Here is a 57,671-nt window from a genome sequence, read left to right on the forward strand (position 1 = left end):
CACCCTGATGTCGCTTACGGATAACACCGCCCCTCCTGAGCATGCGTACAGATATGTACTTATGAACGGCTAGTGGCCCGCCGGCGCGCCCTGACCTTCACCAGCGCCGTGGCTCAAACCGTCAGCCGAGTAGTCCGAATCCTTACGCGGCGTAGTCCACAGCACCAGCGCCGTCAGGACCGCGAAACCCAGAATGGAGAAGCCCATCGGCAGGTACTCATGCTCACCAGCAAACGACACCAGCGGCGCCGCCAACGCACCCAGCAGAGCCTGAATCGTACCCATCACCGCCGACGCACTACCTGCCATGTGGCGCGCCTCGTTCAACGCCAACGCCGAAGCATTACCAAAAATCAGGCCGCACGAACTGGTCAGCAGGAACAGCAGAACCAGCGTCGGCACCAGCGAGATACCGATAAGGAAGCTAACCACCAGCAGCGAAGACACCACCAGCAGACTCACCACGCCAACATTCACAATGCGGCGCTGCGCCACACGGCCCACCAGCTTCGTCGCAATCGCACTGAACAGCACAATGCCAATCGAGTTCACACCGAACACGATAGTGAACTCAGTCTCGGACAAGCCCAGAATCTTCTGCAACACAAACGTCGAACCGGAAATATACGAGAACAGCGCACCAAACGCGAAGCACATCGTCAGCATGAAACCCAGGTAGCGGCGAATCTTGAAGACCTTCGGCAGCTCCGAGTACACGCTCAGGGCGGTGCCCTGGTAGCGTTCCTCCACCGGCAGGGTCTCCTTAATCACGAAGATCACGCCGAGCATCATAATCGCGGTAATCACGCCGAGCACATGGAAAATATCGCGCCAGCTACCCCACGACAGCACCCAGCCACCAAACAGCGGCGCAAGCACCGGCGCGAAGCCGTTAATCATCATCATGACGCCCATGAGCTTAGCGGTCGCCAGACCCTCAGTCGTATCAGCCACGATAGAACGCGCCAGCACGGCACCAATCGAACCGGTGAAGCCCATCATGAAACGCGCAAAAATCAGCAGCTCAATATTCGGCGCGAAACCACACGCCACCGTCGCAATAAAACAAACCACCGCACCAATCAGCAGCGGCTTGCGGCGGCCCGTCTTATCCGACAGCGGACCCACGACCAGCTGGCCCAGCGCCATACCCACCATGAACGCACTCAGAGTCAACGAGGCGTTCGTGCTGGTGGTGTTCAGGTTCTCAGCGACTGCGGGCAACGCCGCCAGGTACATGTCCGTGGCGAGCGGCGCGATAGCGGTCAGCAGCGCCAAAACAACAATGAAAAGGGGCGATAGCCCGAAGGAGGTCTTAGTCGACTTCGAAGACATTAGTCTTAGTTTTTCTTTCTGCGTGATGCGCGTGCAACGGCGCCTGCGGCTCTACAAGACATGGATGCGGTAGTACCGCCCCTGGGGATGAGCTTGCGCAGGCTGGAAGCACAACTTTTTCACGGTAGCAGAATCGGGGGTGGCTTCGTAAGTTAAACGTTTGACATTTTTTAATTTGGGAGCGGGACGGGTATGCAGAGGGTATGCAGAAGGGACGGTGTTATCCTCGCTCCTACAGGGGCACCCGTCCTCGCTTCGCTTCGGACACCCTGATGTCGCTTACGGATAACACCGCCCCTTGAGCGGCTTGGCTTAGCCTGCCGCTCAACCCCCAGCGCTGAAGAAATATTTGAGAAATATTCTTGAGAAGCATTGCTCGGGGCGACCGCATAACTTACGTTGGTCATACCACGCGATACGACCGGAGGGACAACCTCAGATGCGCAACCACTATTACAAATATTTGCTATGCATCCTGCTGCTCATAGCTTGCGTCTTGCTCGTAATCCTCGCTGTGCTTTCTAGCAACAACTCGGGTAACGAAAAAGACGGTACCGCCTCCACGCACGCGCCGAGCAATACCTCAACCTACTGGGATAAAGACCGCATGGAATCCGCTAGCCCGGCTTCCATGCCCGAATAAAACAGCGCCTGAATAAAACTGCCTCTGAATAGCCGTAGGGCCCAATGCTTCGAGATACACAAAGCATTGGGCACTACTGTCTTGTAGGCGGCTGCTACTGCGCCGCGCCGTCGTAGATGAAGTCCACGGTCGCGTAGTCCTCCGGGATTTCGGCGAACAGCGCCTCCTCCTGAGCCGCCCAGCGCTCCCAGTGCGGGCGGAACATGTCACCGTCACGAGCCATGGCGCGTTCGTAACGCACCTCGTCCGGGGCGGTGGCGAGAATACGCACCTCGCAGGCGCCAGCAATCGCGCCGACACCCTCACAAATAATGACCTGCGTAGCCGCCGGGTCAACGGTGCGCACCTCACCGGGGGCGCCCGCCTCCCAATCCCACGGGGTGTAGGTCCCGGCAATACCCTCGGTCAGCTGCACGGAGAGCGCGTCCCACGCCTCCACGCCGTCGAAGAGGCCGTCCCAGCCGGGGTAGAAGTCGTCCAGGTGCAGCACGTGCACGCTGTGGCCGGCGGCGGTGAGCTCCTGCTCAAGCTGCGCGGCGAGGCTGGTCTTGCCGGTGCCGCTACGGCCGTCAATGCCGATGATCAGCGGGATCTGCGCGAAGTCGGCGAGGAACTGCGCACGGAATTCGGTGAATTCGGCGGTGTCCATGTCGAAGTCGTTGCCGATGCCGTGCTCCAGGCGCAGCATGTCTTTGCAGAGCTCCAGGATTTCGGTGGTGCCGGTGACGCGGCGGTTCTGGTTCAGGGGGATACGCTGACTCACTACGCGTCACCTTCCTGCTTGAGGTGGTTGATGAGGCCGCGTGCGGCGGCGTCAATGAGGCCGGTGGTGTACACGAAGTCGCGTTCGCTACCGTACCAGGGGTCGTAGATGCCGAGCTGGTCCAGGTGGGTGGTGGTGACCTTCGGGTCGAAGCTGCGCATCATGCGGATCTTGGCCTTGTCGGCCTCGTTGCGGGCGAGGGCTTTGAGGCGCAGGTAGTGGGGTGCGTCCATGGCGAGGATGAGGTCGTTGCGGTCGAAGTCCTCGACAGTGAAGACGCTGGCGCGGTGCGCGGACGGGTCGATACCGCGGGTGGTGAGCTGCGCGGCGGCGCGCGGGTCGATGCGGTTGCCTTCTTCTTCGTTGCTGATGCCGCTGGAGGTGACGGTGACGGGCACGCCGGCTTCTTGGGCGTGCTGGCGGATGAGGTATTCGCCGACGGGGGAGCGGCAGATGTTGCCGGTGCAGACAGTCATGATTCGGTACATGGTTCTAGTGTATCGGTGGGGTAGTGGGTGGTTGAGCGCGGTGGGCGCTCGGGGTGGCTTTGTAGGCGGCGCTGTGACGGGTGGATGCGCTCGTGGAGGGACACTTTACCGTGGACGCGCAAAGGCCCCGCCGACGAGGGGCTGGCGGGGTCTTTGCGCGTTTAGGGAAATAACATATTTATCTTCTAAATGGTTCCCGTTTCCTGTTCGGGAACAGAAATTACTGGTTTTAAGAAATTAGAAATTACTGATTCGGAAGGATTATCTGGATTAAAAATATCACAACCTTTAGGGATATTAAACTTCCTACCGTCTGGCGCAGTGATTTCCTCGGTGTTAATTGGCATGCTTTCTTTGTGAAGGTTGAAATTAATTTTAGAAGGATCTGGTTTATAGGAGAATTTTGTGATTTTCCCCGGTGCGCCTGTAAAATTTATGACTCCCTCAGATTTTGCTCCTTGAATCATAAATCCATTATTAAATGTCGCGCCAGCAAATGAAGCCATGTTGCGGTCTTCATCTTGAGGTATGCGGCGGCTTTCAACGGAAAGTTCCATATACCCTGTCCCTGCTAGATCTTCCAGTACGGGCTCAGAGTGGTAATGAATATTTTCTGAGTATAATGTAGTTTTAATAAAGTGGCTTTTGTTAATTCGAAATTCATCGTTGAATACTGCGTTTTCACAGTTTAGGGGAATTGTGAAAAGGGATGATGAAAAATTTGCGATTCCAGACACTTCAGCTTTCTCGAAGGAAACATCGTCGTTTGCATGTTTTGATATGAATTTTGCAGAATTAAAGATTGCAGATTCTTTGAATCTTGCATTTTTAAAATTTACACTTTTTGTAAATATAGATTCTGTGAAATTTATCTCTTTTTCGAAGAATCCATTGGAAAAATCAACTGGATAGAAGAATTCCGAATTTGAGAAATCGAATGAAAATTTTGACCACGGACCAGGTTTGTATTCCTCTGGTGTGGAAGAAGAATTTTTACTACTCAGACGGACATGCATCTCATATAATATTGCTTGACGAATTCTCCGTTCTTCCTGGCCGGTTACATGGCTTGTAGTAGTTTTGGTTTCAGATTCAAGCGGAGATTTTATGTAAGCACAGAGATTATTGACAATAATTTGCCCCTCTTTCTTTGGTTTATCGGAACTCTCATCGTTGTCTGCGATAGACTTGTTATCATCTAGCCATTCATCAACAAGGCCCACAAGCGTATAGATACCACCGAGGCGAACAGCCGCATTCTCGTTAGCTAGTTGCTCTACAGCCTTGGTGTAGCGGTTACGGCGTTCAGCGTGTACCTGGCGAATATGGTCACGTTCACTCTTGACGGCATCTTGTTCACGTTTTGCAGCCTCGTTCTTTGCATCCTGTTCGTTCTTCTGAATATCAGCCTCGACCTTGCGCCGGTCAATCCGGTTCTTCCAATCGGTCTGCAGAAGAGTCAGCATCGCGATGATACCGCCAGTTATATAGAGAATGTGTAGACGAAGATCCGCAATTGCTTTGCCTTCAGGGTACTTATCAGGGTCATTGGCTGGGATGGGCAGATTTAATAAACCCAGAAGGGGCGATCTCCATAGAGGAACTGAGAGCGCAAGAAGACCTCCCAGTAGCCCAAGTAGGACAAGTATTAGGGAAAAGTACTGAATGTAAATAGGTTGCTTCTGCAACGAGGTCTTATTATCTGACAAGATAATCTCCTATTTTCTCTGAGAGGAATGGTCCCTCTCAGCATAGTGCATAGGCTCCTGCCTCAGTGCTGTTGGTGGCCAAAACGAAGACCCCGCCGACGTGAGTCTAGCGGGGTCTTCTAGAGGAAAATTCTATGTAGATTTATCTTCTTTGCTGTCACTGGATTTATCTAGTAGTCTCGCTGATTCACTCACACAAGTATATTTTTCTTCCCTGGAGCTCCAAGATTTCGGGTCAAAAAGTCGCGACCCAACCGGTATTTCTTGAGCGTAGCTATTACCCGATTTATCGGTCAACTCTACTACCTTAAGTTGGATATTATTTGAGTGCGCTGAAAAATTAGATTCCTCTTTGCATGTAAGATAAGATGATTCGAAATTTGGTTCATGGGAAAAATTAGACGATTCGAATGTTGCTTTTATATAGAAATATGCTTCATTAAAATTTACTGTTTGCGTAAAAGTTGCCTCTGAGAAATCTGTGCAGTAATTTGTAGACATAATATTTTGGGGGATAGAGGCGTATTTTATAGTTTCTTTAAACTGATTCTTCATGTTTTTCCAATTTGCGTTAATGGTAAGGGGCATGCCTAGCCTGGTAGAGGAAAAATCTGCGGTTCCATAAAATTCAGATTTATCGAACTTTGAACGAATATAGAAATTTGAACCAGTAAATTTTGTTTCTCCGTAAAACTTGCTACGGGAGAAAGAAGCGAGTTTGTAGAAATTTGACTTTTGAAAATCCGCATTCATAAACACTTTATCGTCTAATGGGTAAAAAATAGGGGAATCTGAAAAGTCAAATTTTAAATCCGTCCATATGAGATTCTTTCTATTTTCAGGGTTTGTTCTATTGCTTATTTCACTGAAAATTGTTTGGCGTATCTTTGCTTCGTCTGAAGGAGTAACTCCAGATTCAAGGTCTGTACTGGTTAGTCCATTTGGTATTGAACGAATATATGCACAAAGGTTATTGATAATAACCTGTCCCTCTTTTTGCCGTTTCTGGGGTTGGAGATTTTTATCTGCAAGCCACTCATCCGTTAACCCAACGAGCGTATAGACTCCACCGAGACGAATAGCTGCATTCTCGTTGGCCAACTGCTCAACGCCTTTGGCATAGCGACCACGGCGTTCTGCGTGTACTTGGCGGATATGGTCGCGTTCATTCTTGTTCTTCTCCTGAGTATTTTTACGATGGTTTTCCCATAGCGTGAGCATTGTGAGTACGCCCGCGAATACTGCGAGGATAGCCTGACGCACAGAAGCAACAGAGTTACCTTGATGCTCGATCCCGGGGATATTCTGCGGGACGTAGAAAGCACAGATAATCCCGGCAAAGGCCAGAAGGATAAGGGTTATATAAAGCCAATTCCTTGAGTACCAACTTACAAATCTTTTCCACAATTGAGGGCGAATTTGTAAAGAGTCTTCGGTGCTATCCACTATTTTTGTCATAGTCGCTAATTCTCCTGTCTTCTCTGAGAGGAACGGTCACCTTTCAGCATAGTGCAAAACTGTCTGACTTGGATTGCTATCAGATATAAACGAAGCCCCCGCTCGGGCCAGTGCTGTGATAGGTGGATGTGCTCACTGACGGGTACTTTACCGCGGGCATGCAAAGACCCCGCCGATGTGAGATCGGCGGGGCTTTTTAACGGTGAGGTCTAATTGGTTTTGTTTTCTTCTACCTCGTCTGAGTTATCTAGTGGCTTTGCAGGCTCACTAGTAATGTAGTCCTGTGTGTCATCATCCAATGAAGTCGGGTCGAAGAGTATCGTGCCTACAGGAATGTAGTATTTCATATTGTTAAGCTCGACTTCTCCTAGAAGAACGGGCTGGCTATGTTCGCTGACCATAAAGTTATGTGCTTCCCGGCCTTCAGGCAAAGCAGCGAATCGTGCTCTGAACGTCATCCCGGAGGTTTCAAAAGTTTCCACAAACTTTGGTGAACTTGTGCTAAACGTCGCTTCATTGAAGTCCGCGTGTTGGATGAAGACCGCCCAGCTGAAATCCGCGTCTTGGGTGAAGACCGCGCTCAAGAAGTACGCGGCGTGGGTGAAGGTCGCTGAGCCAAAGTCTGCAGTTTGGATGAAAGTTGTTTCGCTGAAGCACGCATCTTGGGCGAAGACCGCCTGCCTGAAGTCCGCGTCCTGGGTGAAGGTTACTTCGTTGAAGTCCGCGTCTTGGACGAAGGTTGTTTCGCTGAAGTTCGCGTTATGGGTGAAGATTACCCATCTGAAGATCGCGTAACGGGTGAATGTCGCCCACCTGAAATCTGCGTTATGGGCGAAGGCTGCCCACCTGAAATCCGCGTTATGGGTGAAGGCTGCCCAGCTGAAGTTCGCGTTATGGGCGAATGTTGCCCACCTGAAATCTGCGTTATGGGCGAATATTGCCCAGCTGAATTTTACGGTCTGGCCGAATGCTACTGCTCTGAAATCCGCGGTTCGGGTGAAGGTCACTTCACTGAAGTCCGCGCTACTGTAGAACTGGGCATAAGAGAAATTACCTTTCTCAATTGTGATGGCATTGAGGGGATAGAAAATGGGTGCTCGGCTGAAATCGAAATCAAAGTCACTCCAGGGTCCTGGAACGGTTTCGATTACCTCGCCTTCCTCTTCGATAGTGTCGCTACTGCGTTTGCTCATCTCAACGAAGATAGTGCGGCGTACATCCTGTTCTTCGCGAAATGCCGCCTGATCTTTGGAGAAATCTCCTTCATAGTTATCAGGCTCTGAATCGCCCTCAAACATCTCTGCCTTTAACGCCAAAGTGAAGGGTGAACGAATGTAGGAGCAAAGGTTATTGATAATAACCTGGCCCTCTTTCTGCCGTTCTTCAGGATTGAAAGTGTCATCAGCGAGCCACTCATCTACGAGACCCACAAGAGTGTAGATACCGCCCAGACGGACAGTCGCTTTCTCGTCAGCTAGCTGCTCGACAGCCTTGGTATAGCGGCTGCGACGCTCTGCATAAACCTGGCGGATATGGTCGCGTTCGTTCTTCTCTGCGTCCTGCTCATTCTTCTTGATATCAGCGTCAATTTTGAGGCGGTCACCCTGATTCTTCCAGTTAGTCTGCAGAAGAGTTAGAACCGCAATAATGCCGCCAGTAAGATACAGAAGATGCAAGCGTAGCTGATCTGAGCTACCTGAGCTCATGCCGCAGAGCAACCACAGCATCCAAGGCAGAAGAATCGCAACCGCGCCGCCGCCCAGACCGAAGCCAATGAGGAGCTTAGTAAAGCGCTGGATATACCAAGGTCTCTCCTGAGCTTTCGGGATTACAGGGCTCTCTGGAACGGATGATGCGTTATTGCTGGGCACTAGGTTCTCCTGTCCTCTCTGATAGGAACGTTCACCTTCCAGCATAGGGTAAAGCTACTTGCCATGAGTGGCGCCCGGTCATCAACGGGGGCGCCTGCGCGAGATGCGCAGGCGATGCTTCTGTTATCCGCGGCAGACGAGGTGGGTATGAGAATCCTCAAAATAGGCGATATTGTTCTTTGTGGTGGATGCAATAGCGGCGTAATTAGTATTGTCGTGTTGTTATGTCTTAAGAAATGCGCTACATTATTAGGTATGCGGTCATGCATATAGGGAATGTCCTTATGTATAATGACAGTAAAATAAAAGTGGAGCTACCAGCGATGGGGCAAACATCGCCAGTAGCCCCACGAAAGAATGGTCTAGAAGAGGTGAGCGCTTGCAAACTCACACATCTCTACGAGACCGACGAACAGAGTGGCTACATAGCTACCCCGTTCGATAACCAGCCAAAATTTCTTGGCCATAGGAGTTCCCCTCCTCTCTATTTAATTTATTAATGAGAGACAACGCGGAATTGCGTTGTCACTGCTGATTTTAGCAGATGACACACATTCCGCGGATTTTTGCTACCCAATTTATGTTTGTTTATCGCAGATATGGCGTAATGCCACTGAAAAGCGATAAATGAATTCGGGTAGATAAGATTCGAAAAACCCCGCTAGAGCCTACAAGCTCAGCGGGGTTTTTCGCACCATTTTATTTTTCGATGCAACTACTCGGCGGTGTCCACTACGTGCGCGAAGACCCCACCACACATTCACGTGGCGGGGCCTCTGGATATTACTGCGCGGGTTCACTCAGGCGCGTGTATTCCTTCCGCCGTTTACCCCAAGAAGTCGGATCGAAGAGCACCGCCCCGACTGGGATGCGGTAGCCCACGCCGTTCAACCCGGCTGTACCCAGCGGAATAGGGCAGCTGCCCTCGCACACCGTGAAGTTATGCGCCTCCTGACCGGTGGGCCCAGAACCGGCAGACAGCGCAGCGAATCGAGCCCGGTATACCTCACCCGACTCAACATTTTTAGCCGTGAAGAGCGGCGGGCTCTTCGTGAAAGACACCTCGCAGAAATCTGCAATGCCTATAAAGGACGCCCCTGCAAAATCCGCGCCTGCCTCAAAGGTCACATCATGGAACCCAGCGAGCCCCTCAAACGTAGCCCGGCTAAAGTGTGCATCCCCGTAGAAGGTTGCTGCGTTAAACCCTGCATGCCTCTCAAAGACCGCCTCACGGAACTCCGTAACTCCCGCAAAATCCGTCCTGAAGAAGCTCGCATTACCGCCAAAAGACGACCTAAAGAACTCAGCGTTCCCCTCAAAGGAAGCACCGCTAAAGCCCGCATCCGCCGCAAACGCAGTGTCGCGGAAGTCAGCGTGCCCTCCAAAAGAAGCCTCGCGGAAGTCCGCATTAGCGTTGAAAGCTACCCAGCGGAAGACCGCATCACCAGCAAAGCGCGCGTTACTAAAGTCAGCCGTACCCATGAAAGTTACGTCGCTAAAACGCGCATCCTGGTCAAAGACCGCCCGGGTAAAGTTCGCATCGCCAGTAAAGGTCGCGTCACCGAACCCCGCAATCTCTCCGAAGGTTGCGCGGCTGAAATCCACGGTTCCCACAAAAGTAGCCCCGCTGAAATCTGAACCGTTGCAGAACTTCGCCGCAGAGAAATCGGCGTTCTCAATAGTCAGACCGTCGAGAGGGTAGAAGACGACAGCTCGGCTGAAATCGAACTCAAAGCCGCTCCACGCGCCGGGGACAACAGTCACCTCGCCCTTCTCATTTTCAGCAAGGGTGCCGCTGCGCTTGCTCATCTCAACGAAGATGCTGCGGCGAACATCCTGCTCACCACGGAAAGCCGCCAGATCCGTAGCGAAATCACCCGCATAGTTAGCGGGCGGCGTATCGGATTCAAAAGCTTCTGCCTTGAATGCCCGCGCGAACGGCGAACGCACATAAGCGCAGAGGGCATTGACGATGACCTGCCCCTCCTTCTGCCGCGCCTCAACGCTGAGTTGCTCGTCAGCGAGCCACTCATCCACCAGACCCGCAAGCGTGCTGATGGCACTCGCACGAACTGCCGGATTCGGATACGCCAGATGCTCAACTGCCTTGCTGTAACGGGTACGGCGCTCAGCGTGCACCCGCTGGGGGTGTTTCAGCTTTTTCTGGGCGTTCATGCGGTGGAACTCCCCAAGAAAGAGAACACTCAGCAGGGTGCCGGTGATGAAGAAAATGAACGGCTGAACCTCAAAATTGGGGATGCCAGGGTCAAAGGCGAAAGGCATAAAACCCGCCGTGACAATGCCCAAGAGAGCGATAGCCCAAACCCAGGCGCGGAAGCTAGACAGCTTCCCCTTGAGATTGCCGAACTGCGCGGCGAGCGGGAAAAACAGAATGACGACTGCGCAAGCTATCAGCCAAGCCCACGCGGTGCTGGGTGCCAGATGCATGTGGTTCTCCTGTCATCGTTGAAAGGGGCGGGTCATACTCAGCATAAGGTAAAGCTGCCGGGCTTGGGCGGTTGCTGGTCAAAGCAAGAACCCCGCCAGCGCTGGATGCACGGGCGGGGTCTTCGGGCGCTTCCCCGGCGGCGGGGGAGAGTCAGGTTTTACTGCGCAGGCTCACTGACGCCGGTGTACCCCTGCTCCTCTTCGTCCCAGGAATCCGGGTCATACAGCACAGCACCGAGAGGGAGAATGAACGTTCTATTAAGAAGCTCTGCCTCGCCGCAGCTGAAGCCGTGCCTGCTCTCCAGGCGCGCCTCAAACAGGTAATCCTGCGGATCCGCCTGCGCCGAGAACCGCGCCCTCTGCAGCCGCCTATCCAAAGCCTCAAAGGACGGCTTAACATACATGAAGCTAGTCTGCCTGAAATCCACCTTCTGACTGAACGTCGCATCCGCGAAGTAGGCGCCCTCAAAGCTCGCCCCGTTGAAGCTCACCTCCCGCGCGAACGTCGCCTTGTAGAAGCCGACATGCGCCGTGAACGTCGCCTTACTAAAGTCGGCATCCTGCGCGAAGGTCGCGTTACCGAAGTTCGCTCGCTGCGGGAAGTCCATCTCATAGCGCGTCCTCGGAAGCGCAATAAAAGACGCCCGGCTGAACGTGGCGTCGCCGTCGAACCGCGCCCCACCAAAATCCTCGTACTGCGTGAAAGACGCCCCGCTAAAGTCCGCCGCGCTCGCAAAGCGTACGTTGCTGAACATTGCGGACTGCTTGGTGACTACACCGGCAAAGCGCGCGACCCCGCCGAACAGCGACTTAGAGAACACCGCCGGACGGTTGAAGACCGATGCGGCGAAGTGCGCTTCATCGTGGAACGTGGAGGCGGTGAATACTGCCTTTCCTTCAAAGGTGACCGCCGCGAAGCTGGCTATGCCCGCGGTGTTCAAGCGTGAGAAGTTGGCGTCGGACTCGAAGGAGGCTACCGCGAAGTCAGCCGCAGCCGAGAAGACCGCGTCTGAGAAGTCAACCTCGCCGGTGAAGGTTACGGTTGCGAAGCTTGCCGCGTCCGCAAAGCGTGCCCCGCTGAACTCTGCCGCGCCCGCGAAGTGCGCGGCGCTGAAGCCCACCCAGTCGTTGAAATTCGCGCCGTGGAAGGACGCGTCAGCCGTGAACTGTGCCGCCGAAAAGCTGGTGTCACCGTGGAAGGTTGCGTCAGAGAAATCCGCCGGGCCGTAGAAGGTTGCGGAAGCGAAATCGGCGTTCTGAAAGTGCAGCTGCTGCAGCGGGTAGAAGATGGGTGCGCCACCAAAGTCGAAGCGCAAATCAGCCCATATCAGCGATATTGACGGCACTGTGTGCTGGTTCTTCTTATTGCCTGCCTTGCTGCTTTCGGTGACCGCGGCGAAACGGCGGCTGAACTCCATGAAGACGGTGCGGCGCACCAGCTGCTCTTCGCGGAGCGCCTCCTGATCGCGCGTAAAGTCCCCTTCGTACCCCTCGGGTGCCTCGTCTGATTCTAGGACCTGGCGTTTCTGCGCGAGAGGGTAGGGCATGCGGATGCATTTGGTCAGAGCGTCGATGATGGTCTGGGCTTCTTCGCGGCGTACCTGTTCGGGGAGGGAGGCGTCTGTGAGCCATTCGTCCACGAGGTTCGCGAGCGTGTACGCTCCGCTGAGGCGTGTGGCGGGCTGCCCGTCGAGGAATTGTTCGAGTGCGTGCGTGTAGCGTTCGTGCCGCCCGGCCTGCTGGTTGTGTGCCGGGGTGTTTTTGCGTTGCCGCAGCGCAGTTAAGAGTTTGTTGAGGTTCATAGCGGTGTGCCCTTCCTGCTCCGGTGCTGGCTTATAACCAGCATAGGGGAGAGCCCCACCCTAGCGCGCTCGCGCTGGTTAAAAGAAGATGCCCCGCCTGCACGAGAAGTGCAGGCGGGGTCTACAAGAACGCTACCTTTGAGTGCGGCAGTAATCGTTATTGCGCAGGGGGACTTACGCGAGTATATTCTCCTGTCTTTTTATCCAATGATTTAGGGTCGAAAAGTACCGTTCCAAGGGGAATCTTGAACGTCTTACCGAGAAGAGTCGCGGTTCCAAAGCCCACCTGCATGGTTGAGAAATCGTAGTCCTGCGGGTTTGCGGCTGCAGAGAATTTGGCTTTCAATTCTATCCCTAAATCTGTTCTAAACGTGAAGTACAGTGCCGATGAGTTGAATGTCGCCCCGCTGAAGTCCGTGGTGCTGGTGAAAGTCGTTTCAACGAAGTTAATAATTTCCCCGAAGACCGCTCCGCTGAAATTCACACCTCCGGTAAAAGTTGTTGATAAGAATTGTGCATAGTTGGTAAAAGTTGTCCTGCAGAAAATCGCATTTTCGGTAAATTTTGCACCAAAGAAGATAGCCTCGCTGAAATTTGCATTGGTGAAGGATGATTTCCCAATAAATTTCGCTGTATAGAAGCTAGCGTAGCTGAATTCCGCCCAGCTAAAATCAACACCTTTAGCAAAAGTCACGTCGGTAAAATCTGCCCTGTCGATAAAAGTTGCCCCGAAGAAATCCGCTTTTTCGATGAAAGTCGTACCATTGAAGGTTGAACCAGCATAGAAATAGAACTTAGCAGTCGAGAAATTCCCTTTTTCAATTTTGAGGTTATTGAGGGGGTAGAAAATTGGTGCTCGACTGAAATCGAAATCAAACTTACTCCATGTCTCGGACTCAAAGGATTTTTTACCTTCTTCATCCTTCTTTTGATTGCTACTGCTACGCTTACTCATTTCAATAAAAATGGTTCGGCGTACGTCCTGTTCTTCGCTAAACATTGCATAGTCTTTGGTGATATTCTTAGGCTTTTTATAGTTCTGAAGACTTGGGAAACGATCATTTAGAACAATCCAATCAGGGAAATCTAATTCCTCGAGAAGTCTCTTAGAATCTTTTTGCATGACCTCTTCAAATCTTTTGTAGGCTTTGTATTCGTCAATTTTTTCTGCAAGTGGGAAGGGTGAACGAATATAGGAGCAGAGGTTATTGATAATAACCTGCCCTTCTTTGAATCTGGTTTCCCTGTCAATATTATCGTCGTCCAACCACTCATCAACAAGGCCAACGAGAGCGTACACTCCGCCAAGACGCACAGACGCATTTTTGCTAGATAGTTTATCGACCGCTTCAATGTATCGGTCACGGCGAGCTGCATGCACCTGACGAATATGGTCCTGACTATTCTTGCGATTTGTTTCAATTAGGCCAAGGATGGCAATAATACCACCTGTGATATACAGAAGGTGAAGTCTTAAATCGGAAGTCGATTTTTGCTCTACCTCTGCAGCCTTATTACCGGTAGGTGAGGCTGTAGGAATGGGAGTATTCTGCGCCTTTTCTGGGTTTTCTTTGGCGCTATCTTGCTGTGTGATGGTATATCCGGGCTCTCTAAACCAACTTGTATAGCTTGGTATTAATAAAGCTGATAATGCACCAATAATTGCAAGGCTCGCCAATGTGAATATGAAATATTTACTTGTTAAACCGGAAATAAATTTCTGGAAAATTGTAATAATTTTTTTGTAAAATATTATTATAGCAAATATGAATGTTATCAATATTGAAATTCCGAGTGACTTGTTGTTAATTATGAAAAATTCAAGTACTGCGGTTATTTTGTCTGTTATCTCTTTCCAATGTTCTGTAAGTTTTAAGGCGACAGGGAAGGACAGGGCTATTGCAACTGTCTTTATAAGCCATTTATGTCGAAATGTTGAGCCCATAACTCGCGAGACTGCAACCCTGCACTGCTGTGTATAATGAACCACTTTTTTTACTACGATAGACAGGGAGTTCTTGTTAGTTTTTTTATTTTTGTTCTTGATTAGGTATGTCGTAAGGCGAAAGAATATTATGATATCTATTATTATGATATCTGCGATTATCGCAATGAAAGAGAGTATATTTTGTGGATTTGGGGATAATATTCCTGGCATTATCATTGCACCTGTGAGGAGTATGAAAAGAATGAAATCTCCTGCTGGGGAGGGTGGTATTTCATTATCCTGATGTTGATTGCTGTCTGTTTTGGACACTGGTGTCTCCTGTCTACTTTGAGAGGATATGGTCGTAACCAGGATACGGCAGGCGGGTAGCCTCAATCCATAGGTGAGGGTTAGGGGATTACGAGTTGGACAAGCAGAGATACCTCTATAGAGCGAGCGATGGAGCTTGCAGATCGGTTCTCCATATATAAGAGGAGTGAACCTCTGACGTCTCACTCCCTCTCTAGCAACGCTGCTAGAGGTCTAGTCTCCAGACCCAAAAATCGCCCCGCACACCCTATATAAGGTGCCCCTGCGCCACCTTCAAACCCCTCTCGCACCCCAATTTTTCGGTTTTTCGCTCCTTTTTTAAAAATTTTTTCGCCCAGTTAGCCCGCCCATGTCCGCCGTGCGCTGAATCGCCTCGCCGCGCCATCACCCAGCCCAAAAACCCCGGAATTCCGGGGTAAAACCGCCCATGCGCGCCTCGCCACCGCCCCAAAATCCCCCGCAAAATACCCCTCCGGGACTCCAAAAGACCCACCCCTCACGCCACTCCACATAAAAAAGTTGAGTAAAGTTCGCTCAACCCTATTGACACGCCCTCCGAGAGAGTGCATACTTGAGTACATGAGGCTCAAGGAGCCGCGCAGGCCACCCCACACGGGGCGGCACGCGCAGCACCCTCGCCTCCAGAACTTTCAAACTAACCCGCCTCGCATTAGAAGAAGCGGGGCACTAACACCTAAGGAGTGAATAAACATATGGCACGTGCAGTAGGTATTGACCTCGGTACCACCAACTCGGTCGTAGCAGCACTGGAAGGTGGCGACCCGGTCGTCATCGCTAACGCAGAGGGTACCCGCACCACCCCCTCTGTCGTCGCATTCTCCAAGGACGGCGAGGTTCTGGTCGGTAGCGTTGCAAAGCGTCAGGCAGTGACCAACGTCGACCGCACCATCTCCTCCGTCAAGCGCCACATGGGCACCGACTGGACCACCGAGATTGACGGCAAGAAGTACACCCCGCAGGAAATCTCCGCTCGTATCCTCATGAAGCTGAAGGGCGACGCAGAGGCATTCCTGAACGACACCGTCACCGATGCTGTCATCACCGTCCCGGCATACTTCAACGACGCTGAGCGTCAGGCAACCAAGGAAGCCGGCGAGATTGCAGGCCTGAACGTCCTGCGTATCGTCAACGAGCCCACCGCCGCAGCACTCGCATACGGCCTGGACAAGGGTAAGGAAGACGAGCTCATCCTGGTCTTCGACCTCGGTGGCGGTACCTTCGACGTCTCCCTGCTGGAAGTTGGCAAGGACGACGACGGCTTCTCCACCATTCAGGTTCGCGCAACCAGCGGTGACAACCGCCTCGGTGGTGACGACTGGGACCACCGCGTCGTCGAGTGGCTGCTCGCACAGGTGAAGGCAAACACCGGCGCTGACCTGTCCAAGGACAAGATTGCTCTGCAGCGTCTGCAGGAGGCAGCTGAGCAGGCTAAGAAGGAGCTGTCCAGCGCTTCTAGCACCAACATCTCCCTGCAGTACCTGTCCGTGACCCCCGAGGGTCCCATCCACCTGGATGAGAAGCTGACCCGCGCAAAGTTCGAGGAACTGACCCGCGACCTGCTCGAGCGCACCAAGAAGCCCGTGCTCGACGTAATCAAGGAAGCTGGCGTGTCCATCTCCGAGATTTCTGAGGTCATCCTGGTTGGTGGCTCCACCCGTATGCCCGCCGTTGCTGAGCTCGTCAAGGAGCTCACCGGCCGCGAGCCCAACAAGGGCGTGAACCCCGACGAGGTTGTGGCAATGGGTGCAGCACTGCAGGCAGGCGTGCTGAAGGGCGACCGTAAGGACGTTCTGCTGATCGACGTCACCCCCCTCTCCCTCGGTATCGAGACCAAGGGCGGCGTGATGACCAAGCTGATCGAGCGCAACACCGCAATCCCGACCAAGCGTTCCGAGACCTTCACCACCGCAGAGGACAACCAGCCCTCCGTGACCATTCAGGTCTTCCAGGGTGAGCGTGAGTTCACTCGCGACAACAAGAACCTGGGTACCTTCGAGCTGACCGGCATCGCCCCCGCACCCCGTGGCGTGCCCCAGATTGAGGTCACCTTCGACATCGACGCAAACGGCATCGTCCACGTCTCCGCAAAGGACAAGGGCACCGGCGTTGAGCAGTCCATGACCATCACCGGCGGTACCTCCCTCTCCAAGGACGACATCGACCGCATGGTCAAGGACGCAGAGGCACACGCAGAGCAGGACAAGGCACGCCGCGAGGCTGCTGACACCCGCAACGCAGCTGAGTCCGTCGCATACTCCGTCGAGAAGCTCCTGAAGGAGAACGGCGACAAGCTGCCCGAGGACGTCAAGACCGAGGTTCAGGGCGATGTCGACGAGCTGAAGAAGGCACTCGAGGGCGACGACGACGCAGCAGTGAAGTCCGCATTCGAGAAGCTGCAGGCATCCCAGTCCAAGCTGGGCGAGGCACTCTACGCAGCAGCACAGGCTGAGGCATCCGAGTCCAAGCCCGCCGCTGATGAGGACGTTGTCGACGCCGAGGTTATCGACGAAGACGAGAAGAAGTAATCATGGCTGAGCAGGAAAACATCACCCCCGACCCGCTGGAGGAGGCATTCAACGCCCCCGCAGCGGAAGGCCACCCCGAAGCTGAATCGGTCGAAAGCCCCGAGGAAGCTGCGGAAGCCGTCGAGGCTGAGCTCCAGGACGCCGTAGAAGCAGAATCTGCGGATGCGGCACTCGCCGCGGAGCGCCTGGACTCCCTGCTTCGCCTGCAGGCAGAGTTCACCAACTACAAGAACCGCACCGCCCGCGAAAAGGAGCAGCTGCGACTCTTCGTCATCAGTGACCTGGTCGGTTCCCTGCTGCCGGTGTTCGACGACATCGACGCCGCACGCAAGCACGGCGACCTGCAGGACGGCCCCTTTGCCTCCATCGCTACCAAGCTCGAAGAGCTGCTCGGCAAGCAGGGCCTGGAGCGCTTCGGTGAAGTAGGCGACGCCTTCGACCCGAACATCCACGAAGCTGTACTGCAGCAGCCCACCGACGAGGTGGCTGAGGATCATGTCTCCATGGTTCTGCGTTACGGCTACCGCGTGAACGACCGTGTGGTTCGTACCGCGCAGGTGGCTGTGGCTGTCGCACCGTAAGGTGGTCGGCTCAGCATTGGCTGAATAACTAACGACGGGCGGGTGCTCTCCCTGGTGGGGGAGTGCCCGCCCTGTTGTTTGCCTAAGCTGTTCTGCCGGAGCTATTTGCCCGGGCTGTTCTGCCCGGTGTTGGCGCGGGTTCCGGCGAGCTGTGGCGGCGGATAAAAGGCTTGTAGGGGTGCTATTTTTTTTGGCCCAGCCCTTTCAAAATTGAGTCAAGTAGACTAAACTTTTATATAGAGTATTAAGACAAGTACGCGGTGCCCCTGCAAGCCGTCCCGTAACCGAGGAGGGCGGCGCATCACCGCAGAAGGAGAAACACAACATGGCAAGTGAAAACTGGCTAACCGACGACTTTTATAAGGCACTGGGTGTCAGCGAAGACGCAAGCGAAAGCGACATCAAGAAGGCGTACCGCAAGCTCTCCCGCAAGTACCACCCGGACCTGAACCCCGGTGACGCCGCAGCAGAGAAGAAGTTCAAGGAAATCTCGGAAGCATACGACGTGCTCTCCGACAAGAAGCAGCGCGAAGAGTACGACCAGATTCGCCGCTACGGCGCATCTGGCATGGGCGGCTTCGGCGGTGGCGGTTTCGGCGGTGGTAGCTACACCGGCTACCCCGGCGCGGACGCATTCGGCGGCTTCAGCAGCGGCGGCGCAGGCATCAACATTGACGACCTGCTCGGCGGCCTCTTCGGTGGTAGCGCTGGCGGTTCCCGACGCTCCGCAGGTTTCACCAGCGCCGACTTCGGCGGCATGGGTGGCGGCGGCTTCGGCGGTGCACAGCACGCAGCCCCCGAAGAGAGCAGCACCAGCACCCGCATCAGCCTCGCTCAGGCATACACCGGTGCGACCGTGACCGTGTTCCTGCCGGACGGCTCCCACACCGAGGCACGCATCCCCGCAGGCATTAAGGACGGCCAGAAGGTCCGCCTGCGCGGCAAGGGCCTGCACGGCGGCGACCTGAAGGTCACCGTGCGCGTTTCCGATGACTCCGTGTACTCGCGCGAGGGCAACAACCTGATTATGCGTGCGCCCGTCACCCTCGCCGAGGCCGTCGACGGCGCAGTGATTGAGGTGCCCCTGCCCGACGCATCCACCGTGAAGCTGCGCCTGGCACCCGGCCAGGTCGGCCGCCGACTGCGCGCTAAGGGCCGCGGCTTCAAGGCTAAGGGCGGCGACGGCGACCTGCTGGTCATCCCCGAAATTGTTCTGCCCACCGAGCTGAGCGCAGAGGCGCAGGAAGCATTCGATAAGTTCGTAAAACTGGCACCGCAGGAGAACCCGCGTAAGGATCTGTTGAAGAAGGCGAAGTAAACCATGGCATCTCGAGAATCATCATCTAAGTCCCGTAGCGGCAAGCCGTTGCACAGCGTGGACCTGCCGGTTTTCGTGATTTCTGTGGCAGCTGAGCTGGCGGGCATGCACCCGCAGACCCTGCGCCAGTACGACCGCATCGGCCTGGTCCAGCCTTCGCGTGCGCCCGGTAAGGCGCGCCGCTATTCGCAGCGTGACGTGAACCGTCTGCAGCAGATTCAGCAGCTCTCGCAGGAGGGCGTCTCCCTGGAGGGTATTCGCCGCATTATTGAGCTGGAGTCCCTCGTGGAGGAGCAGCAGGAGCAGATTGCGGCGCTGCAGCGTCAGGTCGAGGATGCGAAGGTGAAGCTGGGCTTGGCGGAGCGCGTGTTCGCTGCCGGTACCAGCGGCGACGTGGTGCATATTGCCCGCGGTACCCGCCCGGCGCCTCGTCAGCGTTCTTCGGCTGTGGTGTTGTACCGTCAGCGTCACCAGTCGGCTACGGCGGATGATACGAAGCCGCAGCGCTAAACCGGCTAAACCCGCTACACTGGGATAAATGGTTCGGCTGTTCTAGCTCGCTTCTAGTTCATTTGAGCTGGTCAGCCGCCCATATAGACTTGTGCGTCTTAGCGCCGCGCGAGCGAGGTAGGGTAGACCCCCGCCCGCATGCACTCAGACCCACACACAAGGAGGTGAGGCTCCCCGAATGATCGGGGAGCCTCACCTGCTTTAACGTATGCACTTTGCGCGGTGGCGGGAAATCACCTGGCGGTAACTCTCGCTAACGCTGACCCGCTTACTTGCGGCGGTAGGTCAGATCATGCGCGCGGCGGCCCGCCTCCTGAGCCTTACGCTCAAAGCTGGTGAGAGTACGGCCCTCCCAACGCGGAGCCCAACCACCCAGCGGATCCTCCTCGGTCGCACCGGCGCCCGGGTTCACGTTCTCAAAGTCGGGGTGCGCCTCCAGAACCTCACGCATGACCAGGGCGTACTCCTCCCAGTCAGTCGCCAGACGCCAAATGCCGCCGGGCTTAAGCACGCGCGCAACCTTATCAGCGAACGCCGGGGACACCAGGCGGCGCTTGTGGTGGCGGGACTTGTGCCAGGGGTCCGGGAAGAACACCCACAGCTCATCCACGGAGTTCTCCTCAAGCATGTTGTCGAGCAGTTCGGGTGCGTTCGCCTGAGCCACACGCACGTTCTCCACGCCGGCGTTGCCCATCTTCAGCAGCAGGTCCGCGATGCCGGGGGTGTACACCTCAACGGCGAGGAAGTTCGCCTCGGGCACCTCAGCTGCGCGGTGCACGATCGCCTCGCCCAGACCGGAACCGATCTCGACGACCTGGTACGCCTCGCGGCCGTAAATCTTGACCGGGTCGAAGGTCGCCTCGGGGGATACGGAGGTGTCGGTGCGCAGGCGCGGAATGTCCAGCACGTGGGTGGGGGAGTAGGTGTCCCACGCCTTCTGGCGGCGCGCGGTGAGGCGGTCGCCGCGGCGGACGAAGGAGTAGGGCTGGCGGAAGAATTCCTCAGGAACCGGCTTCTTGGCCTTTTCTTCGGTGGATTCGGGTGCCTGGCTAGGCTGCGTGTTCTCAGTAGACATACCTAAAAGAATAGCGTAGCGCCGCTACACCGTGCGGTTTCGCGGCGTGCGGGGCTGGCGTGACGCTGAGCTAATCGGGCGCGGGGTAGGGAGCGTGCGCGGTCTGCGAGGCATAGAAAATCGGCGCGCATAGAAATTCGGTGCGCATAGAACTTCAGCAGGCACACAAAAGTGCGGCGGGAACAGTCTTGGTTCCCGCCGCACTTTCGTGAGGTCGTCTGAGTGAGTTAGCGTGTGGGGCTTACTTCTTGGAGCCCAGCAGCGCCAGACCCGCGCCGAGCATCACGATGTTGTTTGCGAGCTGCTGGCCGTCCTGGGTGGGGCGGAAGGTTGCGTCGTGCATGTCCGGGTTGCGGAAGTACATGGTCATCAGGTTTGCCGCGAATGCGGTCAGGCCTGCACCCGCCAGGCGGGAGGGGACGAAGGGGGTCAGCAGGGTTGCGCCGAGTGCGGTCTCTGCGCCGGAGATGAGCTTACCGAAGGTTGCTGCGTCCAGCTTGGAGACTGCGGGAACACCGGTTGCCGCCATCTGCTGCAGGAAGGCGTAGGTGCCTTCGTCTGCCTTGAGCTTCTTGACGCCTGCGTCGAGGATGAGTGCGCCGGCGGTGAGTCGCAGTGCTGCGTTGGAGAACTTGCTCATGATGTTGTCCTTCTGTTCTGTAGTTGGTTGGTTAGGTTTTTGTTGAACGGTTTCTACTCTAGACCCGGTTTCTCGCCGTGTAAAGTTTTACACGTAAAGTTTCTAAATATTTTTTGAAAACCCGGCAGAAGCCTGCAGAGAAGGGGTGTGATCTAAGGGTGATACGGGGCGTGTTTCGGGTGAAGGCTGAGGGATGCCACAGGCTCGTCCCGTCTCAATCGCCCCGTCTCAAAAATCTGGTGATGTTGTATTCCTTGTACTTGTGTGGGTATGAGGGGGTAAAATTTGAAATTATGCATTCTCTGCATAACCTTTTATCGGCGATGCAAGAAATCGGAAGCCCCGCGAAATCGGAGCCCACAAGCCCAAGCGCACCGCGCCGGCTCGGGAAGCGCGGGAACCGCCTCCTGGCGCGCCGTTCAGGATTATGTATGAATACCAGCCACCCGGACTCGCCCCCGAGTGAATTTTAGGGCGAATCGACGCAGGAAAGAGGAATACGTGACACAGCAGCCAACGCCGCATAACTCCGTCACCGGCCTAGACTCCGAAGCAGAGCACTCCAAGCTCCAGCGTGGACTTAGTTACCGGCACATCCAACTGATTGCAATTGGCGGCGCCATCGGTACCGGCCTCTTCCTCGGCTCGGCAAAGACCATCGCCCTGACCGGCCCCTCCATCGTCTTTGTTTACGCCATTATCGGTAGCGTCATCTACTTTGTTCTGCGCGCCATGGGCGAGATTCTGCTCTCCAACCCCAAGTACAAGTCCTTCACCGACTTCATTACCGACATCCTCGGCCTGCGCGCCGGCTTCTTCGTCGGCTGGTCGTACTGGTTCTTCTGGGTCGTCACAGGTATCGCGGATGTCATCGCTATTACCGGCTACATCAAATACTGGTGGCCGGAAATCCCAGCCTTCATCCCGGCGCTGACCGTTATCGTGGCTCTGCTGCTGCTGAACCTGCCCTCGGTGAAGAACTTCGGTGAAATCGAATTCTGGTTCGCAGTCATTAAAATCGTCGCGATTGTCGCCCTCATTATTGTTGGTGCGCTCATGGTTGCCTTTAGCTTCACCGCGCCCGACGGTACCGTCGCCTCCGTGGCAAATCTCTGGGATCGCCCCGGCCCCTCCGGTAGCGGTATCTTTACCCAGGGCCTGACGGGCTTCCTGGGTGCCTTCCAGATTGCGCTCTTCGCCTTCGTGGGCGCTGAGCTGGTCGGTACCGCCGTGGCGGAAACCGAACACCCCGAACGCACTCTGCCCAAGGCAATTAATGCGGTACCCTTCCGCATTGGCCTCTTCTACGCCCTGCCGCTGCTGACCATCCTCGCTGTCACCCCCTGGGACAAGTTGGATAAGTCCATGAGCCCCTTCGTGGGTATGTTCTCCCTGGCGGGCATTGCTGTTGCCGCCTCGCTGGTGAACTTTGTGGTGCTGACCTCCGCGGCGTCCTCGGCGAACTCCGGTATTTTCTCGACCTCCCGCATGGTCTACGGTCTGGCACACGACGGTGCCGCACCCTCCGCACTGGGTAAGCTCACCAAGAATGGTGTGCCCGCCAACGCCCTGTACCTGACCACCGTGATGCTGCTGTTCAGCCTGGTCATGCTGTACGCCGGTAGCGGCATCATGGAGGCGTTCACCGTGGTGACCTCCGTGGCGTCGATGATGGGTATCTTCACCTGGAGCATGATCCTGATTGCGTACCTGGTATACCGCAAGAAGTTCCCCGAACGCCACGAGGCATCCGCATACAAGATGCCCTGGGGTATTGGCATGAGCTGGTTTGGCCTGGTCTTCTTCGCCGTCATGGTCTACGCCCTGAGCCTGTACCCGGACACCGCAATCGGCCTGGCGCTGACCCCCATCTGGTTTATCGCTCTGGCTATTGGCTACGAGATTCTGACCCGCCGCCACGCGGCGAAGCGTGCTCGTGCGCTGGCTGTTGAAAACGCTGCTGACAAGGCTGGTCAGAAGTAGTTTCTGTTCTTTCTGTGGCGCTCCGGTAGTGCTGTGTGTAAGCCCCGTTTCTGCATTCTTTTAGGATGCGGAGGCGGGGCTTTCGCGTGCCCTCGTGCTTGCCTGTTTACGTTCGAGGCGGCATTTTTTACACCGCTTGATATGACGTGAATAATAGAAACAGGTCACATTTTTGCCGTAAATCCTGTTTTCTTGCACTTAACACCTGTAGAATAACTATCCAAGTAGCTGTGAGAGCTCTCAGAAAAACTCCGCGTTAGTCGATAGCGTGACACTTCCGAATGCCGCGCGGTATTTGATAGAGACCCAGCCTCGCCCCGAAATCCGGGGACGCCCCGCAAGCAAATGGCCGCATATTCATACAGTGACCGTGACCGCTGCGATCTAACGATTCTTATTCCAGTAACGGCACATGCGGTACGGGGTACAACCGCTGAAAAGAGGACGTCGTGACTGAACAGAACAACGTCAGCCTGAATCCTAAAGCTCCCGAGCAGGGAGAGCGACTACACCGCGGTCTAAGCAACCGCCACATCCAGCTCATCGCCATCGGCGGTGCCATCGGCACCGGCCTGTTCATGGGCTCCGGTCGCGCCATCTCCCTGGCGGGCCCCTCCGTGATTTTCGTGTATATGCTCATCGGCGCCGTCATCTTCCTGGTGCTGCGAGCTATGGGCGAGATTCTGCTCTCCAACCTGAGGTACAAGTCCTTCTCCGACTTCACCACCGACCTCGTCGGCCCCATGGCCGGGTTCTTCCTCGGCTGGTCCTACTGGTTCATGTGGGTGGTCACCGCCGTCGCGGACATCATCGCAATTGTTGGCTACCTGCGTCTGTGGTGGCCCGACCTGCAAGCCTGGATCCCGGCGCTCGTCGTCATCGGCGTTCTGCTGACCCTGAACCTGGTGTCCGTGAAGAACTTCGGCGAAATCGAATTCTGGTTCTCCATGATTAAGATCGTCGCCATCGTCGCCCTAATCATCGTTGGCGGCGGCATGATCGCCGTCGGCTTCACCTCGCCCAGTGGTGCGCAGGCATCCGTCGCAAACCTCTGGAACGACGGCGGAATGTTCCCCAACCACCTGATTGGCTTCCTCGGCGCATTCCAGATTGCAGTCTTCGCGTTCATGGGCTCCGAGCTCGTCGGTACCACCGCCGCAGAAACCCAGGACCCCGAAAAGACCCTGCCCAAGGCAATTAACGCCGTGCCGGTACGTATTATGGTCTTCTACGTGGGCGCGCTCGCCGTCATCCTGATGGTCACCCCCTGGCGCCTGGTCAGCCCCGATAAGAGTCCCTTCGTCGCCATGTTCACTCTGGCGGGCCTGGGCATCGCCGCGCACATCATCAACTTCGTGGTGATTACCAGCGCAACCTCCTCGGCGAACTCCGGTATCTTCTCCACCTCGCGTATGGCATTCGGCCTGGCACGCGAGCGCAGCGCACCGCAGTTCCTGGGCAAGATCTCTAAGAACGGCGTGCCTCGTAACGCGCTGTTCCTTTCCGCCGTGATGCTGCTGTCCTCGATTGTGCTGCTCTACGCGGGTGACTCGATCTCTCGCGCGTTCAACCTGGTCACCACCGTGGCTGCGGTACTCGTGATTTTTGCGTGGGCGATGATTATGGTCAGCTACCTGATGTACCGCAAGAAGTTCCCGTCACGTCACGAGAAGTCGAAGTTCCGTCTGCCCGGCGGCCGTTTCTCCGCGTGGCTGTCGCTGGTGTTCTTCGCCTTCACCATCGGTGTGCTGGCCATGGATGAAGAAACCCTCAGGGGTCTGCTCGCGATGCCCGTCTGGTTCGCGATTCTGGGTATTGGTTGGTTCTTCAAGCGCCGTGCGGATGCACGCCGCCACGAAGCAATCTCTACCCGCACCGCGCAGATTGCGATTGTGGAGGCATCCGAGATTTTCTCGGCACGCTAAACACCCACGCTAAGCCACATCGGCTATCGGTACCGGCTACTAGTACACCGGCTACCGGTGCATGCGTAAAGCCCGCGTCACCTGCTCCTCTCAGGGAGCGGGGACGCGGGCTTTCGCTGTCTCCAGGGATGAACCCGAGAGGCTCTAGAGATGAACTCGAGAGGCTCGCGGGAGTGCGCTTAGAGAGGCGCCACCTCAGCCTCTTCGGCAAGCGGGTCGTTGTCGTCATCGGTGCGGTAGAAATCCCAGCGTTCACAACCGCAACCGGAACGCATCGCCTCGATGACGGCGGCAGCAGCCTCTAACGGGTCGAGCGCGTGCAGGTTCCACAGAGCATGCACCGGCACCGGGCGCCTCCAACCGTGCTCCTGCAGAAACTCGGGGTCGAAGGCGGGTAGCGCCTCGGCGGTGGGTTCGAGCTCGCAGAGGAAACCGGTGGGGGAACGGAAGACCGTCACCACGGGGGTCGGGTCGGCGTCTTCCAGGCAGGCGCCGTCGAAGAAGTAGTAGGTGCTCAGGCGGCGGTTCCAGGCAAGCTGCGCGAGGCGTTCGCCGAAGGATTCCACCGTCTGCTCCCACTGGGTGCGGTGGTACGCCGCCAGGTCGGTGTGGGCGGTCTGCACCACGCCAATGCCCTGCTCGGTGAGTTCGCGGGCGCTCAGACGCGCGGGCTCTGCCTGCTCTGCCGGCTCTGCCGATTCTGCCGGTTCCGCGGGAGCGTCCACAGGGAAGCCGTCCGGGGTATCCAGCTCTGCTAGTTCTGCTTCGGTGAGCTCAGCGTTAGCCAACTCAGCGTTAGTCAGCTCAGCATCGAGGAGCTCAAGCTCCTCAGCCGCGCTCGCCTCGGTCTCGTTCGACTCAGTGGCAGCTGCGTTTGCTTCGTTCTTCGTCCACAGGCGCAGCTCGCGGGCAATCTGCGTGCGTCCGCGATGCAGAGTCGTCTGCCAGGAGCCGAACTTGGCGCGTACCGCACCCAGCGGCGGCACCTGCTCAATGAGCGTGGGAATGGTAGACCAGTAGCCGTAGTTCAGCGCCGTCGGCTCGCGGTCGTAGCGGGCGCAATAGCTCAAAAAGAGGCTCAGAGTCTTCGGCGCAAAATCCTCGGGTACCGCCGCGGCGTCGATATACCACTCGTTCTCGAGCGCCTCCGCCGGGTAGATGCCGGTGCGGAGCATGCCCAGGGACCAGTCGCCGTCGCCGAGGTAATCGTTGACCGTCTGTGCGGGGGCAGGCCACGCCGATTCGCCCTCCATGCTGGCGGCAAGCAGGGTGTACAGGCTACCGCCCTCGGTGCCGATTTCTTCCAAACCGCGCAGTCGGATGTCCTCGAGGGTCTGCGCGTACGCCTCTTCCTCCAGCTGGGAGTAGGGGTGCGCGGCAAGGTACTTGAGCGTTGCGCCAATCTTCGCCAGAACGTGCGCAATGTCTTCATTGCTGAAGTGGCGTGCCTCCAGCGCGGACGGCAGGTCGTGAATAATATCGCAATCAAGAATCAGTGCCGCGTACTCGGGCTCCGGAGGCAAATCGTAGGCTTCCGCGAAAACGTACCAGAGGCCGCATGCGAGTATCGTGTAGCTCGGAGCGTCTGCCGTGACCGGGCCAAACTGCCAGATGCCGGAGCTCAGCGCATAGTTCAGGTACTTCTTGTTGATGTGCGGGTACAGAAAGTTGAGGCGGCGGAGAACCTGGGTAGGGGTGAACCCCAGCGCGGCGAGTTCGGCGATGAGTTCCGCGTACTCGTCGTGAAAATCTAAGTAGCCCTCCGGCGCGTTTGATAGCGCGGCTTGTTCGCGCATGGGTCCCTCTTTCATCTGCGGGATGTGGCGGCACCTTGTCGTACCGTGCCGCCGAAACCCTGAACGTGTGCACGCAGATAAGGGTGTTTGCGTGGCGTGAGTCCAGCTCTTATCTGCACGAATAAGAGATATTTTTTCAAAAAAATATGCTCTTTTATCTAAATTTATCGCTGAAACTAAGCACTATTCAAATACGTGAACCCCTAACACGGTTTCTTACGGAAAGATGACAATATTTAGCGCACCCACAGGGCAAAATGTGCGTAAAGACTCGTAATCTGCACTAGAAGATGCGATAGAAAAATACGCTTACCCGCACCCGCACAGGCGAGCAAAATACGCCCCGCGCTGACTCTTTTCTCAGCATTACCGGCCAACCCATGAGCCGCGGCGAAATATGCGAAACTGGAAGGATGAGCGAACACCCCCTCCCGAGCAGCATCCGCCCGCGCGCGGATCGAGCTGCAGACCCCGCGCCCAGCAGCGCCGCCGGCAACGAACCCAGCAGTGCCGCACACCGCGAAAAACACGAAACCGGCGGCAAGACTGAGCAGCCCGCCGAGCACCTCATCAACGCGCTCGCCATAGAAACCGGCATTGCGCCGCACCGCATCCGCGCAGCCGTGGCGCTGCTTGACGCCGACAACTCCGTACCCTTCATCGCCCGCTACCGCAAAGAAGCGACGGGCGCGCTCACCGACACCCAGCTGCGCACCATCCAGTCGCGCCTGGGTCAGCTCCGCGCCCTCGAAGAGCGCCGCAACCGCGTGCTCGAAGCGCTCACTGAACGCGCCGACGAAGGCCTCATCGACCCGCTCACCCTGCTGCAGCTGCGTTCCTCGCTCATGAACGCCGCCACCATCGCAGACGTGAACGCCATCTACGCCCCGTACCGCAGCGAGCGCGTGACCCGCGCCCAGATGGCGCGTGCCGCCGGGCTTGATTCCCTCGTCGAAGACCTGCTGGAGGTGCCCCTCGCCGAGGCGCACGCCATCGCCGCCGCATACATTACCGACGGCACCGAGGACGAGGACGAGGACGAGAGCATTGAGGTTGCAGAGGCGGACGAAGCCCTGCAGATTCACAGCGCCGAAGAGGCCCTCGACGGTGCCCGCGCAATCCTGGTTGACCGCGCCCTCACCGACCCGGTGCTGAGCGAAAAGCTCCTCAAGCGCCTGCGTGAAGGTGGCGTAATCGAGTCCCGCGTGATTGCCGGTCAGGAAAGCATCGGTGCGAAGTTCTCCGACTATTTCGCCTTCTCGGACCGTATTCGTTCCATTCCGCCGCACCGCGTGCTGGCGCTGCACCGCGCCAAGGACGCCGGCGTGGTGCGCCTCAAGGTGGATGTGGCACCCGCCCCCGTGGCGCTCAGCCGCCTGCGTGGTGCTGCCCGCGCCGAAGCTGAGGCCGCCGCAGAAAATTACGAGAACGTCCGTTCTGCATACGAGCGTGAAGTCGCCGCCGCGCTACGCATCCCCGTGCAGGTGCTCAACACCGTCGACGACGAAGACCGCGTGCTCGGCTGGCTTGCCGCCACCGTGCGCACCGCATGGCGCAGCCACCTGCGCCCGCGCCTTGCCGAACGCATCCGCCACCAGCTACTCGATGCCGCCGCACAGCACGCGACCGAGGTGTTTGCTTCCAACCTGCGCGATATTCTGCTTGCCGCACCCGCCGGACACAAGACCACCCTCGGCCTGGACCCGGGCCTGCGCCACGGCGTGAAATACGCCGTGGTTGACGGCACCGGTGAGCCGCTGCGCGTGGGCACTGTCTACCCGCACGCCCCGCGCTACCAGTGGGCAGAAGCACTGCGCGAGCTTGCCGGCGCTTGCCGCGAGCACGGCGTGGAACTCATCGCCATTGGCAACGGCACCGCAAGCCGCGAAACCGACAAGCTCGCCAGCGAACTGATTCGCACCCTGCGTGAGGAAGACGCAGAAGCACCCCAGAAGGTGACCGTCTCCGAGGCGGGCGCCTCCGTCTACTCCGCCTCCGCCCTCGCAGCCGCCGAGCTGCCCGACTACGACGTGACCGTACGCGGCGCCGTCTCCATTGCCCGCCGCCTGCAGGATCCGCTCGCCGAGCTCGTCAAAATCGACCCGCAGTCCATCGGCGTGGGTCAGTACCAGCACGACGTGCCGCCCGCCGCCCTGCGCCGCGCCCTCAACGACACCGTCGAAGACTGCGTGAACGCCGTGGGCGTGAACCTCAACAGCGCCTCCGTGCAGCTGCTCGCGCATGTGGCGGGAGTGGGCACCGCGACCGCCGAACGCATTGTCGCCTACCGCACCGAACACGGTCCCTTCGCGAACCGTCAGCAGCTGCTGAACGTGCCGCGACTGGGCGCGAAAACCTTCCGCCAGGCGGCAGGATTTATTCGCATCCGCGGCGGTGAGGAGCCGCTGGACGCCTCCGCCGTGCATCCGGAAGCCTACCCGCTCGCGCGCCGCATTATTGCCGACGCGCAGGCACGCAACGGCGCCCACTGGGTTGCCGGCGCCCTGGGTACCTCGGACGGAACCGACCCGCTCGCCGGGCTGAACCCCGCCGACTACGTGCAGGACAGCAATACTCAGGCGAGCGCGGACGAAGCCACCGCCGGCGTGTATACGGTCGAGGACATCTTCGCTGAGTTGCGCCGCCCCGGCCTGGACCCGCGCGGTAGCTTCCGCACCGCCCGCTTCTCCGAGTCCGTCTCGCACTTCGAGGACGTGCGCCCCGGCATGGTGCTCGAGGGTACCGTCTCGAACGTGGCGGCATTCGGCGCGTTCGTGGATATTGGCGTGCACCAGGACGGCCTCGTGCACATCTCGCAGATGAGCCGCGGCTACGTGGCGAACCCCCACGATATTGTGCGCAGCGGCGACATCGTGCAGGTGCGCGTGGTGGAGGTCGACCCGGCGCGCCGACGCATCTCCCTCTCCCTGCTGGTCGAGGACGAGAACTAGCGGCGAAGGATAAGCTGCGGAGCGCTCGCTAGGATAGCTACGAAAAAGCTAACCAAGCCGAGAACTCCAATCCAAGAACGAGCGTTCGCTAAAAACTTGCCCCGGAGAACGTCAGCCCTGAGAACGCAATAAAGCCCCGACAAGCACTATCTGTGCCTGTCGGGGCTTTACTCTGCCTAGCTTCAAGCCCCTAGACGCGGGACTCTACGCTCCAGCTTAGAAATCAATGTTCGCCGGGTCAGCGCCAATACGACCCTCGGGGCTGGAAAGCGCATCCACAGCCGCGATGTCCTCGGCGGTCAGCTTCACGTTCACCGACGCCAGGTTCTCCTCAATACGAGAGGGGGTCGCGGACTTCGGGATAGCCACGGTGCCCTTAGCCAGGTGCCATGCCAGCACGACCTGCGCGGGGGTTGCGCCGTGGCGCTCCGCAATCTCAGCCAGCACGGGGTTCTGCAGCAGATCGCTACCGTTGCCCAGCGGGCTCCATGCCTGAGTCGCGATGCCGTACTCGGCGTGAACGGCGCGCAGCGCCTCCTGCGAGAAGTAGGGGTGTAGCTCAACCTGGTGGATGACCGGAACCACGCCGGTCTCCTCGATAATCTCGCGCAGCTGCTCCTCGGGGAAGTTCGAAACACCAATCGAACGGACCTTACCCTGCTTCTGCAGCTCAATCAGCGCACGCCAAGAATCCAGGTACAGGCCCTGCTGCGGCTTAGCCCAGTGAATCAGGTACAGGTCAACGTAGTCGGTACCCAGCTTCTCCAGGGAAGCCTCGAACGCCTCGAAAGCGCTCTCGTAACCCTGATCGGAGTTCCACAGCTTGGTGGTGAGGAAGATGTCTTCGCGAGCCACATCGGAGTTAGCGATAGCGCGGCCCACGCCCGCCTCGTTGCCGTAGCTAGCGGCGGTGTCGATGTGGCGGTAGCCGATCTCCAGGGCGGTGCTCACAATCTTCTCGGCGACCTCGTCCTCAATCTGCCATACGCCGTAGCCCAGCTGTGGAATGGTTCGGCCGTCGTTGAACTTTACGTTGGGTACGTTGTAGCTCATGATGCTCCTTTTGAATCTGTGGGGAGGCGGCGCCTCCGTAAGTAGTGGTACCAGGTTACGCCTCAGAGCCCCCGTTGAGAAGGGCCACAGCAGAATCGGGCGTGAATCTAGCCCGAGGCGTAACCAAGTAACGAAAAATGACGGGCGTCAGGCATATCAGCAGACCCGAAGTCTACCGCTCAGTCTGGAAGGTGGCTACCGCTCAGATTGGAGGGCGGCTACCGCTCGACAGCCGGCGCAAACAGCTCACGCACATCCTCAGCCGTCACCGCCGCGGAGGCGAACTCGCCTTCACCGACCACCGCATCGAAGAGCGCGGCCTTCGACTCCTTGAGCTGCATGACCTTCTCTTCAATCGTGCCTTCGGCAACCAGGCGGTAGACGTGCACCTCCTTGTCCTGGCCGATGCGGTGAATACGGTCCACCGCCTGCTGCTCGGCGGCGGGGTTCCACCACGGATCCATGATGAACACGTGGTCCGCCTCGGTCAGGTTCAGGCCGAAACCGCCAGCCTTGAGCGAAATGAGGAATACCGGCTCCTGACCGCTCGTGAACGCATCGATGACCTCGGCGCGGTTGCGGGTCGAACCGTCCAGGTACAGGTGGCCGATACCCTCCTCCGCCAGGCGTGCCGAAATGCTCTTGAGGTAGCCGGTGAACTGGCTGAACACCAGCACGCGGTGGCCCTTCTCGAGCAGGTCGGGTAGCTGCTGAACCAGGTAGTCGCGCTTGACCGACGACACCCCGGCGTAGGCTTCCGGATCAATCAGCGCGGCATCGAGCGCTAGACGGCGTAGCAGGGTCAGCGACTGGAAGATCGTGAACCGGTTCTTGTCCATATCCTCCAGCAGACCCAGCACCTTCTGGCGTTCACGCTGCAGATGCGTGTCATAGATGCGGCGGTGACCGGGAGCCAGCGGCAGATTCACGCGCGTATCGTTCTTCGCCGGAAGCTCCGCCGCCACCAGCTCCTTGGTGCGGCGCAGCATGAGCGGACGGATGCGCCGGCGCAGACGAGCAGCCGTCGCCGCGGCGTGCGCCGGGTCCTCACCGGACTCCGCCGGGCGAGCGTACAGGTCACGGAACGCACGGGCGGAGGGGAACAGACCGTCCGCCACAATCGCCAGCAGCGCCCACAGCTCCATGAGGTTGTTCTCAATGGGCGTGCCGGTCATCGCGATCTTGGTGCGGGCGGGCATCGCGCGGGCGATGGACCAGGCGCGGGTGCCGGTGTTTTTGACGAATTGCGCCTCGTCCAGCAGGAGCGCACCCCAGCCTTCGGGGGCGGACTGCTCGCCCGTGGAATCGTCAACGGTACGGCCTAGCGTGCGGGCGTAGCCGGTGTAGGCGTCCTCGTCCATACGCAGCAGCGTGTAGCTGGTCAGTACCAGGTGCGCCCCGGCGATGCGCTCAGCCAGCGGGGTCTTACCTGCGGTGGTTTCGGTGATGGTCACGACCTTCGCTTCGGGCAGGAAGCGTGTCGCCTCCGCCGCCCAGTTGGTAATCACGGAGGTCGGCGCAACCACGAGGAAGGGCGCGAACGGCTCGACGCTCTCACCGCGCTCGGCAGCACGTTCGGAGGCGGTGCGGTGCTCCTCGATGGCGTGGGCGAGGAGGGCGAGAGCCTGCACGGTCTTACCCAGACCCATATCGTCGGCGAGAATACCGCCCAGACGCTGCTCGTGCAGGAACGACAGCCACTGGAAACCCTCCACCTGGTAGGGGCGTAGGGTCGCCTGCAGGCCGATGGGTACCGGGCAGCTCGGAATAATCTGGCGGGAAGTCTTCTTGCGAGAGGTCTTCTGGAGCGCGGGGGAATCCTGAGTTCCCTTGTCAGAGGTCTTTTCAGAGTCCTTTTCGGTGCTCTCTTCGGCATCCTCCAGGCCCTCAACCAGCTCCAGTAGCGAACGCACCTGAGCATCCCACCGCGCGGTCGTATGCACGCTCGCCGCCAACGACTCCAGCTCAGAGAACAGCCCCGCCTGGTGCCGGTTAATGCGCAGATCGCCGCCCGCGTCGTCGAGTTCGCGAGCCTCCGCGATGAGGGTGCGCAGGGTCTTAAACTCGGGTCGACGCAGCGAAAAATAGGTACCGTTACCGAGCAGAATACGGTCTGCCCCGCGATCGAGTGCCTCAAAAATCTGCGCAAACGGCACGGTCCAGTTATTGACCTTTACCGCAATGCCCAGGCCGAACCAGTCGCGAGAATTGCCCTCGCTCACGGTGATTTCAATCAGTGCGTCGGTTGCCTCCACGAACTCCGGCGGAGTGCCGTTAAAACGCACCTGAACAGCGGAAACACGGCGAAGTTTCGGCAGAATCGCGCTGAGCAGCTCGCGGGTTTCCCAGCCTTCGATGCGGCGCTCTTCCAGCCCGGAAAGCGCCGGGTGGGCAGCAAGAATGGCGCGCACCGAACGCAGTACGCGCGCCTCAAAACGCTCATCGCGAACCTCGCCGCCCTCTTCACCGGGGTAACCGAAAACGGGCAGGGAGTACACATCGGAGGCACCCGCAGAGTCCTGTGCGCTCGCCTCCTCTGCACTGTCCTCCGCGAAGGGGTTCAGCGGGTACTCCCAACGCCAGCTCAGCTGCGCGTCGTGGCGTACCTGCTCGTCAAAGCTGATTACAAGCACCAGATGCGGCGGCTTCACGCGAGGTAGCGCCAGCGCCGGATCGGGGGTCAGCGAGGGAATGGAACGGCTGAGCGCGGGCAGATACTCCTTCTGGAACGTGGCGCGTTCCGCGGCGGGAATGTGTACGGTTCCGGCGCTAATGAGCGATTCGGAGGCGGCATCGAGCGGCTCGACCAGAGGGATGAGCGCCAGCTCCACGCCCTCGGGCAGTTCGGGTACGGCGGGGGAGTAGCGCACCCGCTCACTCCGCATCCGTTCACCCTGCGCCGGGTTGATGGTCGGGGTAGAGGGCTCAGTAGGCGCCTCCTGCGCGTCCTTTTGGGCAGTCTTTTGCACGAAAGATTCGCGGCCCACTTCATCCAGCGCGCCGGGGCGCGCGGTCTTCCAGTGCACCGCCTTTGCCGCCTGTTCGTACTCCTGCTGGGCGAGCCCTCCCAGGGCAAAGAAGCCGGTGCGCGGGGTGCCGATGGGGTGGCAGTGCGCGGCGGGTAGCCAGAGCTGGCGCAGTAGTTCGCCTTCGCGTCCTTCCCAGCTGAGCGCGGCTTGAAGCTGCAGTCCGGCGCCTTCCGCGTGTTTCTCTTCGCTGGCGGCGGCGTGCAGGCGCACCTGTGCGGGGCTCAGCACGGCGTAGTTCACTTCGCGACCGTTGACGAGCAGGGGCAGGCCAATATCCTCTGCGCGGGCGAGTACGTCCCAGAGCAGAGTGGAGGCAGAAGCGCTGATTGAGATCCAGTCGCGGTGCGAGGAGTACATGTTCTGCCAGGGGCGGGCAATCGAGTAGAGCTCGGCGAAGAACCGTTCGTGTTCGGGGTAGATTTCGTGCCGCCCGACGGGCCCGCCCACGCTGGATGCGAAGGTTTCCCAGCTGAGTCCGCCCTTGATCCAGCGCCCGGTTTTGGACGCCATGAGCGGGCGGGCGAGCAGGTTAATGCTGGGGGTTGCGCCGGGCATATTGCGGCCGCGCGCGTAGGAGCCGGAGACGCTCAGGGAGAAATCCAGGGCACCGCTCACGCGCATCGAATCAATGCCCGCAAGGTCCTGACGTGCGGAAAGAACGGAGGAGAGGTCGCGTCGCCATGCCGAGATTTTGGTGGCGGATGCCTCTGCCTGCAGGCTCGGGGAGGCGCCTAGCTCGTTGAGTGCAAAGCTTCCCTGGGGGTTTGCGGGCTCGGTAGCCGCTGCATCGGGTGCGGGCAGTTTCGCCGCGGTGGTGAGCGCACCGGAGGCGCGCAACGCCGCGAGCGGGTCGGCGGCTTTCTTCGCCTCCGCAACGTCCGCGCTCTTTGAATCTGCGGATCCCCTTGCCTCTGCCGCGTCCTTTGCCGCGGCACCGGGTACGCCGACCGGTCCGGGGTGTTCGCTGAGCGCCTTTTTCGCTACGGAGGCGCGGTCGAGCGCGGTGAGCATGAGCGCTACGGCGTGCTTGCAATCGGTGAGTACGGGGCAGGTGCAGCGGGCAGTGAAGGTTGCGGAGCCGCTGACGGCGGGGAAGAAGCGGACGGTCACTTCGTAGGGGATGATGGTGCTTCCGTTGACGAGCCCGGTGAGGGTGCGTTCGTCTTCGTCGTAGCTGTAGCGGATGACTTCGCGGTTGCGCTGGTAGGCGACACCGCGCTGGTAAGTGCGGTGCCCGGCCTGGCGAATGATCTGCGGTACGGTGACGGGAATTTCGGGGAAAGGATTGTTGGCGCTCACCAGCTCATTATCGCGTATCGTGCGGGCTTGCGCCTTGTCGCCGGTCATTTGCGGGTGGCTGCCGGGCTGGTTGCCGAGCTGGTGGCTGGGGCGACTATTGAGCGGTGTTTTGGGGCCTGTTTCGTATTTTTGGCGGGGGAGTTTTTAACGCATAAAAACACCTGTATTCACATAAGATATTCCGCGCAGTATCAAAAATTCCCGCCATTTAAAACGTTCCCACAAGCCAAAATGCTAATAATCTAAATCTCTTTCAAAAAACGCTTTACTTAACTTGAGAAAATGCTGTAAGCTAAACCCAGCTTCAAGAGTTTCGACTGATAAGCTCCGACTATGGTCGAACGCCAACCCCATGTTCACGGGTGGCTCGGATGACGAAGCGGTTTGTATTCACCACCGGAATAACCGGTGGTAATTGGTACAGACAAGAGCAACGCGAAAGGATCGCGCCACTCACGGCGCAGGTTGTCACATGTACAACGGCTCTGCAACCGAAGCAGCAATCTCTCTGAACCCCTCCCGCTCCTACCAGGAAAGCCTGCGTGCCGCAGCTGTCCCCGCGCGAGGCGGATACACCGCAGTCAGCATTGACGATTACTCCCGCATTTCTTCTAAGCGCGACGAGTTCCTGAACTTCCTTCTTCTGCCGAACCCCGAGGGCATCCCCGCTATTCAGTACGCCGGTCTGCGCGTAGCGTAGCATTAGGGGTATGAATTTCTCCGGTATGCTCCTGGACTCCGACGTTCTTGCGGAGATCCGTAAGGCGGATCCTGATCCCGCCGTGGTCGCTTTTCTGCGCCGCCGCTCGTTCCGACACATGTACATTTCCGTGCTGAGTATTGGTGAGCTGAAGGGCCTGTACCCCTACCCGGAAACTGATCGTTGGATTACCGAACTTCTTGAGCGCTTTGGCGACCACGTTATTAATGTGGATGCGCATGTGAGCCTCGAGTGGGCTGGTCGTCAGGCGCCGCTCGGTGTGCATGCCGTGGGTCGTGATGATGCCGGTCCGCTGCCTACCGCCGCCCTGGAGGGTCTGATGGCGGCGAGCGCGAGTGCCTATGATTTGGAGCTGATTTCTTCTAAGGCTCAGGTGTACCGCGCCTGGGGTGTTCAGGCTTCCAACCCGTGGACTGAGGATTAAAACTTTGCCGGATGCGCGTCCTCGCGTGCATCCCTGTGTGAATAGTTGTGAGAACCCGCTTTCGAGTGTTAATCGGAGGCGGGTTTCGTCGTTAATTCGTGGCATGATTGAAGGACGATGAAAAGCACCTCACCTATCTCGCGTTATTCCATGCCCATGCCTCTGTGGCTTCAGGGTGTTGTTGAGCTAATTGTTACTGCCCTGTTCTCTGCTGTTGCCGTGTTTGCGGCGATGTCTGCCGTGTGGGCGACCAAGGGTTTTGGCGACATGGAGTTCTCCTCCGTGGCCGCCATGTCGGCGCACCTGTGGCTTCTGATTCACGGTGTTCCTTTGGATCTTGCGGCTGCTTTTGGTGCTTCTGCCGGCACGATGACGCTGGTGCCGCTGGGTTTGAGTGTTCTGCCTCTGCTGCTCTGTTACCGTTCGGGTCGTCGCCTGGCGCGCGCCTCGTATGAGGGTGAGTTTTTGATTCCGGTGCTGTCCGGTTCGGTGACTTATGCGCTGATTAGTTCGGCGATGTACGGTTGGGCGAGCCCGCATCCGCAGCCTCTTCAGGCGTTGAATGCTGCCCTGGTGCCTTTGGGTATTGTGGTGGCTGGTCTGATGTGGGGTGGCTACCGTGAGGCGCGTTCGCTCTCTCGCATGGTGGGTGTTGATACTGCGGAGCAGATTTCGCAGATGAGTCAGTATTCGCGTTGGGCGGGTTCGTATGCCTGGGCTGTGGTGCGTGCCGCGGTGGTTGCTTTTGTGGCGCTGGTCGGTCTGGGTGCGGTGCTTTTGGGTATCGGTATTTTGGCGGGCTGGTCGCAGATTGTTGCCACCTACCAGGAGCTGCACGCGGGCGCTGTGGGTGATACTGCGGTGACTCTGCTGCAGCTGGGTTTCTTGCCGAACCTGGTAATCTACGCGATTGCGTGGTCGACCGGTGCCGGTTTCTCCTTTGGTGCGGGTACCTCGGTTGGTTTGACCAGTAGTGATGCCGGTACTTTGCCGATGCTTCCGATTCTGGGCGCTGTGCCCGAGTCGATGGGCACGTTCGGTCTGGTGGGTCTGCTGGTGCCGCTGGGTGCCGGTGCGATTGCTGGCTGGTGGTTCTTGCGTGAGGGTGAGGATCACCTGGATGAGTGGGTTGCCCTGAAGGTTCCGTTCCGCCCGCTGTCTGCGCTGATTTCTGCGGTGGTGCTGGGTGTGATGACCGGTATTATGACGTCGTTTGGTGCCCTGTGGCTGGGCTGGATTTCGTACGGCTCCCTGGGCATTGGTCGTTTTACGGAGGTTGGTGCTGAGCCGCTGACTTTTGCGGCGCATACCGCGTTGACGGTGGGTGCCGGCGTGACTTTCGGTATGTTGCTGAGCCGTGCCCTGGTGCCGGATAGTAGCCGTGAGCTGCCTCGTTTTGCGGATGAGCGCCCGAACCTGGGTGAGCGTCTGATGAGTTTTACTGCCTCGACCCGTGAGCGTTTTGCACAGGGCCGTGAGCATTTTGCGGAGCGTCGTGAGCGTTTTGCGGAGCGTCGTGAGCAGCGTGCCCAGGAGCGTGCGGAACGTGCACAGCGTGAGGCTGAGGAAGCCGCTGAGCGTGAAGCTGAAGAGGCGGCTGCGCGTGAAGCCGCTGAGCGTGAAGCTGAGGAGGCGGCACGTGCGCAGGCTTCCGAGCACGTTGCTGAGCCCGAGCGGTCTGTAGCATCTGAGCAGTCTGTTGTATCTGAGGTGGCGACCGGTCACGTTCCGGTGCATCCGCAGGAGCCTGTGGTTGCCGTTCCGGTAGAGACGACTGAGCAGCTGGCGCAGCGTGCGGCGGCGGATGCTTTCGCTGAGATTGTTGCAGAGCGCGAAGAGGCGGCTGAAGATCCTGTAGTAGCAGAATCCACTGCGGACGCTACTCAGGAGTCTGTCTCCGAAGAGCTTATTGCGCAGGAGAGCTCTGCTGAGGAGTACGAGCCGATTGAGGCCGTTCAGCAGGTCGATTACCTGCACTCTGCACATGCTGGCTCTGCACATGCTGACTCTGCGCATGCTGAGGATTACGAGAGTATCGAAGCTTCTGTTGAGCCTGCCTCCAGCGAGCACGCTACTTATGAACACACTGCTTATGAGCCCGCCCTGTACGCTCACGACCCCTCCGATGAGCAGACCCGCGAGCTGATTCAGGAGCCCGTCTACGAGGCTGCTGAACCTGTTGAGCGTGAGGACGCTGTCGAAGAGCCCGCAGAGCAGGCGCTGCGTTCGAAGGGCCGCGCGATCCGCATTATGGCGTACTTCGGCTTTGGTCTTGAGCAGCCCGCCGCAGCGCAAGATGACTCAGCGCAGGATAGCTCAGCCGATGCCGCTCACGCCGCATCCGCCGCGCAGGATTCCGCTCGGGACCGTGCCAATGACCGCGCGCATGAGCGTGAGCAGAAGCGCGAGGCGAAGAAGGCGGCTAAGGCGGCACGCAAGAAGCAGAAGAAGGACTCAGAGCGCGACTTTGTGGATCGCGAACTGGATGTCCTCTCTGCTGATCAGGCGATGAAGCGCATCTTTGAGGTTCGTAGTCAGACCGGAGTGCTTCCGCTGGTGACCGATGAGGCGTCTACCGTGGAGCTGCCCCCGCTGGATGTCATCTCCTCGAAGTCCCAGGGTTCTAGCGGCCAGGGTTCTAACGCGCGCAAGAAGAACTAACGCGCGGCTGAAGAGCTAGAGCTGGACGCGCCGGTGAGCTTGTCCATCGTGCCCTGGAACTTCTCGTCGCAGGTGGACATGTCGGTCTGAGTCAGCGCGGCGGCGCGGCACTCACGGTACTCCTGCGCGCCGGGCATGAAGGCGAGGCCAATGCCACCGAGCAGGGTCATAGCGCCGTAGATAATGCTGACGCCTGCGGCAATGTAGAAGAACCAGGGGCCGCGGTAGATTGCGGTGCGCACAATCGCAATAATGCTCAGGGTAATGCCGGCGAGCGCGAAGAGGAAGAGCGCCAAGAAAAGCGGCATCGTGGAAAGCACGAAGGAAGACGCCGCAAAAATCACCAGCGCGGCAACAATCAGCATGAGCGAGGTGCGAATATTCGCTTTCTGCTGTTCGATGGGGTCGATGGGCTTGCGCGGCTTCTTGCCCTGAGGTCCCCGAGGCTGCGGCATCATGTTCGGGGTGGGCTGCTGCGGGGTGTCGTTCGGAGTGTTGTTCGGGGTGTTCTGCGGGGGAGTAGACATACCTATAAGGGTACCGCCCCGTCTGCCCGTGACCTATTGAGTTTGCGACCTGTTGAGTTTGCGTCCGGTGAACCCCAGTGAGGATTCGTCTCGCCGGGGTTTCTTTGTGCTCGCCTTTGGGCTTTAGGCGTGTTGTGAACCTCTTACCCCCTTTGGATAAGGGTGTGAGACGGGTTATACTAGTCGGGTGCGAATTGTGGTTATGGTATCCGGCTCCGGAACGAATCTTCAGTCCATCCTCGACGCTGTAGCAGCGGGCGAGCTTCCCCTCGACATTGCGGCAGTGGGCGCCGACAAGCCCTGTCTGGGCATTGAACGTGCCCAGGCGGCGGGCGTACCCACCTTCCTGGTGCAGCCCGGCGACTACGCCGACCGCCCCTCTTGGAACCGCGCGCTGGAAGAAAAGATCGCTTCCTACAACCCCGATTACATTGTGTTCGCCGGCTTCATGCGCATTGTTGACGCGCAGCTGGTCGAGCGTTTCAAAAACCGCATTATTAACACCCACCCCGCCCTGCTGCCCTCCTTCCCGGGTGCGCACGGCGTGCGTGACGCCCTAGCGCACGGTGTGAAGATTACCGGCCTGACCGTCCACTTTGTGGATGCGGGCGTTGACACCGGCCCCATCCTCGCCCAGGCGGCAGTGCCCGTTCTGGATGACGACACCGAAGAAACCCTGCACGAACGCATTAAGGTGCAGGAGCGCCGCCTGCTCGTGCAGACCATCGCATCCCTGGCTGAATCTCACGGCACTGCATCTGACGGCGCTGCATCCGACAGCTAATTCCGCCCACTAGATTTTTGCGGCGGAATGAGCCGAGCTCACACCCCGCCGCCCACACACGTTCCGTTGTGGCACCCGAGTACCCCTGAGGGGAAGGTGCACAGCGGCGGGGAATACCCCACACATATCCTGTCTATCCGGGCAGGCTACGTCCATCCACCAGCTGTGCCGCCGAGAACCGGCGTGCACGTCTAAAGCATCGGAGTATTTGTGTCTCTCATTGAGCTCGATCGCGTGCCCCTGCGCCGCGCCCTCATTTCCGTCTACGACAAGACCGGTCTGGAGGAGTTCGCCCGCGGCCTGCACGAGGCTGGCGTCGCGCTGGTCTCCACCGGCTCCACCGCATCAACCATCGCGGCAGCAGGCGTACCCGTCACCGAGGTCACCGAAGTGACCGGTTTCCCCGAGTGCCTCGAAGGCCGCGTGAAGACCCTGCACCCGCGCATCCACGCCGGTATTCTGGCTGACCGCCGCAAGCAGGAGCACATCGACACCCTCGAAGAGCTGGACGTTGAGGCGTTCGACCTGGTGGTTGTGAACCTGTACCCCTTCGTTGAGACCGTTTCATCCGGTGCCGATCAGGACGCCATCATCGAGAAGATCGACATTGGTGGCCCCTCCATGGTTCGCGCTGCCGCGAAGAACCACGACGCCGTCGCAATTGTGGTAGACCCCGCCGACTACGCGCGCACCGTTGAGGCCGCTAAGAACGGTGGCTTCTCCCTGGATGAGCGCCGCCGCCTTGCCGCTGGCGCATTCGCCCACACCGCCGCATACGACACCGCTGTGGCCACCTGGACTGCATCCCAGTTCCTGCAGGATGAGGACGCTAACTTCTGGCCCCCGTACGCTGGCCTGGGCTTCGAGCGCAGCGAGACCCTGCGTTACGGCGAGAACCCGCACCAGCGTGCCGCCCTGTACGTTGACCCCGCCGCTGCCCCCGGCATTGCTCAGGCGGAGCAGGTGCACGGTAAGGCGATGAGCTACAACAACTACGTTGATGCTGATGCCGCTCTGCGTGCCGCTTACGACTTCGACGAGCCGGCTGTTGCCGTTATCAAGCACAACAACCCCTGCGGTATTGCTGTGGCAACCCCCGGTGCGGCTGACCCGATTGCGGACGCTCACGCGAAGGCGCACGCTTGCGACCCGCTGTCCGCGTACGGCGGCGTGATTGCCGCTAACCGCCCGGTGACCGCCGCTATGGCTCAGACCGTCAAGGGCATCTTCACCGAGGTGATCGTGGCTCCCGGCTTCGAGCCCGAGGCGCTGGAGATCCTGCGTGAGAAGAAGAACCTGCGCCTGCTGGTTCTGCCCGAGAACTTTGCCCGCGAGGCTATCGAGTACCGCCCCATTTCCGGTGGCGCACTCTTCCAGGAGGCTGACCGCCTACAGGCTGAGGGTGACGACCCGAAGAACTGGACCCTGGTTGCCGGTGAGCCGGCTGACGAGGCAACCCTGCGTGACCTCGAGTTCGCGTGGCGTGCACTGCGTTCGCCCAAGTCCAACGCTATTCTGCTTGCCGATAACGGTGCCGCCGTGGGCATCGGCATGGGCCAGGTGAACCGCGTGGATTCCTGCAAGCTTTCGGTGGAGCGCGCGAACACTCTCGGCGGTGAAGGTAACGAGCGTGCCCGCGGTGCGGTTGCCGCATCCGACGCGTTCTTCCCCTTCGCTGACGGCCTGCAGGTGCTGCTGGACGCCGGCGTGCGTGCCGTCGTGCACCCGGGCGGTTCGATCCGCGACGAGGAAGTTATCGAGGCGGCTAAGGCTGCTGGCGTGACCATGTACCTGACCGGTACCCGCCACTTCTTCCACTAAAAATGTGTAGCGGGCTCAGCCTGCGCTGAGCTGCCCGCTGTGAGCGGGGCATTCTAGGGTGAACCTTCTGGTGAGCCTGGGATGCCCCGCTTTTTCATACTCTCCACCTGGGACATTCGTGTTGGAACATCTGCGGTGGAGCATCCGTATTGTGGGCAGTCGTATTTATAGAATTTTTGCTCTATTTTGCGCCGGATTTGCGCATGAGGGCGCGTCAACAGCGACCAGGATGCGCACGGATTGGCTAAAAGTTCGCTAGGATTAGGGTGTGCCTAAAGTCAGCGAAGAATACAAAAAGAACAGGCGTTCTCAGATTGTAGAGACCGCCCGCGAATGCTTCATCAAGCAGGGTTATCAGAAGGCTTCGATGAGCGAGATTATTGCGGCCACCGGCCTGTCTGCTGGAGCGATTTATAACCACTTCTCCTCCAAGGATGAGATTATCCTGGCGGCAGCCCGCATGGACATGGCGCCTTTCGACCGTATCCGCGCCGAACAGCCCTGGGACTACGTGTTCGGGTGCCTGAAGGTGCTGGACACCCCCAAGATTCGCCGTCACCTGCTCGTCACCTGGGGCGAGGCTGTGGCAATGCCGCAGCTGGCGACCGTGGTGTCTGAACAGCTGAGCTACCTGCGCGATCAGTCCCTGGAGCGCTACCGTGCCTGGGGAGCCGCTGAGCTGGACTTCACCGAAGAGGAGCTTGAAGAGTGGCTGACCGTTATCGGTGCCGCGGTGCTGTCGGTGCTGACCGGTTACGTGGTGCAGACCCAGCTGGTCGCTGGCGGTAAGAAGGAGAGCGCTCGCGAGGCGTACCTGGAGTACGCTTCCGCTATTCTGCGTCAGGCGTAGGGCGCACAGACCTGCGTAAACTGCCGCCAATAAGCCCGCCGGGGTGTGTTGTGCGCCCCGCGCCGGACTCGCGCAGACACCGTGAAAACTTCATCGTGATGCTTGGTAAAGCCCGTTTTCCTTCTCGAAGGAAAGCGGGCTTTACGGTATTATGAGGTGTAGCTCATATTTTTTTCATTCGGGGTTTTCAGTTGGAGGCGCCCGCCGCCTCCTGAAGAACGCCCGGCATACGCCGCGGAAACCCCGATGATGAGCGACCGAAGATAACGCAAAAACACTCCCAGGAGCGTAATGTCCGAGCAGAAGATCCTCGAGATGCCCCTCGCCGACCTCGACCCCGAGGTTGCAGAAGCCATTGAGCTGGAGCGCAAGCGCCAGCAGAACACCCTCGAGATGATTGCATCCGAGAACTTCGTCCCCCGTGCCGTCCTCGAAAGCCAGGGCTCGGTGCTGACCAACAAGTACGCTGAGGGTTACCCCGGCCGCCGCTACTACGGCGGTTGCGAATTCGTTGACATCGTTGAGTCCCTCGCTATTTCCCGCGTGAAGGAACTCTTCGGCGCTGAGCACGCAAACGTTCAGCCCCACTCCGGCGCGCAGGCGAACAACGCCGTCATGCATGCACTGCTGAACCCCGGCGACACCATCATGGGTCTGTCCCTGGCACACGGTGGCCACCTGACTCACGGCATGAAGCTGAACGTCTCCGGCAAGCTGTACCACGTCGTGGCGTACGGTGTGGACGAGTCCGGTCGCGTTGACATGGAGCAGGTGCGTGAACTGGCGCTGGCTGAGCGCCCCAAGCTGATTATCGCCGGCTGGTCCGCGTACCCCCGTCAGTTGGACTTCGCTGCGTTCCGCGCGATCGCTGACGAAATCGGCGCGTACCTGTGGGTGGACATGGCCCACTTCGCGGGCCTGGTGGCTGCAGGTCTGCACCCGAACCCCGTCCCGCACGCACACGTGGTCTCCTCCACCGTACACAAGACTCTGGGCGGTCCCCGCTCCGGCTTCATCCTCTGCACCGAGGAGCTGAAGAAGAAGATTGACTCCGCAGTGTTCCCCGGCCAGCAGGGTGGCCCGCTCATGCACGTGATTGCCGCGAAGGCTACCGCGTTCAAGGTCGCCGCATCTGACGCGTTCAAGGACCGCCAGAAGCGCACCGTTGAGGGCGCACAGATCCTGGCGAACCGCCTGCTGCAGCAGGATGTGAAGGACGCCGGCGTTTCCATCGCATCCGGCGGTACTGACGTTCACCTGGTGCTTGTTGACCTGCGCAACCACGCCCTCAACGGCAAGGAAGCAGAAGACCTGCTGCACGATGCCGGTATTACTGTCAACCGTAACGCTGTGCCGAACGACCCCCGCCCGCCGATGGTGACCTCCGGCCTGCGTATCGGTACCCCCGCGCTGGCGACCCGCGGCTTCGACGCCGAGGGCTTCACCGAGGTTGCCGACATTATCGCTTCCGTACTGCTGCCGAACCCGGACATCGCTGCGCTGCGTGCCCGCGTTGAGGCACTGTGCGCCAAGTACCCCCTCTACCAGGGCAGCGAGAACTGGTAGACCCATGAATGACCCCGTTCGCTCAACATCCCTTCGTGGGTGCTGAGCGGGCGGGGTTATTTCGCCCTCTTACTTTTTGCTGCTCTACCCGCCACATTCGTTGAGGGACGTAGCGGGGGAGTGGTACCTCTAGGGGCACACCCTAGAACCCAACACACAGACCGTCCGTTTCGGCGAACCCGCCGCAATCTATGGAAGGAAAAACAATGCCCCAGATTCTAGACGGTAACGCAACCGCCGCAGCCATCAAGGAAGAGCTGAAGGAGCGCGTCGAGGCGCTCAAGGCTAAGGGTATTACCCCCGGCCTGGGTACCGTGCTGGTCGGTGACGACCCCGCATCCCGCTCGTACGTGGGCGCTAAGCACCGCGACTGCGCAGAGATCGGTATTAACTCCATCCGTGTGGACCTGCCCGGTGACATCACTCAGGAAGAGCTCGACGCAGAGATTGACAAGCTGAACAACGACCCGGCGTGCACCAGCTACATTGTGCAGCTGCCCCTGCCCAAGCACCTGGACACCAACCGCGTGCTGGAGCGCATCGCCCCCGAGAAGGACGCTGACGGCCTGCACCCGACCAACCTCGGCAAGCTCGTGCTGAACGTTTCTGAGCCGCTGGACTCCCCGCTGCCCTGCACCCCCAACGGTGTCATTGAGCTGGTCAAGCGCCACGGCATCGACTGGAACGGTAAGAACGTTGTGGTGCTCGGCCGCGGCATTACCGTGGGTCGCCCGCTGGGTCTGCTGCTGACCCGCCGCGAGGTGAACGCAACCGCAACCCTGGCGCACACCGGTACCGAGAACCTGGACGAGGTGCTGCGCGAAGCTGACGTCATTGTTGCCGCTGTGGGTGTTCCGCACGTGCTGAAGGCTCACCAGGTCAAGGACGGCGCAATCCTGCTGGACGTTGGTGTTTCCCGCGCTGAGGACCCGGAGACCGGCAAGAAGAAGCTCTTCGGCGATGTCTCCCCGGAGGCTGCGCAGAAGGCGTCCTGGGTTTCCCCGAACCCCGGCGGTGTGGGCCCGATGACCCGCGCGGAGCTGCTGGTGAATGTGGTTGAGACCGCGGAGCGTCAGGCGGCGTAAGGCTCGCAACATTTCAGAGCTAATAACTCAAAAGGGCGGTGCCCCGGTAGAACAATCTACCGGGGCACCGCCCTTCACACTGTCATCACAAGAAAAGGCAGATGCTAGAGAATCATCTCGTAGAAGTAGGCATCAGCGAGGTACAGGGTCTCTGCGTACTCTACGGGGCTACCTTCTTCGGTGTAGCCGGTCGCGCAGACCTTGAACGCCGCCTCGCCCACGGGAACCTGGTGGTTGAACGCCTCGGCGTCGGCGTCGGTGAAGAGCGCCGCACTGGTGCGTACGCGGGCGTGCTTAATGGCGTTGGGGGTGTCGGCAAGCTGGTCTAGCGAGCTCATTGCACCAGACATCTCCGCCATCATGGCGTCCAGGATGCTGCTTGCGGCGGCCTTGACAAAGTAGGAACGCTCAAAGCCAATGACTTCGTGGTTGGCAAGACGCAGACGACGCACGAACAGCACCTGCTCGCCCACCGGCACGGATAGGTGGGTGGAGATCTCTTCGGTGGCGTCCACCCAGCGGGTCGCAATCATGCGGGTGGAGCCCTCAAAACCGCGGCGGCGCATATCGTCAACGAAGGTGTCCACGCGCGGAATGTAGGTGGCGTCGGTGCGCTCGGCAACGTAGGTGCCGGAACCCTGCACGTTGTAGAGCAGACCGCGTTCAATCAGAACCTTCAGGGCGCTACGAACCGTCTGGCGGCTCACCCCAAAGTTCTGCTGAATCATGCGTTCGGTGGGTAGCTTATCGCCGGGCTTGCCGGGAATAATGTAGCGCTGCTCAATGTAGTGGATGACCTGCTCGTACTTCGGGCCGGGAATCGGGGGTAGCTCGTAGCGGCTCTCAGCGTTGTGAGCGGTACTTTCGGATGCGGTGGTGCCCGCAGAATGTGAGGGGGCACCGTGGTCGGTGGTATGTGAGGAGTGTGAATTCATCACCCAATAGTTTACCGTTCAGCCAGAGAAAAAACGCGCACGAGTGAAAATTTCTCTTCCCTCAAACTGGCATAATTAAGACTATGCATTTTTCTAACACCCCTGCACCGCGCCCGAGCGGTCTGCTTCGCGTGGCGAGCGTGAATGTGAACGGTATCCGCGCCGCCTATAAGAAGGATATGGCGGCGTGGTTGGCGAGCCGTGACATCGACATTCTCTGCCTGCAGGAGGTGCGCGCCCCCGACGCTATCGTGCGTGAGCTGCTGGACGAATCCCAGTGGCATATTCTGCACGCGGAGGCTGCCGCGAAGGGCCGTGCGGGCGTGCTGGTGGCGACCCGCCGCACCCCGAACTCGGCCGGTGAAGTTCTGGAGAACCAGCCGGTGGCGACCCGCTCGAATATTGGCGAAGAGTACTTTGACGATTCGGGCCGCTGGGTTGAGGCGGACTACGTTCTGCCCAACGGTAAGACCCTGACCGTTGTCAGCGCCTACGTTCACTCCGGCGAGGTCGGTACCCAGAAGCAGGACGATAAGTACCGCTTCCTGGAGCGCATGCTGGTGCGCATGCCTGAGCTGGCAAAGCACTCGGACCACGTGCTCATCGTGGGCGATTTGAACGTGGGCCACACCGAGCTGGACATTAAGAACTGGAAGGCTAACCAGAAGCGTGCCGGCTTCCTGCCGGAGGAACGCGCCTACTTTGACCGCTTCTTCGGCGATATCGGCTACCGCGATGTGGCTCGTGAGCTGGCGGGTCAGGTGCCCGGCCCCTACACCTGGTGGTCTTACCGCGGCAAGGCGTTCGATAATGACGCAGGCTGGCGTATCGACTACCACATGGCGACCCCGGCGCTCGCCGAAAGCGCCGTGGAAGCGGTCGTGGACCGCGCGGCAAGCTACGACGAGCGTTTCAGCGATCACGCGCCGCTCGTGGTTGACTACCGCATCGGTGAGTAAGACGCGGACCCACCTACAGATAAGTTTTTGAAGATGTGCTGCACCGTCCGCAGCACCGCACAGGAAGAACTGCACAGGAAATAACTATGGCAGACGAAAAGAAGCAGGATAAGTCCCTCATCCCTAACGCCTCTCAGCAGAAGGCACGTATCTACTCGGGTGCGCAGCCGTCGGCTGATTCGATGCACCTGGGTAACTACATTGGTGCTGTGAACAACTGGGTGGCGTTGCAGGACGACCCGAATAACGAATGTCTGTTCTTTATCCCGGATATGCACGCCATCACCGTTCCTCAGAACCCCGAGGAGCTGCGTGAGCGTACCCGCCTGACCGCGGCGCAGTATATCGCCTCCGGCATTGACCCGACCCGCACCCCGCTGTTCGTGCAGTCGCACGTGCCCGAGCACGCCCAGCTGGCGTGGGTTCTGAACTGCTTCACCGGCTTCGGCGAGGCCTCCCGTATGACCCAGTTCAAGGACAAGTCCCAGAAGCAGGGCGCCGAGAACGCCTCCGTGGGCCTGTTCACCTACCCGATTCTGATGGCCGCCGACATCCTGCTCTACCAGGTGGACGGCGTGCCCGTGGGCGAGGATCAGCGTCAGCACCTGGAGCTGACCCGTAACCTGGCTCAGCGCTTCAACTCCCGTTTCGGTGAGACCTTTGTGGTGCCCGATCCGGTGATTCTGAAGGAAACCGCTAAGATTTACGACCTGCAGGACCCGACCTCGAAGATGTCCAAGTCCGCGGCATCCGATAAGGGCCTGATTAAGCTTCTGGACACCCCCAAGACAACCCAGAAGAAGATTAAGTCCGCCGTGACCGATGACGGCTCCCTCATCGCCTACGACCGCGAGGCTAAGCCCGGCGTCTCCAACCTGCTCTCCATCTACTCGGCAATGACCGGCGAGAGCATCGACGAGATCGTGGCACGCTACGAGGGCAAGATGTACGGCCACCTGAAGGTCGACCTTGCCGATATTGTGGTGGAGCGCCTCACCCCGGTGCGTGAGCGTACCCTCGAGCTGATGGACGACCCCGCCGAGCTGGACCGCCTGCTGGCTGTGGGCGCATCCGCTGCCCGCGAGATCGCTACCGTCACCATTGAGAACGTGTACAAGAAGGTTGGCTTCCTGCCTGCCGCCGCAATCTAGCGCGCTGTTCAGCCTGCCCGGCTGAGACGCCGCATTACCTGCACGATTGAGATGACAGCACAAGAGAACTCTTCGAGCCCCACGACGGCTCCTGTATCCCCGACCCTGAAACCCGGTCGCCGCTACCTGAGCGTTATTGCGCACGTGAGCGGTGAGAATGTTCAGCGCCTGGAAGAGTGGAAGCGCGCGGTAGCCGGTGGTGCGGTGGCGCCTATCAGCACCCACGTGACCGTGTACCTGACGGAGCTGAACGAGTCTCTAATGGCTGAGGTGCACTCCCCGCAGTTCCGCGAGGCGCTGGACACGCCGCGTTTTGAGGCGCGCTGGGGTTCGGTACACTCCTTCCGCCCGGTCACCGAGGTGGAGTACCTGAACCTGGAGGCGGGTAGGGCCGAGTTCGAGCAGATTCACCAGAAGCTGGTTGAGCTATTCGGTGCCGGTGCGGCATCCTTCCCCTATGTGCCGCACGTGACCCTGGGTCACGGGCTCACGGAAGAGCAGGTGGCGAACGCCCGTGAGGTGTTTGATGCTCTGCCCGCCGAGCAACGCACCTTCACCGTGGATCACCTGCACTGCTACTCCTACGACGGGCAGAACTGGGAAGAGATTGGGGTTCTGCCGCTGCGTTAGTGGCTGGCGCATAAACCCGGCATACGTAAAGAGAGATGCGACCGATAGGTTATCGGTCGCATCTCTCTTTATGCTTTCACTAGGTTTATCTCAGCGTGAGATCCCTAGTGGGAGTGGCCCTCGTGAGCCTCGCCAGACTCGTGCGCATCAGCGGAAGCCGAGGAGGAAGCAGCGCCGTGTGCCTCAGCCTCAACCGGTGCAGCGTTCGAGGAAGAGACACCCAGAATCTCGTTCGGGGTCTTCGGAAGCTCCACGCTCATCAGCTCCTTCGGCGCTGCCGGGTTCGACAGAGATACCGCAATGAGCTTCTTGGTCGCCGGGTCGGTCACGTAGGCGGTCTTACCGTCCACCCACAGTGCCGGACGCTCATCCTGCCACGTCTCAGACTCGGTCCACGCCTCCATTAGCTGTACGGATCCCAGCTCAGTGCCGGTTGCCGGATCGAAGACGCGCAGCTTACCGTCGGTGGTCAGCAGCAGCGCCTCACCCTGGGGACCGCGAGCCAGCGAACGGAAGGTGTAGCTCACGCCAGAAGGCAGGGAGTAGACGGTGCGAGTTGCCGCAACGGTGTCGATAATGGAGAACTTCTCGGGGCGCTCCAGCTTGGCGTCCTTGTCGGTCTTGTAGTCCGCCAGAACGTACTGGGAGTCAGCCTTACCGGCCTGGTTGCCGGAACGCGAGTACGGGTCCTCGGGGTTGGTGATCTTGGTGAACTTGCCGTCCTTGTAGACCAGCGCGCCGTCGGTGCAGCCGATGGAGAACGCGCCGTCCTTAGCGATGGCTTCACCGTGAACGCCGGGGCAGGCGGGGCTCTCGGTGACGGTCTTGCCCTGCGCATCCACAACAGCGGCGCCGGTGCGGGTCTTCGAGTCGCCGACCGCTACCAGGTACTGGTCATTGGGCAGCGGGATTGCGAAGCCGTGGTGAGGCTTCGGCAGGGTGACGGTCGTGGTCTCCAGGGAGGAGGCGGTGCGCTTGTCATGGGTCAGCTTCGCCGGATCGTACACGGCGAAGGAGCCGGTGCCGTCAGCGAATGCCGCGACCTTGCCGTTGTCCTTGATGACGTGACCGGTGTGGTCAGCCGCCAGAGACAGCGAAGACAGCGACGGGGAAGTGGTGTAGTAGTGCGAGTGGTCGCCGTGCGCTACGGACCATACGCCGGTGTCCAGGAAGGTGTAGCTGTTGCCGTCTGCAACGACGAGGTGGCGGTTATCGCCAGCGTCAGAGAGGCGCAGGAAGCCTTCCTTGGGGATGTCTGCGAGCAGCTTCATGTCCTTGGCGTCGTAAACGAGCACGCCGCCGTCGTAGGTGATGGCAACGCGGCTTGCCGCGCCCTTGCCTTCGGTGATGGATGCGGGGGTAGCGCTCGCGGAGGTGGAGGCGCTGGGGCTGGTCTGGGCGTTCTGGGTGGTCTGGGAGCCGCATGCGGTCAGGGCGAGTGCGGCTACTGCGCCGAGTGCGCCGGCACGGGTGAGGAAAAACTTACGGGTCATGTGCATGCACCAAGATTAACATGAGAATGGTTCTCTATAGTGGTTGATCCTTGGCTCGTATCAGAGTCTGGAAGCGCAACCCACGCCGGGTGCGTAAGGCATTCCGAACCCCGCCCAGCCGCAGGGAGCATCCTTCCGCGCCCCACTAGGCAAAAGCCCTGAAACCGCCCGCAAAATGACCCATTAGGGCAAAAGAAAACCGGCTCCCTTCCGAAAAGAAGAGAGCCGATTTCTAGAGGTATCTTTTGCTCGAGTAAGGCTCATGTACCTGCTCAGGGCCAGAATTTAGAGGAGGTTGTTCAGGCCTCGTGCCTTGACCTCGCCCACAGCATCCTTGACGGCCTGTGCCTTGGAGCGCGGAGCGACCAGCAGAGCATCGGGGGTATCCACCACAACGATGTCGTCGAGGCCAATGATAGAGATCTTACGCTCGGTGTTTGCAACAACGATGCCGGAGCAACCGTGGTTAATCACGTTATCCTTCTCGCCGAGGATAGTCAGCTCTTCGCCGCTCTTCTCGGTGTTCAGGCGTGCCACGGCGTCGAAGTCTCCAACGTCGTCCCAGCTGAAGGAGCCGGGAACCATTGCGACGTCACCCGCTGCCGCTGCGGGCTCAGCCACAGCGTAGTCGATAGCGGTCTTCGGCAGGGTCTCCCACACGCGGTCCATAACAGCCTCACGCTCGGGGGTGTCCCAAGCATTAGCGATCTCCATAATGCCTGCGTATAGCTCGGGCTCGTTCGCCTCGAGGTGCTTGAGCATCAGGGCTGCCGGCGCCACGAACATGCCTGCGTTCCAGGTGTACTCACCGGAATCCAGGTACTTCTGTGCGGTAGCGGTGTCCGGCTTTTCCACGAAGGTGTCCACGGCGTGAGCATTGGGAGCGCCTTCGATGCCCAGGGACTCGCTGGCGTGAATGTAGCCAAACGCGCTGGAGGGCTCGGTGGGAGTAATGCCGATGGTGACAATCTTGCCGGTTGCCGCGGTGATGACAGCTTCGGTCACCACACGGTGGAACTCGTCCACCGGGCTGATCACGTGGTCAGCTGCGAAGGAGCCGATGATGGCGTCCGGTTCGCGGCGGTGGATGATAGCGCAAGCCAGGCCGATAGCTGCAGCCGAATCCTTGGGGGAGGGCTCCAGTACCAGGTCAGCGGCACGCAGTTCAGGAATCTGCTGGGTAACCGCATTGGCGTGCGAAGTGCCGGTAACTACCATGACGGAACCGTTGCTGAGATCGATGAGACGGTCGTAGGTGTCACGCAACAGGGAATTGCCCGACGAGGTGAGGTCGAGTAGGAATTTCGGGGCGTGCGCGCGGGATAGGGGCCACAAACGCGAGCCAACACCGCCGGCGGGAATGAGCGGGCGGAATCGAGTGAGTGCAGTATTCATCGCTTCAAGAATAGCGGGTGAATTTGTCATATATCGAATTCTTTTAGGTTTTAACAAAAAAGTGTCAGGCGGCTCTCATTTAGGCGATGTTTGAGGTTAGGTTAAGGTAAGTTCCCCACAAACACGGGGAAGTAGGCGATATGGTAATAAAAACATGCCCTAATTCACTTTTAGAACCTGTAAAAATTCCCTAAACAGGGTGTCAATAAGCTGTGAATTTACCTGATATCTTGGAAGTAACAGACGAACAAAAGCAGTCGGTGAGCACACAGCTGTGCCCGGAAGCTGAGGGTCACAATGACCCCTCAGAACCCGGAAGCTCGCCGTCGCAGCAGGAGGTTATTCAGTGTTGAATGGTTCTAAAGGAACCCTCTACCGCGGCCGCTGGGGCATGTGGTCCTGGGTTGCTCATCGCATTACCGGTATCGCGATTTTCTTCTTCCTTCTTGTACACATCCTGGATACTGCCGTCGTGCGTATCTCCCCGGAGGCCTACAACGGCGTACTGAGCCTGTACAAGAACCCCATCATGGGTCTGGGTGAGACCGCGCTTGTCGCCGCCATCGTCTACCACGCGTTCAACGGTATCCGCATTATCCTCATTGACTTCTGGGGTAAGGCAACCAACTCACACGTGGAGCACATCCAGGCGAAGAACAAGGACGGCAACGTCGAAATCAGCCAGAAGGCAACTTACACGCACATCAAGATTCTCTGGGTTGTGCTTTTCCTCTGGGCAATCACCGTTGCTGGCTTCGCAGCACGTCACCTGCCGATCGTTTTCTCGCACATGGGAGGTCACTAAACTATGGCTACTCCGCTTAAGCCCCGCACCTATGTACCCCGTCTGCGTGACAACCGCATCGACGGTGTGAAGTACAACCGCTCCTCCTCCAAGCGCAACAACTTTGAGATGTTCGCTTGGCTCGGTATGCGCCTGTCCGGCGTCGTACTCGTCGTGCTGATTTTCGGCCACCTGTTCTCCAACCTCATGGTCGGCGACGGCATCCACGCCATCGACTTCGGCTTCGTGGGCGGCAAGTGGGCGAACCCCTTCTGGCAGGTTTGGGATCTGCTGCTGCTCTGGCTGGCTATGCTGCACGGTGCTAACGGTATCCGCGTCATCATCGATGACTACGCAGAGAAGGACCGCCTGCGCGCTTGGTTGAAGATCATCCTCTTCGCAGCATGCGCATTCGTCCTGCTCATTGGTACCCTCACCATCTTCGCGTTCGACCCCTGCCCCTCCGGCGCAGCGGCTGAACTGCTCCCCAGCTTCTGCTCGGCACGCTAACGGCGACGTATCCGAGACAAACGAAAACATCTAAAACACAGAAAGAACATCATGCAGGTACATAAGTACGATGTAGTGATCGTCGGTGCCGGTGGCGCAGGTATGCGTGCCGCCATTGAGGCCGGCCAGCGAGTTCGCACCGCGGTACTGACCAAGCTATACCCCACCCGCTCCCACACCGGTGCGGCACAGGGTGGCATGTGCGCCGCTCTGGCTAACGTTGAAGAGGACAACTGGGAGTGGCACACCTTTGACACCGTCAAGGGTGGCGACTACCTGGTCGACCAGGACGCAGCAGAAATCATGGCTAAGGAAGCTATTGACGCTGTGCTCGACCTGGAAAAGATGGGTCTTCCCTTCAACCGAACCCCCGAAGGCCGCATCGACCAGCGCCGCTTCGGCGGTCACACCCGTGACCACGGTAAGGCTGCTGTGCGCCGCGCATGCTACGCAGCTGACCGTACCGGCCACATGATTCTGCAGACCCTCTACCAGAACTGCGTTCGCCACAATGTGGAGTTCTACAACGAGTTCTACGTGCTCGACCTGATTCTGGTCAAGGACGAAGAGGGCAAGCCCCGCCCCGCCGGTGTCGTCTCCTACGACCTGGCAACCGGTGAGGTCCACGTTTTCCAGGCTAAGTCCGTGATCTTCGCATCCGGCGGTTGCGGCAAGATCTTCAAGACCACCTCCAACGCCCACACCCTCACCGGCGACGGCATGGCCATCGCACTGCGTGCAGGCCTGCCCCTGGAGGACATGGAATTCGTTCAGTTCCACCCGACCGGCCTGGCTGGCCTGGGCATTCTCGTCACCGAGGGTGCTCGTGGTGAAGGCGGTATTCTCCGTAACGCTGACGGTGAGCGCTTCATGGAGCGCTACGCACCCACCATTAAGGACCTCGCACCCCGCGATATCGTGGCACGTGCAATGGCAAACGAGGTGCGCGAAGGCCGCGGCTGCGGTCCCCACAAGGACTACGTGCTGCTGGACCTGACCCACCTGGAGCCCTCGCACATCGACGAGAAGCTGCCGGACATCACCGAGTTCGCTCGTACCTACCTGGCAGTGGAACCGCACCACCAGCCCATCCCGGTGTTCCCCACCGCGCACTACGCAATGGGCGGTATCCCCACCAACAACGAGACCGAGGTTTACCGCAACAGCGAAGAGACCATCCCCGGCCTCTACGCAGCTGGTGAGGTTGCTTGTGTGTCCGTCCACGGTGCAAACCGTCTGGGCACCAACTCCCTGCTGGACATCAACGTGTTCGGTAAGCGTGCAGGCCGCAAGGCAGCAGAGTACGCAGCATCCGCTGAGTTCGTACCGGTTCCGGACGACGCAGCAGATCGCGTTCTCAACATGCTCAACGGCATCCTCGAAGGCAAGGGCACCGAGAAGGTCGGCGCTATCCGCGCAGACCTGCAGAAGGCTATGGAAGCTGACATGCAGGTGTTCCGTACCGACGAGACCATCCGCGCAGCACTGGCAACCATCGCTGAATTGGAAGAGCGTTACAAGAACATCTCCATCCAGGACAAGGGCAAGCGCTTCAACCTCGACCTGCTTGAGGCTGTTGAGCTTGGCTTCCTGATTGAGCTGGCAAAGGTCATGTCCGTTGGCGCGCTGCACCGTAAGGAATCCCGTGGTGGTCACTACCGCGAGGACTTCCCCAAGCGTGACGATGTCAACTTCATGAAGCACTCGATGGTCTACCTCGACCCCGAATCCGAGTTTGAGGGTGTCAAGGGCCTGCGATTCGAAACCAAGCCCGTTGTCTACACCCGCTACGAGCCGAAGGAGCGTAAGTACTAAAATGGCTGAAAACGAACTCCCCGAACCGGAATCCGTCAAGCTGTTTGAGGGTATGACCGGCGGCGACTCCGACTCCATCCCCACGTACGATGTGGTCATCAAGATTCGTCGCTACAACCCGGAAGTTTCCTCCGAGGCGTACTGGGATGAATTCCCGCTGACCATGTACCGCACCGACCGCGTGCTGGATGCTCTGCACAAGATTAAGTGGGAAGTAGACGGCTCCGTCTCCTTCCGCCGCTCCTGTGCACACGGCATCTGCGGTTCGGACGCGATGCGCATCAACGGCCGTAACCGCCTGGCTTGCAAGACCCTGCTGAAGGACCTTGACCTGTCCAAGCCGATTACCGTTGAGCCCATCAAGGGTCTGCCCTGCGAGAAGGACCTCATCGTTGACATGGAGCCCTTCTTCCAGGCATACCGCGAAATCATGCCGTTCTTCATCAACGACTCGAACGAGCCTGAGCGTGAGCGCCTGCAGACCATTGAGGACCGTGCACGTTTCGATGACACCACCAAGTGCATCCTCTGTGCAGCATGTACCTCGTCCTGCCCGGTCTTCTGGACCGACGGTCAGTACTTCGGCCCCTCCGCTATCGTGAACGCACACCGCTTCATCTTCGACTCGCGCGATGATGCAGGCGACCTGCGTCTGGAGATCCTCAACGACAAGGAAGGCGTATGGCGTTGCCGTACCACCTTCAACTGCACCGAGGCTTGCCCCCGTGGCATCCAGATCACCAAGGCTATTGCCGAGGTGAAGCAGGCAATCCTGAGCCGCTCGCTCTAATCTGAGTACGCGGTATCAGCTGATACAGCATTGACGATTCAAGCCGTCACCCACACCGGGTGGCGGCTTGAATTGTTTGACAGAAAAAGTCTGATGGAAATGATGGCACAGAGCATTTTCAGGGGCTTCGGCGTGCACAAAAACTCTTCACAATCTGTCATAAAGTCATAGATATTCTCGAGGGCTGTCAGAAAGGGGGAGCGGGTAGGTAAACCCCGGCGGGCGGCGTTATTCTACTGTGTATGGTTTTCGCTAATTCTCGCTACGATTTGTCCACCCCTGTCTTCGACGACTGGGTGGAGCGCATGATGGGTACCCTCGTGCAGTTCCGCCGCGAAGTGCACGCCAACCCGGAGCTTTCCTTCCGTGAAGTGGCGACCACTGAGCGCCTCATGAATCGACTGCGAGAAGCCGGCATGAACCCCGTTGCTTGCGAAGGTACCGGCTGCTACGTAGATATCGGGAGCGGCCCCTTCGCTGTGGCTCTGCGCGCCGATATTGACGCTCTGCCCATTGTTGAGCAGACCGACCTGCCCTATGCTTCTACCGTGCCCGGCGTGATGCACGCCTGCGGTCACGATATTCACCAGACCGTCATGCTCGGTGTGGCGCTGGCACTGCACGAGCTGAACGAGAAGACCCCGCTGGGCCGTAGCGTCCGTATTCTCTTCCAGCCCGCTGAGGAGCAGTTGCCCGGCGGTGCGGTGCAGATGATTTCGCAGGGTCTACTCAAGGATATTCCGCGTGCTTTCGCTCTGCACTGTGACCCGAAGGTGGACCTGGGCCAGATCGGTACCCGCATCGGTGCGATTACCAGCGCCTCGGATACCGTGAAAATTCATCTGAGCGGTCACGGCGGCCACACTTCTCGCCCGCATCTGACTGAGGACCTCATCTATGCGATGAGCCAGATTGCTGTGCAGGTTCCCGCCGTGCTAACCCGCCGCACCGACGTTCGTTCGGGTGTGCTGGTGGCATGGGGTCAGGTCAGTGCTGGCGTTGCCCCCAACGCTATTCCCGCCGAGGGCTACCTGGCGGGTACCATGCGTTGCCTGGACGTTGAGGTTTGGCGCCAGGCAGGCAACCTGCTGGACGAAGTGATCGAGCAGGTCGCTGTACCCTTCGGCGTGAAGGCGCGGGTGGAGCACATCCGCGGCGTACCCCCGGTCGTGAACACCGATCTGGAAACCACCATGCTCGAGAACGCAGCCCGCGCCGAGCTGGGCGAGGACTCCATCGTGCTGGTCGAGCAGTCCATGGGTGGCGAAGACTTCGCGTGGATGCTGCAGG

Annotated in this window: 42 protein-coding genes and 1 riboswitch (1 of these 43 cut by a window edge); of the genes, 24 read left to right on the top strand and 18 right to left on the bottom strand. The window is 58.9% G+C overall.

What is annotated here, in order from left to right; translation table 11 throughout:
• Positions 1–69 precede the first annotated feature (69 nt).
• Positions 70–1,335 (bottom strand): multidrug effflux MFS transporter, encoded by a 1,266-nt coding sequence (locus HMPREF2919_RS07540; protein WP_070667057.1) that lies wholly within the window; start codon positions 1,333–1,335, stop codon positions 70–72.
• Positions 1,336–1,849: 514 nt separating this feature from the next.
• Between HMPREF2919_RS07540 and HMPREF2919_RS09325 the strand changes: the two genes are divergently transcribed.
• Positions 1,850–1,978, top strand: a complete 129-nt coding sequence (locus HMPREF2919_RS09325) for a hypothetical protein (protein ID WP_256370637.1) — start codon at positions 1,850–1,852, stop codon at positions 1,976–1,978.
• A 94-nt stretch (positions 1,979–2,072) separates the two neighbouring features.
• Here HMPREF2919_RS09325 and HMPREF2919_RS07550 read toward each other — a convergent pair whose 3' ends face one another.
• The 8 genes from HMPREF2919_RS07550 to HMPREF2919_RS07580 form a co-directional block, all read right to left on the bottom strand.
• Positions 2,073–2,741, bottom strand: a complete 669-nt coding sequence (locus HMPREF2919_RS07550; protein ID WP_070667061.1) for a nucleoside/nucleotide kinase family protein — start codon at positions 2,739–2,741, stop codon at positions 2,073–2,075.
• The gene (locus HMPREF2919_RS07555; RefSeq protein ID WP_246824071.1) at positions 2,741–3,217 is read right to left on the bottom strand and encodes a low molecular weight protein-tyrosine-phosphatase; all 477 of its coding nucleotides are present in this window, start codon (positions 3,215–3,217) and stop codon (positions 2,741–2,743) included. The genes HMPREF2919_RS07550 and HMPREF2919_RS07555 overlap by 1 nt, the downstream gene beginning before the upstream one ends.
• A 197-nt stretch (positions 3,218–3,414) precedes the next feature.
• Entirely contained in the window at positions 3,415–4,938 is a 1,524-nt protein-coding gene (locus HMPREF2919_RS07560) for a pentapeptide repeat-containing protein (protein WP_070667065.1), read from the bottom strand.
• A gap of 132 nt (positions 4,939–5,070) precedes the next feature.
• Entirely contained in the window at positions 5,071–6,384 is a 1,314-nt protein-coding gene (locus HMPREF2919_RS09035; protein WP_168165482.1) for a pentapeptide repeat-containing protein, read from the bottom strand.
• A gap of 221 nt (positions 6,385–6,605) precedes the next feature.
• The gene (locus HMPREF2919_RS07565; protein ID WP_246824072.1) at positions 6,606–8,267 is read right to left on the bottom strand and encodes a pentapeptide repeat-containing protein; all 1,662 of its coding nucleotides are present in this window, start codon (positions 8,265–8,267) and stop codon (positions 6,606–6,608) included.
• Positions 8,268–9,050: 783 nt separating this feature from the next.
• Positions 9,051–10,715, bottom strand: a complete 1,665-nt coding sequence (locus HMPREF2919_RS07570; RefSeq protein WP_070667069.1) for a pentapeptide repeat-containing protein — start codon at positions 10,713–10,715, stop codon at positions 9,051–9,053.
• A gap of 158 nt (positions 10,716–10,873) precedes the next feature.
• Entirely contained in the window at positions 10,874–12,517 is a 1,644-nt protein-coding gene (locus HMPREF2919_RS07575) for a pentapeptide repeat-containing protein (protein ID WP_070667072.1), read from the bottom strand.
• A 157-nt stretch (positions 12,518–12,674) separates the two neighbouring features.
• Entirely contained in the window at positions 12,675–14,774 is a 2,100-nt protein-coding gene (locus HMPREF2919_RS07580; protein ID WP_070667074.1) for a pentapeptide repeat-containing protein, read from the bottom strand.
• Positions 14,775–15,487: 713 nt separating this feature from the next.
• Here HMPREF2919_RS07580 and dnaK point away from each other — a divergent pair.
• The 4 genes from dnaK to HMPREF2919_RS07600 all read left to right on the top strand — a co-directional run bounded on the left by dnaK (position 15,488) and on the right by HMPREF2919_RS07600 (position 19,729).
• Entirely contained in the window at positions 15,488–17,320 is a 1,833-nt protein-coding gene (gene dnaK / locus HMPREF2919_RS07585; protein ID WP_070667076.1) for a molecular chaperone DnaK, read from the top strand.
• 2 nt (positions 17,321–17,322) lie between these two features.
• Entirely contained in the window at positions 17,323–17,901 is a 579-nt protein-coding gene (locus tag HMPREF2919_RS07590; protein ID WP_070667078.1) for a nucleotide exchange factor GrpE, read from the top strand.
• Between the two features lie 325 nt (positions 17,902–18,226).
• Positions 18,227–19,219, top strand: a complete 993-nt coding sequence (locus tag HMPREF2919_RS07595) for a DnaJ domain-containing protein (RefSeq protein ID WP_049341459.1) — start codon at positions 18,227–18,229, stop codon at positions 19,217–19,219.
• Between the two features lie 3 nt (positions 19,220–19,222).
• Complete coding sequence (locus tag HMPREF2919_RS07600) at positions 19,223–19,729, top strand: heat shock protein transcriptional repressor HspR (RefSeq protein WP_049341461.1); 507 nt, start codon at positions 19,223–19,225, stop codon at positions 19,727–19,729.
• 268 nt (positions 19,730–19,997) lie between these two features.
• Here HMPREF2919_RS07600 and trmB read toward each other — a convergent pair whose 3' ends face one another.
• Both trmB and HMPREF2919_RS07610 read right to left on the bottom strand, forming a co-directional pair.
• Positions 19,998–20,804, bottom strand: coding sequence for a tRNA (guanosine(46)-N7)-methyltransferase TrmB (trmB, locus tag HMPREF2919_RS07605; RefSeq protein WP_049358392.1), 807 nt, complete (start codon positions 20,802–20,804; stop codon positions 19,998–20,000).
• Between the two features lie 241 nt (positions 20,805–21,045).
• Positions 21,046–21,444 carry a hypothetical protein gene (locus HMPREF2919_RS07610; RefSeq protein ID WP_070667080.1) on the bottom strand — a complete coding sequence of 133 codons (399 nt, stop codon included), beginning with the start codon at positions 21,442–21,444 and terminating at the stop codon, positions 21,046–21,048.
• 501 nt (positions 21,445–21,945) lie between these two features.
• Between HMPREF2919_RS07610 and HMPREF2919_RS07615 the strand changes: the two genes are divergently transcribed.
• Both HMPREF2919_RS07615 and HMPREF2919_RS07620 read left to right on the top strand, forming a co-directional pair.
• Positions 21,946–23,427 (top strand): amino acid permease, encoded by a 1,482-nt coding sequence (locus tag HMPREF2919_RS07615; RefSeq protein WP_070667082.1) that lies wholly within the window; start codon positions 21,946–21,948, stop codon positions 23,425–23,427.
• A 449-nt stretch (positions 23,428–23,876) separates the two neighbouring features.
• Complete coding sequence (locus tag HMPREF2919_RS07620; RefSeq protein WP_070667084.1) at positions 23,877–25,352, top strand: amino acid permease; 1,476 nt, start codon at positions 23,877–23,879, stop codon at positions 25,350–25,352.
• Between the two features lie 179 nt (positions 25,353–25,531).
• Here HMPREF2919_RS07620 and HMPREF2919_RS07625 read toward each other — a convergent pair whose 3' ends face one another.
• On the bottom strand, positions 25,532–27,148 hold the full coding sequence (locus HMPREF2919_RS07625; protein ID WP_049352159.1) for a TY-Chap domain-containing protein: 1,617 nt from the start codon (positions 27,146–27,148) through the stop codon (positions 25,532–25,534).
• A 413-nt stretch (positions 27,149–27,561) separates the two neighbouring features.
• Here HMPREF2919_RS07625 and HMPREF2919_RS07630 point away from each other — a divergent pair, with 413 nt between their 5' ends.
• Positions 27,562–30,099, top strand: a complete 2,538-nt coding sequence (locus HMPREF2919_RS07630) for a helix-hairpin-helix domain-containing protein (protein WP_172855764.1) — start codon at positions 27,562–27,564, stop codon at positions 30,097–30,099.
• A gap of 216 nt (positions 30,100–30,315) precedes the next feature.
• Here the strand turns inward: HMPREF2919_RS07630 and HMPREF2919_RS07635 are convergent, their stop codons facing one another.
• Together HMPREF2919_RS07635 and HMPREF2919_RS07640 are read right to left on the bottom strand one after the other, a co-directional pair.
• On the bottom strand, positions 30,316–31,152 hold the full coding sequence (locus tag HMPREF2919_RS07635) for an aldo/keto reductase (RefSeq protein ID WP_049352157.1): 837 nt from the start codon (positions 31,150–31,152) through the stop codon (positions 30,316–30,318).
• 218 nt (positions 31,153–31,370) lie between these two features.
• Positions 31,371–35,528 (bottom strand): DEAD/DEAH box helicase, encoded by a 4,158-nt coding sequence (locus HMPREF2919_RS07640; protein ID WP_049352153.1) that lies wholly within the window; start codon positions 35,526–35,528, stop codon positions 31,371–31,373.
• 254 nt (positions 35,529–35,782) lie between these two features.
• Positions 35,783–35,917: riboswitch (SAM riboswitch) on the top strand.
• Between the two features lie 35 nt (positions 35,918–35,952).
• Between HMPREF2919_RS07640 and HMPREF2919_RS07645 the strand changes: the two genes are divergently transcribed.
• The 3 genes from HMPREF2919_RS07645 (at position 35,953) to HMPREF2919_RS07655 (ending at position 39,286) form a co-directional block, all read left to right on the top strand.
• Positions 35,953–36,180, top strand: a complete 228-nt coding sequence (locus tag HMPREF2919_RS07645; protein ID WP_044150747.1) for a hypothetical protein — start codon at positions 35,953–35,955, stop codon at positions 36,178–36,180.
• A 10-nt stretch (positions 36,181–36,190) separates the two neighbouring features.
• Positions 36,191–36,625: a PIN domain-containing protein gene (locus HMPREF2919_RS07650; protein ID WP_012904099.1), complete on the top strand. Its 435-nt coding sequence runs from the start codon at positions 36,191–36,193 to the stop codon at positions 36,623–36,625.
• Between the two features lie 117 nt (positions 36,626–36,742).
• Positions 36,743–39,286, top strand: coding sequence for a cell division protein PerM (locus HMPREF2919_RS07655; RefSeq protein ID WP_070667086.1), 2,544 nt, complete (start codon positions 36,743–36,745; stop codon positions 39,284–39,286).
• Here HMPREF2919_RS07655 and HMPREF2919_RS07660 read toward each other — a convergent pair.
• Entirely contained in the window at positions 39,283–39,813 is a 531-nt protein-coding gene (locus tag HMPREF2919_RS07660; RefSeq protein ID WP_049352147.1) for a hypothetical protein, read from the bottom strand. The genes HMPREF2919_RS07655 and HMPREF2919_RS07660 overlap by 4 nt on opposite strands.
• A gap of 202 nt (positions 39,814–40,015) precedes the next feature.
• Between HMPREF2919_RS07660 and purN the strand changes: the two genes are divergently transcribed.
• The 5 genes from purN to HMPREF2919_RS07685 all read left to right on the top strand — a co-directional run bounded on the left by purN (position 40,016) and on the right by HMPREF2919_RS07685 (position 45,919).
• Entirely contained in the window at positions 40,016–40,597 is a 582-nt protein-coding gene (purN, locus tag HMPREF2919_RS07665; protein ID WP_049352241.1) for a phosphoribosylglycinamide formyltransferase, read from the top strand.
• Between the two features lie 210 nt (positions 40,598–40,807).
• Positions 40,808–42,418: a bifunctional phosphoribosylaminoimidazolecarboxamide formyltransferase/IMP cyclohydrolase gene (gene purH, locus HMPREF2919_RS07670; RefSeq protein ID WP_049352144.1), complete on the top strand. Its 1,611-nt coding sequence runs from the start codon at positions 40,808–40,810 to the stop codon at positions 42,416–42,418.
• 268 nt (positions 42,419–42,686) lie between these two features.
• Complete coding sequence (locus tag HMPREF2919_RS07675; RefSeq protein ID WP_049341495.1) at positions 42,687–43,268, top strand: TetR/AcrR family transcriptional regulator; 582 nt, start codon at positions 42,687–42,689, stop codon at positions 43,266–43,268.
• Positions 43,269–43,559: 291 nt separating this feature from the next.
• A complete protein-coding gene (gene glyA / locus HMPREF2919_RS07680; protein ID WP_049352142.1) occupies positions 43,560–44,834 on the top strand; it encodes a serine hydroxymethyltransferase in 1,275 nt (424 codons plus the stop codon).
• A gap of 206 nt (positions 44,835–45,040) precedes the next feature.
• The gene (locus tag HMPREF2919_RS07685; RefSeq protein ID WP_005508973.1) at positions 45,041–45,919 is read left to right on the top strand and encodes a bifunctional methylenetetrahydrofolate dehydrogenase/methenyltetrahydrofolate cyclohydrolase; all 879 of its coding nucleotides are present in this window, start codon (positions 45,041–45,043) and stop codon (positions 45,917–45,919) included.
• 104 nt (positions 45,920–46,023) lie between these two features.
• Here HMPREF2919_RS07685 and HMPREF2919_RS07690 read toward each other — a convergent pair whose 3' ends face one another.
• On the bottom strand, positions 46,024–46,857 hold the full coding sequence (locus HMPREF2919_RS07690; protein ID WP_049352140.1) for a GntR family transcriptional regulator: 834 nt from the start codon (positions 46,855–46,857) through the stop codon (positions 46,024–46,026).
• An 80-nt stretch (positions 46,858–46,937) separates the two neighbouring features.
• Here HMPREF2919_RS07690 and HMPREF2919_RS07695 point away from each other — a divergent pair, with 80 nt between their 5' ends.
• From HMPREF2919_RS07695 to HMPREF2919_RS07705, 3 genes are all read left to right on the top strand, one after another.
• Positions 46,938–47,813 (top strand): exodeoxyribonuclease III, encoded by an 876-nt coding sequence (locus tag HMPREF2919_RS07695; protein ID WP_005506814.1) that lies wholly within the window; start codon positions 46,938–46,940, stop codon positions 47,811–47,813.
• 86 nt (positions 47,814–47,899) lie between these two features.
• Positions 47,900–48,964, top strand: a complete 1,065-nt coding sequence (gene trpS, locus HMPREF2919_RS07700; RefSeq protein WP_049350033.1) for a tryptophan--tRNA ligase — start codon at positions 47,900–47,902, stop codon at positions 48,962–48,964.
• Positions 48,965–49,015: 51 nt separating this feature from the next.
• The gene (locus tag HMPREF2919_RS07705) at positions 49,016–49,594 is read left to right on the top strand and encodes a 2'-5' RNA ligase family protein (RefSeq protein ID WP_012904086.1); all 579 of its coding nucleotides are present in this window, start codon (positions 49,016–49,018) and stop codon (positions 49,592–49,594) included.
• Between the two features lie 104 nt (positions 49,595–49,698).
• On the opposite strand, the gene HMPREF2919_RS07710 is transcribed toward HMPREF2919_RS07705, so the two are convergent.
• Positions 49,699–51,093 carry a hypothetical protein gene (locus HMPREF2919_RS07710; protein ID WP_049352137.1) on the bottom strand — a complete coding sequence of 465 codons (1,395 nt, stop codon included), beginning with the start codon at positions 51,091–51,093 and terminating at the stop codon, positions 49,699–49,701.
• A 279-nt stretch (positions 51,094–51,372) separates the two neighbouring features.
• Complete coding sequence (locus tag HMPREF2919_RS07715) at positions 51,373–52,482, bottom strand: mannose-1-phosphate guanylyltransferase (RefSeq protein WP_049356077.1); 1,110 nt, start codon at positions 52,480–52,482, stop codon at positions 51,373–51,375.
• 346 nt (positions 52,483–52,828) lie between these two features.
• On the opposite strand from HMPREF2919_RS07715, the gene sdhC reads away from it, so the two are divergent.
• From sdhC to HMPREF2919_RS07740, 5 genes are all read left to right on the top strand, one after another.
• Complete coding sequence (sdhC, locus tag HMPREF2919_RS07720) at positions 52,829–53,287, top strand: succinate dehydrogenase, cytochrome b556 subunit (protein WP_005506819.1); 459 nt, start codon at positions 52,829–52,831, stop codon at positions 53,285–53,287.
• Between the two features lie 3 nt (positions 53,288–53,290).
• The gene (locus HMPREF2919_RS07725; protein WP_049327899.1) at positions 53,291–53,776 is read left to right on the top strand and encodes a succinate dehydrogenase hydrophobic membrane anchor subunit; all 486 of its coding nucleotides are present in this window, start codon (positions 53,291–53,293) and stop codon (positions 53,774–53,776) included.
• 51 nt (positions 53,777–53,827) lie between these two features.
• Complete coding sequence (gene sdhA / locus HMPREF2919_RS07730; protein ID WP_049350037.1) at positions 53,828–55,591, top strand: succinate dehydrogenase flavoprotein subunit; 1,764 nt, start codon at positions 53,828–53,830, stop codon at positions 55,589–55,591.
• Position 55,592: 1 nt separating this feature from the next.
• Positions 55,593–56,381, top strand: coding sequence for a succinate dehydrogenase iron-sulfur subunit (locus tag HMPREF2919_RS07735; protein WP_005506828.1), 789 nt, complete (start codon positions 55,593–55,595; stop codon positions 56,379–56,381).
• Positions 56,382–56,623: 242 nt separating this feature from the next.
• Positions 56,624–57,671 carry the 5' portion of an amidohydrolase gene (locus HMPREF2919_RS07740; RefSeq protein WP_049346821.1) on the top strand. Its footprint extends 203 nt past the window's final position, so only the first 1,048 of its 1,251 coding nucleotides appear in the window; it begins with the start codon at positions 56,624–56,626; its stop codon lies beyond the right edge, outside the window.

It is taken from the genome of Rothia sp. HMSC068E02 (assembly GCF_001813565.1).
Taxonomy (GTDB): Bacteria; Actinomycetota; Actinomycetes; order Actinomycetales; family Micrococcaceae; genus Rothia.

Coding starts and splice junctions, on each gene's coding strand:
- HMPREF2919_RS07645 (WP_044150747.1), top strand. CDS start 35,953: ATGTACAACGGCTCTGCAACCGAAGCAGCAATCTCTCTGAACCCCTCC.
- HMPREF2919_RS07715 (WP_049356077.1), bottom strand. CDS start 52,482: ATGAATACTGCACTCACTCGATTCCGCCCGCTCATTCCCGCCGGCGGT.
- HMPREF2919_RS07655 (WP_070667086.1), top strand. CDS start 36,743: ATGAAAAGCACCTCACCTATCTCGCGTTATTCCATGCCCATGCCTCTG.
- glyA (WP_049352142.1), top strand. CDS start 43,560: ATGTCCGAGCAGAAGATCCTCGAGATGCCCCTCGCCGACCTCGACCCC.
- HMPREF2919_RS07725 (WP_049327899.1), top strand. CDS start 53,291: ATGGCTACTCCGCTTAAGCCCCGCACCTATGTACCCCGTCTGCGTGAC.
- HMPREF2919_RS07590 (WP_070667078.1), top strand. CDS start 17,323: ATGGCTGAGCAGGAAAACATCACCCCCGACCCGCTGGAGGAGGCATTC.
- HMPREF2919_RS07630 (WP_172855764.1), top strand. CDS start 27,562: ATGAGCGAACACCCCCTCCCGAGCAGCATCCGCCCGCGCGCGGATCGA.
- HMPREF2919_RS07540 (WP_070667057.1), bottom strand. CDS start 1,335: ATGTCTTCGAAGTCGACTAAGACCTCCTTCGGGCTATCGCCCCTTTTC.
- HMPREF2919_RS07705 (WP_012904086.1), top strand. CDS start 49,016: ATGACAGCACAAGAGAACTCTTCGAGCCCCACGACGGCTCCTGTATCC.
- HMPREF2919_RS07640 (WP_049352153.1), bottom strand. CDS start 35,528: ATGACCGGCGACAAGGCGCAAGCCCGCACGATACGCGATAATGAGCTG.
- sdhA (WP_049350037.1), top strand. CDS start 53,828: ATGCAGGTACATAAGTACGATGTAGTGATCGTCGGTGCCGGTGGCGCA.
- HMPREF2919_RS07595 (WP_049341459.1), top strand. CDS start 18,227: ATGGCAAGTGAAAACTGGCTAACCGACGACTTTTATAAGGCACTGGGT.
- HMPREF2919_RS07650 (WP_012904099.1), top strand. CDS start 36,191: ATGAATTTCTCCGGTATGCTCCTGGACTCCGACGTTCTTGCGGAGATC.
- HMPREF2919_RS07610 (WP_070667080.1), bottom strand. CDS start 21,444: ATGAGCAAGTTCTCCAACGCAGCACTGCGACTCACCGCCGGCGCACTC.
- HMPREF2919_RS07685 (WP_005508973.1), top strand. CDS start 45,041: ATGCCCCAGATTCTAGACGGTAACGCAACCGCCGCAGCCATCAAGGAA.
- trpS (WP_049350033.1), top strand. CDS start 47,900: ATGGCAGACGAAAAGAAGCAGGATAAGTCCCTCATCCCTAACGCCTCT.
- HMPREF2919_RS07695 (WP_005506814.1), top strand. CDS start 46,938: ATGCATTTTTCTAACACCCCTGCACCGCGCCCGAGCGGTCTGCTTCGC.
- HMPREF2919_RS07575 (WP_070667072.1), bottom strand. CDS start 12,517: ATGAACCTCAACAAACTCTTAACTGCGCTGCGGCAACGCAAAAACACC.
- HMPREF2919_RS07600 (WP_049341461.1), top strand. CDS start 19,223: ATGGCATCTCGAGAATCATCATCTAAGTCCCGTAGCGGCAAGCCGTTG.
- HMPREF2919_RS07660 (WP_049352147.1), bottom strand. CDS start 39,813: ATGTCTACTCCCCCGCAGAACACCCCGAACAACACTCCGAACGACACC.
- HMPREF2919_RS07635 (WP_049352157.1), bottom strand. CDS start 31,152: ATGAGCTACAACGTACCCAACGTAAAGTTCAACGACGGCCGAACCATT.
- HMPREF2919_RS07710 (WP_049352137.1), bottom strand. CDS start 51,093: ATGCACATGACCCGTAAGTTTTTCCTCACCCGTGCCGGCGCACTCGGC.
- HMPREF2919_RS07555 (WP_246824071.1), bottom strand. CDS start 3,217: ATGACTGTCTGCACCGGCAACATCTGCCGCTCCCCCGTCGGCGAATAC.
- trmB (WP_049358392.1), bottom strand. CDS start 20,804: ATGTCTACTGAGAACACGCAGCCTAGCCAGGCACCCGAATCCACCGAA.
- purN (WP_049352241.1), top strand. CDS start 40,016: ATGGTATCCGGCTCCGGAACGAATCTTCAGTCCATCCTCGACGCTGTA.
- HMPREF2919_RS07735 (WP_005506828.1), top strand. CDS start 55,593: ATGGCTGAAAACGAACTCCCCGAACCGGAATCCGTCAAGCTGTTTGAG.
- HMPREF2919_RS07625 (WP_049352159.1), bottom strand. CDS start 27,148: ATGCGCGAACAAGCCGCGCTATCAAACGCGCCGGAGGGCTACTTAGAT.
- HMPREF2919_RS07570 (WP_070667069.1), bottom strand. CDS start 10,715: ATGCATCTGGCACCCAGCACCGCGTGGGCTTGGCTGATAGCTTGCGCA.
- dnaK (WP_070667076.1), top strand. CDS start 15,488: ATGGCACGTGCAGTAGGTATTGACCTCGGTACCACCAACTCGGTCGTA.